Below are 56,154 nucleotides of genomic sequence, written 5' to 3' on the forward strand. Positions count from 1 at the left end.
TAGAGCTGCTGCAGCGCTGTCTGAAGGCGCTTGGCGCCGGAGAGACGAGCGTCGGCGCCCCCACGTTGCTGGTCCTCGGCAGCCTCGAGGCGATCCGCCGCGACGTGCGCTTTATCGACACCAACCTCAATCGGCTGTTTCGTCGCGACCTGGAGGAGACAGGCGCCGAACCCGAGCGCGCCCGCACCCTGATGGGGGCGATTGATGCCTTCTTCGCCCGCTACCCCGGCCGCGCGCGGCTGCACTACGACCTCCATACCGCCATCCGCGACAGCCGCTACCCGCGCTTCGCGGTAGAGCCCTATGCCGACGCCGTCACTCCACCGCAGCACTGGGCCTGGCTGGCCGCCGCCGATATTCAGGCGGTGCTTCACCAGCATCGCCATAGCTGGACCTTTTCCCACTACACCAAGCACTACCACGGTGCGGCGGCCTTCACCCTGGAGCTGGGCCGGGCGCGTCCCTTCGGCCACAATGACCTGGCCCCACTGGCGCCCATGGGTCGGCTGCTGCTGGCCCTGCTGGCGGGACAACCGCCGCGGCGGAGCGACCCCCAACGCATGACCTTCCTGCGCGTCGAGCACGAGCTGATGCGCCGCAGCGAGGCCTTTCGCCTGGCCTTCGCCGATGACATCCCCAACTTCACCGAGTTCGCCCCCGGCAGCCTGCTGGCCGAGGATGGTGAACACGGCGCAACCCATGTTGGCGAAGTGCCGCTGGCGGTGGTATTCCCCAACGCCAACGTCGAGCTGGGTGCCCGAGCGGCGCTGCTGGCCCGGCCAGTCGCGCCCCCCGCCTAAGAGGCTCACCGCTACAATTGGAAGAAACTCTTATAACAATCACAAACAGGAGGTAAAATCGTGCCCTTTTGCCACGCCGTGCTCGACTCGCGTCGCCCCGCACTCCAGCAGGGTCGATCGACACCTGTCCGGCGGGTCACCCCCCATCCCGTGCGACACGCCTTATCCGGAGTCCGATCCCATGGCTGAAAACCCGATTCCGCTGCAAGTCCGCGATATCAAGAAGCGCTTCGGCGACACCGAAGTGCTCAAGGGCCTGTCGCTCACCGCTCACAAGGGCGACGTCATCACCCTGATCGGCGCCTCCGGCTCCGGCAAGAGCACCTTCCTACGCTGCATGAACCTGCTCGAGCAGCCCGACGAGGGTGATCTGATCGTCCACGGCGAAGAGATCCGCTTCAAGCAGACCAGGCACGGCCGCGAGCCAGCCGACTGGAAGCAGGTCGTCAACATGCGTGCCAAGCTCTCGATGGTGTTTCAGAGCTTCAACCTGTGGGCTCATATGACGCTGCTGGAAAACGTCATCGAGGCGCCGGTGCATGTGCTCGGCAAGTCCAAGTCGGACGCCATCGACCATGCTCGCCAGTTGCTCGAGCGGGTGGGCCTGAGCGAGCGCGCCGATGCCTACCCGGCGCAGATGTCCGGCGGTCAGCAGCAGCGCGGTGCCATCGCCCGGGCGCTGGCCATGGACCCGGAGGTGATGCTGTTCGACGAGCCCACTTCGGCCCTCGACCCGGAGCTCGTCGGCGACGTGCTCAAGGTGATGCGCGACCTGGCCGCGGAGGGGCGCACCATGATCCTGGTCACCCATGAGATGGCCTTCGCCCGGGACGTCTCCAGCCAGGTGGTCTACCTCCACCAGGGCGTGATCGAGGAGTCGGGGGCCCCGGAAGAGGTGCTGGGCAATCCCCGCTCCGAGCGCCTCCAGCAGTTCCTGGCACCCAAGCACTGACAGCCGAGCGAGGAGAACGTCATGATCGATCTGCACGGCTACGGGCCGCGGCTCGTCGAAGGCGCCCTGATCACCATCGAGCTGGCGCTGCTGTCGCTGGTGCTGGCCATCCTATTGGGGCTTGCCACCGCCAGCGCCAAGATGTCACGCAACTGGCTGGCCCACCGCATCGGCACGCTCTACACCACCATCGTGCGCGGGGTCCCCGACCTGGTGCTGATGCTGCTGCTGTTCTTCGGCGGCCAGATCGGCATCAATATGGTCACCGATGCGCTCTATGACCACTTCGGTTGGGACATCTTCATCAACATCAACGAATTCGTGGCGGGAGTGCTGACCATCGGGCTGATCTTCGGTGCCTACATGGGCGAGACCTTCCGTGGCGCCTTCCTCGCCGTCGATGCGGGTCAGACCGAGGCCGGCCGCGCCTACGGCATGGGGCCCTGGCTACTGTTTCGACGCATTCGCTTCCCGCAGATGATGCGCCACGCCCTGCCCGGCATCTCCAACAACTGGATGGTGCTGCTCAAGACCACCGCGCTGGTCTCGGTGATCGGCCTCTCGGACATGGTGCGCGTGGCCGCCGAGGCGTCCAAGGCCACCCGCGAACCCTTCACCTTCATGATGATCGTGGCGGTGATCTACCTGCTGATCGCCAGCGTCTCCGAGTGGACCTTCGCGCGCCTGCAGAAGCGCTATAACGTCGGCTACGGGGAGACAGACTGATGGACGCCCTGATGAACTGGCTCGAGGCCACCCTGGCCGACAACAGCATCTTCACCCTGCAGACCCTCGGCTACTACGGCGAGGGGCTTGTCACCACCGTGCAACTGGTGTTTCTGTCGCTGATCGTCGGCCTGGTGCTGGCGGTGCCCCTGGCCATCGGCCGCGGCTCTCGGCATCGCTGGATCAACCTGCCGATCTTCTTCTACTGCTACGTGTTCCGTGGCACGCCACTGCTCGTGCAGCTTTATCTGATCTACTACGGGGTGGTGTTCGTCGAGGGCATCCAGGAGAGCTGGCTGTGGGTGATCCTCGAGAAGCCCTTCGTACCGGCGCTGATCGCCTTCACTCTCAACACCGCGGCCTACACTACGGAGATCTTCCGCGGCGCCATCAAGGCCACGTCCCGCGGTGAGATCGAGGCGGCCCGCGCCTACGGCATGTCCGATCGCCTGATGCTGCGACGGATCGTGCTGCCCAGCGCCTTCCGCCGTGCCCTGCCGGCCTACGGCAACGAAGTGATCTTCATGCTCCACGCCAGCGCCATAGCAAGCGTGGTCACCATCATGGATCTCACCGGGGCGGCACGCTTCGTCTATGCGCGCTTCTATGCCCCCTTCGACGCCTTCCTGTTCGTGGCGGCCATCTACCTTTGCCTGACCTTTGCCATTCTCTACTTCTTCCGCTGGCTGGAGCGCCGACTGCTCGCCCATCTCAAGCCGGCGGGGGGCTGAAATGGTCTCAAACGCCCGTTGGGAACCAGCGTTTACACCTGCGCCGGTTCCCCCCTTTCGACCCATTCGGCGATCCGCTATGGTTGAGCTGTCATCACCCACAAGGTGATTCCCCCAACAACACGGGAAACCAGCCCCATGCAGCTACACAAGATCCTCAGCCTCGGCGCCATCGGTGCCGCCCTTGTGGCCGGCACCGCCAGTGCCGACGTCCGTGACATCCGCATCGGCGTCGACGTGCCTTACGAGCCCATGGAGTACCGCACGCCAGACGGTGAGCTCACCGGCTTCGACATCGACCTGGGCAACGCCCTGTGTGCCGAGATCGGCATCGACTGCGAGTGGGTCGTGCAGGGCTGGGACGGCATCATCCCCGGCCTGATGGCACGCAAGTACGACGCCATCATGTCGTCGATGACCATCAATGAGCAGCGCCGTGAGCAGGTGCTGTTCTCCGACCCCTACATCACCCCGCCGTCGGCCTGGTTCACTCCCGGCGACGTCGAGATCGGTACCCCATCCGAGGAGACCCTAGAGGGTCTGACCGTTGGCGTGCAGCGCGGCACCCTGCAGGACAACTACGTCACCGACATGTATGGCGACGTGGCCGACGTCAACCGCTATGCCACCGCCGACGACATGGTGCTGGACATGGACTCAGGCCGCCTCGACGCGGTGTTCCTCGACTTCCCGATCGGCAAGTCGACCCTGCTCGACAGCGACGCGGGCGACTACAAGGTAGTGGGCCAGAAGATCACCGAGCCCAAGGAGTACTTCGGCGAAGGCTTCGGTATCGCCTTCCGCCAACGTGACGAGGCGCTGGCCGAGGCCTTCAACGAGGCGCTCGCCACACTGAAGGAGAACGGCACCTACGACGAGATCCACGCGACCTATTTCGGCGTGGAGTGAGCCGACACGAGCATCAGCCAGCGAACGGGGCCCCAGGGGCCCCGTTCGTGCGTTAAGGACCGGCTTCACCGCCGCATCGCGATCGTCCGGCGCAGGAAACTGCAGCAGTCCGATCACCCTCGCCAGCCCTCCTGCGCCGTGTGCCCTTGGCGACACTCAGATCCTGTATCTGTCGCCGAATCGCGACCCGGAACTCCCTCGTGCCTCGCGAGTCCATGCGACTCACACCCATTGCGCGAGGTTCCGATGGCTCAACAGGTAAGTGTCGCATCCCGGGCCGTCGCCGCCATGCATCGCCCTTCGTCCACCTGGACCGGCTGGGGCCAGTGGCTGGCGCTGATCACCATGACGGTGGATCACCTGACACGCTACGCCCTCCCCGACGGCTGGGAGCTGGGCTGGGCCGGGTCGTCAATCGGCCGCATCGCCTTTCCCCTGTTCGCGGCCATGGTGGCCTGGCACGGGCTCTTCAACACCCGCAACCCGCTGCGCTATGCCCGGCGCATCCTGGTGATCGGCCTGGTGGCCCAACTGCCCTATATGCTGATGCCACGCGCGGCGGATGGCCTGATCCCGAGGGTGCCGCTTGGCATGCCGCGACGGTTGTGGCTCGGCTGGTATCCCGGGCACTTCGCCGCCCTCGCCCTGTGGCTAGGGTTCGTCGGTGGGCTGGGCTGAGTGGCGCGCCTCGACCAGAAACACCTTGAAGGCCTGCCATAGCGGGCTGCGATAGCGCTGCGGGTGCCAGACCAACGAGAAGGTGCGGCGCAGCCGCAACGGCGTGTCGAGCGCGACCAGCTCGCCGCGCTCGAGCTCGCCGGCCACACTCAGCCGCGACAGGCAGCCGAGCCCCAGGCCGGCCCGCACCGCCTGCTTGATCGCCTCATGCTGGCCGAGCTCCATGCGCACCTTGGGCGGCGCGCCGCGGGCGCGCATGGCCTGCTCGAAGACGCTGCGGGTGCCCGAGCCGGTCTCGCGGAGGATCCAGTCGGCCTCGGCCAGCGCCGCCTCGTCGAGGCGCCCACGCCGGGCCAGCCCATGGCCCGGCGCGGCCACCACCACCATGCGATCCTCGCACCAGGCCTCGCTGGCCAGTGCCGGCTCGCGACACTCCCCTTCGATCAGCCCCAGGTCCGCCTCCAGGCGCAGCACATCGGTGATCACCTCGAAGGTGTTGCGCAGCCTGAGCCGCAGGTCCGCCGCCGGGTACGCTTCACTGAAGCGGCCGGCCAGGGCCGGCAGCAGGTAGGTGCCCACGGTGGCGCTGGCCGATACGCTGAGCACCCCCTGCAGGCGACCCTCGGGCTCGGTGGCCTCGGCCACGAAGCCGGCGACGCCGTCCAGCAGCTCCTCGGCCCGGGGCAGCAGCCGGCGACCCAGGTCGTTGAGGTGCAGGCGACGCCCCAGCCGCTCGAACAGCGCGATACCCAGGTGCCGCTCGAGGTCCGAGAGCGCCTGGCTGGTCGCCGACTGGGAGAGGCTGAGCTCGACGGCGGCCGCGCTCACCGTGCCGAGCCGCGCCACCGCAGCGAAGACCTGCAGCTGTCGAAAACTCACCGTGGGTGTCATATCGGTTTTTCCGAATAGCCAGTTCGTTATTAACTGATAACCATACGATCTGAATCGCGCCTAGGATAGTCCCGAACATCCCCGGAGAGGACATCATCATGTGGCAAGGCCTGGTGGTCTGTATCACCCTGACCGCCGCCGGCTTCGGCCTGGCACAGCTCCCCCCTCTGGCCAACGCCGGCATCAGCCCCCTGGTGGTGGCGCTGCTGCTCGGCATCGTAATCGGCAACACCCCGCTGGCCGGGAGCCTTCGCCACACCACGCCCGGGCTGAAATTCGCCACCCGCTGGCTGCTGCGCGGCGGCATCGTGCTGTTCGGCCTCTCGCTGACCCTGCAGCAGGTCGCCGCCCTGGGCCCCCGGGTGCTGCTGCTCGACGTGCTGGTCATCTCCAGCGTGCTGATCGTCGGCTACCTCATCGGCACCCGGGTGCTGGGCATGGACCGCGAGACCACCCTGCTGACCAGCGCCGGCAGCGCCATCTGCGGCGCCGCTGCGGTGCTGGCCACCGAGTCGACCATCCGCTCGCGCCCGGCAGCCACCTCCATGGCGGTGGCCACGGTGGTGCTGTTCGGCTCGCTGGCGATGCTGGCCTACCCGCTGCTCTATCCGCTGCTGGGCATGGAGGAGGGCCTCTACGGCGTCTATATCGGTGCCACCGTCCACGAGGTCGCCCAGGTGGTGGCCGCCGGCGAGGCGGTGGGCCCCGAGGCCCTGGCCAACGCGGTGATCGTCAAGCTGGTGCGGGTGATGCTGCTGGTGCCCTTCCTGCTGATCGTCGGCCAGTGGTGGATGCGCCGCCGCGAGGGGGATGAGGCTCAGGCAACCGGCGGCGGCCTGGTGATCCCCTGGTTCGCCTTCGGCTTCATGGCCATGGTGGTCTTCAACAGCCTGGTCCAGCTGCCCGCCCCGCTGCACGACGGCCTGGTGCTGGCCGGCCAGCTGGCGCTGACCATGGCCATGGCGGCGCTGGGCTACGAGACCCGGCTGGAGAAGCTCAAGGCGCTGGGCATCAAGCCCTTCATCCTGGCGCTGACGCTCTTCGTGCTGCTGCTCGGCGGCGGCCTGCTGGCCAGCACCCTGTTGATGGGCTGAGCTCGAATCAATCACCGCCCCGACGCCAGGAGCCTCAGGCTGCCCGGCATCGGCCCGGCACCTCGTCCTACTCGAAGCTGAAACGCGGCGCCGGGGCGTCCGGCAACAGGGTCGCGCAGGCACGCACCCGTTCCAGCAACTCGGCGTGGGTAGGCGCCAGCAGGTTGATATGGGCCAGCTTGCGGCCGGCACGCTCGCTCTTGTCGTAACGGTGCAGGTGGGTGTCCGGCAGGGCCAGGATCTCGGCCACCTCGCCCTCGCGACCGATCACATTGACCATGCAGGTGGGCATGCGCGCCGCGGTGTCGCCGAGCGGCAGCCCCTGGATGGCACGCAGGTGGTTCTCGAACTGGCTGGTCACCGCGCCATCGATGGACCAGTGGCCGGAGTTGTGCACCCGGGGCGCCATCTCGTTGGCCAGCAGGCTACCGTCGGCGCACTGGAACAGCTCCAGGGTCAGCACCCCCACGTAGTCGAGCGCGTCGAGCAGTGCACGGATATAGCCGTCGGCGATCTGCTGCACGCGCTCGTCCAGGTCAGGCATAGGCGCGATGGAGTAGCGCAGGATACCGTCGACGTGCTGGTTTTCGGCCATGGGATAGAAGGCCACCTCGCCGTCACGACCGCGCACGGCGATGATCGACACCTCGCGCACGAAGTCGACGAAGGCCTCGACGACAAGCTGCGGGTGGTTGATCGTACGCCACACCTCGGCCGCCTCGGCGGGGTCCTTGAGCACCGCCTGGCCCTTGCCGTCATAGCCCTCGGTGACCGACTTGGCCACCACCGGGCAGCCCAGCTCACGGGCCGCCGCCTCCAGCTCGTCGGCATGCTCCACTAGCCGATAGGCCGGGGTGGGGATGCCCAGGCGGTCGAACAGCGCCTTCTCCTCGGCGCGGTTCTGGCAGACACGGATCGCCTCGCTCGACGGATAGACCGGCCTGACCTCCTCGATCGCCTGGACCAGCGAGACCGGCAGGTGCTCGAACTCGTAGGTCACCAGGTCGACCTTCTCGAGGAAGGCCTCGAGGTGCTTCCTGTCGGTGTCGATCATCACCTCACCGATACCGGCGCTAGGGTGGCCGGTGGTGTCGAGAAAGGTGAAGCGGTTGGCCAGGGGATAACCGGCCAGGGCCAGCATGCGGCCGAGTTGGCCGGCACCCAGGACGCCGATGTTCATGGTCTTTTCCATCACCTTCTCCTCACTCGTCTTTCAATCAGGGCTGGCTATCAGGACTGGCTATCAGGGCCGGGGGTCGGGATTGTCGAGTACCGTCTGCGTCTGCTCGGCGCGGAAAGCCTCCACCGCGCCGCGCACGGTCGCGTCCTGCAGGCCAATGATCTGGGCGGCCAGCAGCCCGGCGTTGGTGGCGCCGGCCTTGCCGATGGCCAGCGTGCCCACCGCGATGCCGCCGGGCATCTGCACGATGGAGAGCAGCGAATCCAGGCCCTTGAGCGCCTTGGACTCCACCGGCACGCCCAGCACCGGCAGCGCGGTCTGGGAGGCCACCATGCCCGGCAGGTGAGCAGCCCCACCGGCGCCGGCGACGATCACCTGAAGCCCTCTCTCGGCCGCCCCCTTGGCGTAGTCGAACAGCAGGTCCGGGGTGCGATGGGCGGAGACCACGCGGGTCTCGTACGGCACGCCCAGGCGCTCGAGCATCGCCACGGCATGCTCCATCACCGGCCAGTCGGACTTGGACCCCATGATCACGCCGACCCTCGGCGCCAGTGTCTCGGACTGTATGGTATCGGACTGCATGGCCTACTCCTCGGCGACTGCCTCTGATGCGGAATGCGGAAAAGAGCGCATAAAGGAAAGCCGGACATTCTAGCGCCGTGCTCCTCGAGCGTCATCTTGACCAGGCGGACAGCCACGCCCGCGGGGCCGGCTGTCGCCGTCAGAAGACAGCCGATTGCATGTTTGATGCGCCATTGACTGCTAAGGTCGTGGTGAATGGGCAACAAGAAGAAGCCCATCTGGACCCCACCAAGGAGACTGACGATGAAGCGTTCCCTGATCTTTACCGCGGTACTCGCCGGTTCACTGCTGCTGGTCGGCTGCGACTCCGACAGCGAAGAGGCCACCCAGCAGGAAGAGACCCTCGAGCAGGACGCCCAGCAGACCGTCGACGAGACTGAGCAGGCCCTGGACGAGGCCGCCGCCGAGACCGAACAGGCCCTGGACGAGGCCACCACCGAGACCGAGCAGGCCCTGGACGAGGCCGCCACCGAGACCGAGCAGGCCACCGAGGAGGCGGGAGAAGCGCTGGACGCCACCGCTGACGAGGCCGCCCAGGAGGCCAGCGAGGCAGCCGAGACCGCCGAAGCCGCAGGTGACGAGGCCGCCGCGGAGACCGCAAGCGCCCTGGATGCCGCCCGCGAGGCCACCGCCGATGCCGTGGACTCCGCCCGCGAGGCCACCGCCGACGCCGTGGACGCCGCCCGCGAGAAGACCAACGAACTGGTCGAAGGCGCCCAGGAGATGGTCTCCGGCACCGAAGAGGCCGCGGATGCCTCCGCCGAGGCCGAAGCCGAAGCCGAAGCCGAAGCCGAAGCCGAGGCCGAGACCTCTAGCCAGTAAGCCGCGTTCCGCGACCACGCCACGAAGGCCCGCCCGATTACCCGGGCGGGCCTTCGTGTATCAGGCCGTGGCCTCTCGCCTGCTCGCCTGCCAGTTGGCGACGATCAGCACCAGCATCACGGCGGCCCCGGCCGCCTCCACCACCAGGCTCGGGTAGAACACCGCCACGATGGCGGGCAGCAACAGCGCCCGCAATGGCCAGCCCATGCGGGTGAACAGATACCCCTCCAGCGCCGCGGCGAAGGCTGCCAGGGCCAGCAAACCGGTCAATGCAGTCCAGATCAGCAGCGGCCAGGGCCCGCCCATGATGATCTCCGGGTTGTAGACCATGAACAGCGGAATCAGGTAGAGCCCCTTGGCGAACTTCCAGGCCTGGAAGCCCGTCTCCATGGGCTTGGCCCCGGCGATCGCCGCCCCGGCGAAGCCGGCCAGCGCGATGGGCGGGGTGACGTTGGAGTCCTGGGAGTACCAGAACACCACCAGATGGGCGATCAGCAACGGGACACCGAACTCGGCGGTGAGCGCCGGCCCCACCAGCACGATCAGCACGATGTAGCTGGCGGTCACCGGCAGGCCCATGCCCAGCACCAGGCTGGCCAGCAGCACCATGACCAGCGCCAGCAGCAGGTTGCCGCCGGAGAAGGCCAGCATCATCGAGGAGAACTTCAGCCCCAGGCCGGTCAGGCCCACCACCCCCACGATCACGCCGGCCACCGCGCAAGCCATGGAGACCGCCACGGCATTGCGCGCGCCCAGCTCCAGGCCGCCGAGCAGTTTCACCAGGCCGCTGCGAGCGGCGCCGAGGAGCCGCTCACCGGTGACCGGTTCGCCCCGCCCCGGCGCCACGAAGAAGAACCACACCAGGAAGCGCAGCACCGCCACGCCCAGCATGGTGAGGATCGCAAAGTAGCCCACTCGCATCGGTGACATGTTCATCACCAGCAGCCACACCAGCACCGCCAGCGGCAGCAGGAAGTGCCAGCCGTAGCGCATCACCTCCCGCACCTGGGGCAGCTCGCTCTTCGCCATCCCCTGCATGCCCTGCTTGAGGGCGATGATATGCACGAACAGGTAGACGGTGCCGAAATACATGATCGCCGGCAGGATGCTGACCTTGACTACCTCCAGGTAGGGCATCCGCGTGTACTCGGCGATCAGGAAGGCCCCGGCCCCCATCAGCGGCGGCATGATCTGGCCGCCGGTGGAGGCCGCCGCCTCGATGCCGCCGGCCTGGTGGGGCTTGTAGCCCAGGCGCTTCATCAGCGGGATGGTGAAGGCCCCTGTGGTCACCACGTTGGCGATGGCGCTACCGGAGATGGAGCCCATGCCCGCCGACGCGATCACCGCCGCCTTGGCCGGCCCGCCCCGCTGGCGGCCGGTGGCGGCGTAGGCCAGCTCGATGAAGAACTTGCCGGCGCCGGTGATCTCCAGGAAGGCCCCGAACAGCACGAAGATGAAGATATAGGTGGCGGCCACCCCCATCGGCAACCCGAAGATGCCCTCCTGCCCCAGGTAGAGCTGCCCGACCAGGCGGTCGAGGCCGTAGCCGCGATGCTCCAGGATGCCGGGCAGCCACTCCCCCAGCCACGGCAGGCCGCCGCGCGGGCCGGCGAAGGCGTAGAGGATCGCGATCACACCGATCACCGTCATGCCCAGGCCCACCGCGCGGCGGGCCGCCTCCAGCACGGTGACGGTGGCGATGCAGCCCACCACGATGTCGGCCTGGCTCCAGAAGCCGGCGCGGTTGATGATCTCGTCGAGATAGAGCACCAGGTAGCCGCCGGTGACCAGCGCCCCGGCCAGGAAGGTGGCGTCCAGCAGCCAGCCCAGCAGCCCCCGCGCCCGGCGCGGGCCGAACACCGGGAACATCAGGAAGGCCAGCATCATGATCAGCATCAGGTGGATGCTGCGCTGGTAGAAGAGCCCCAGCGGCTGGATGCCGGCGGAGTAAAGCTGGAACAGCGACAGGCCCACCGCCACCAGGCTGATCAGCCACAGCACGGGACGGGCATGGTTCGCCTGGCTGCCGGGGACAATGGGGGAGTTGCCCGTTTCACTCATCATGGCTCTCTCAGGGTCGTGGGGTTGGTCATGGGGTGACGAGGCGCAGGGTCACCGCGCGGTCCGCCGCCAACCGGCTCAGGCTGATGCGCTCACCATCTACCACCAGGCGATGGTCGACGGCGAGGCTGCCGACCCGCAGGCGGTAGGCGTTGCCCGGCACCGGCTCGTCGAGATCCTCGATCCAGTAGCCGCCGTGGCCGTCGGAGACCTGGCGGCCGCGTCCGGGGATATGGTCGAGGCCGGCAGCGAAGTCGGGCAGGTGGCTACGCTCGAGCACCATGCGCCCCTCGCGGTGGCGATAGCAGTCGAGGACCGCGAAGCCCTCCACCGAGTGGTTCCACTCCAGGCACCACTCCTCGCCTTCGGGCATCGGCAGCGTCACCAGCGGCTCTCCCGCCTCGCTGCTCACCACCAGGCGGGCCTCGTCCTGGCCGCTCACGGGACCGGCCAGGACGAGGCCCGTACACAGCAGCAAGGCGGGCAACACGCCCCGCCCCGCTGTCAGGCGCATGTCATGCATCGTTCAGGGGCGCTGGTGGTCCTGAACCTCGGCGCCGATCTCTTCGTAGTAGCGCAGCGCACCGGGGTGGAAGGCGACCGGGGTGGAGCCGACGGCGAACTCGACGGTGGTGTCGTTGGCCGCCGGGTGCACCTCGATCAGCTCGTCGGTGCGCTCGAACAGCATCTTGGTGATCTGGTAGGCGAGCTCCTCGTCCATCTCGCTGCTCACCGCCAGCACGTTGGGGATGCCGATGCTCTGGACGCCCTCTTCCATGCCCTCGTAGAGGCCGGCGCGCAGCTCGTAGGGGGCGAATACCGGCACCGCCTCGCGGGCATTGGCGACCTCCTCGTCGGAAAGGCCGATCAGGCGGATGTCGCGGGTGGTCGCCAGGTTCATGATCGAGCTGGTGGGCGGCCCCACGCTCCAGAAGCCGGCATCGATGTCACCGTCGCGAATGGCGTCGGCGGTCTCGTTGAAGTTGAGGCGGCGCGGGTCGATATCGTCATAGGTGATGCCATTGGCCTCGAGCAGCGCCCGGGCATTGAGCTCGGTGCCACTGCCCGGCGCGCCCACCGAGACCACCTTGCCCTCGAGGTCAGAGAGGCTCTCGATACCGGAATCGGCCAGGGTGACGAGCTGCACGGCATTCGGATAGACCGAGGCCAGCGCGCGGATGTTATCGAGCTGGCGGCCCTCGAAGTCGCCGGTGCCGCTGTACGCCTGGTAGACGGTATCGGCCAGGGCCAGAGCGAGATCGGAGTCGCCGCGCCACACCAATCCCATGTTCTCCACCGAGGCACCGGTCACCTCGGCCACCGCCTCATAGCCCTCGATATGCTTGCCGATCATCTCGGCCAGGCCACCACCCAGCGGATAGTAGGTACCGCCGGTACCGCCGGTGGCAATGGAGAGCTGCTGGGCGGCGGCCAGCGGGGCCACCGCGATCAGCGAGGCGGCGACGGCATACTTCATGATACTCATGGCATTCCTCCGGTCCTGGAACCAGTTGGGGTATTGTCGTTGTCGACGCCCGGTTGACGTCCTGACTCAAGCTAGCACGCCAGCTGCGTGAGAGACTAACGGCATGATTTCTACGTTTTTCGAGATTTTCGGTAATGCCAGCAACGTCGCCTGCTCGCGTCAGCCTGGCAAGCCATCGGGTCGCGCCGTCACCAGGTAACGGGCATAGCCGAGGAGGTAGAGCCAGTAGGCGGCAAGCCACAATATCGCCGGCGCCAACATGCCCAGCAGCAGGTAGTGCTGGGGCCAGGCCAGCGGCGCGCCCACCCGCAGCGCACCACCCAGCGCCAGACACCCCAGCGCCGGCCAGATGACCCATGGCAAGACCAAGGGGCGGCCGGTATGACGCAGGCCGGCTATGCAGAAGACGGCAAGGATGGCGGTGCCGATGGCACCCATCGAGAGCGCATGGCGTCCCGCATAGGCGGGCCAGCTCTCCAGCAGCGCGGCCAGCCCCACCAGGACCAGCCCCACCGTCAGCCAGACGTAGGCCAGGGTCAGCAGCAGCAGGTAGAGCCGACCCATGGCGCGGCCCCAGGGCCACTCGGAGAGTCGATCGGCCTGGGCGGCCGCAGCAGCCAGAGCGACCCAACCGGTCACCGGGTGCCCCGCGGCCAGCAGGTCCGCCACCACGTACAGGCAGAGCACCGCCACGGCCAGGTGTTCCCGGGCCGGCGTCAGTCGCGGCGGCCCCGTCCGGCCGCTCTCCCTCAGCGCGGCCATGGCCACGACGCGCACGATGCGCGTAGCGGTTACCGCGATCATCACCAGCAATAGGTTGGCCGCCAGATTAAGCATCTCCAGCATACCCAACCGGCCGGGCATCCAGCCCAACCAGGCCAGATAGAAGGCCAGCTGAGAGAGTCCATAGAGCAGCAGCAGTCCCCCCAGGCTCAGATGCCGCCGCCCCTCCCCGCCCAGCAGGGCCGGCAACGCCCAGGCCAGAAGCGCTGCCACGAAGGCCAGGTTGACCCCCGCCACCACCAGCACCGGCAGACTCCCGGAGAGCCATGCCGTCACACGACCCGCCAGCCACAGCGCCACCAGCCCGGCCAGCCGCCTGCCGGAGATCGGCGCCACGCCCGCCCAGGAGGGCACGGCGGTGAGCAGGAAGCCGGCAAGGGCCGCCAGAACGAAGCCGAACAGCATCTCGTGGCCGTGCCAGGCCAGCAGTGGCATGCCCATGGGCAGGGAGATACGGTGAAGCATCCCACCCACCCAGGGCAGCAGCGCCAGCGGCGCATAGGCGGCTGCCAGCAGGAAGAAGGGGCGAAAGGCGTAGGCGAGGATCGTCCAGGGTCGCCCCCGGGCGGACTCGCTGAGTGCAAGCGACATGGCAGGCGTCCTCAGGAAGTCAGATCGAGATAGAAGCCGGCATCGGGCAGGCCGCCGCCGATGAAGCCCGGAGAGAGTTCGGCCAGGGCACCAAGGAAGCGCTCCAGGTCGGAGCGTGCCGCGGGGGCCTCACGCATCTTAAGCCGCGTACGGCGCACCGCCGCCTCCACCACCTCGGCGGAGAGCGGCGAGTGTACCGCGCCCAACCGTCCCGCCTCTGCGGGGTTGGCCAGGGTCCACGTCACCGCCTCGGCCACCGCCGCCTGGACGGCACGCACGCCCTCCGGATGCGCCTCAAGCAGCTCTCGCCGGCAGATGATACCGGCCTGGGGCAGCGCCGGCGGCTCACCGGTGAGCCTGGCCCACTCCTCCTGGAGGTCGAGTTCCAGGGGCGACAGGCCGAGTCCCACCGCCTGCAGACGAGTGGAGGAGCGCATCGGCTCCGGCAGCACGACCACCTCGAGGCGGCGAGCGAGAAACATCTGCACGGTCTCGAAGGGGCTGGCCTGGTAGGTAATCCGAAGATCCTTCCCTATCTCCATGCCCCGTCGACCCAGCAGGTAGCGCAGCACCAGGTCGGGCATGTCGCCACGCCAGGGCACACCGATGTGGCGGCCGGCGAGATCCTCGATACCCGCCAGGGGGCCCCGCTCGGCCAGCACGCCGAGGGTGCCCCAGACGTTGACATTGAGCAGCCCCACCTCGACGCCGCGGTTGTAGAGGTTGGCCGCCACGTTGGTGGGCGTGGCGGTGAGCTGAACCTCTCCGCCGGCCACCCAGGCCCGCAGCTGGTCGGGGTCACGCCAGGCGCGCAGCTCCGTCTCGCCGAACCACTCGGCCAGTCCCTGATGCTGCAGGGCCCGGGCCAGGATCACCTGGGGCAGGCCGTAGGGCGTGGCGGCTCGCAGGGGCGTCCCGGCGGCCAGACCGCTCACGGGCAGAGCCGCCAGCGTGGTGATGCCTGCGGCCAGCTTCAGCAGCCGCCGACGCTCGGGATCGATCATGGACGCTTTCATGACGCCACCGCCTCCTCTTCTTGACGGAACAGAAAGCTGCGGGCCACCGCGGGGTGGCGCAGCAGGGAACCCGCCGCCTCGTAGAGGAAGGCGGTATCACGCTCGGCGAAGGGCCGCTCGATGCGTTCTTCATGGACGATGCACGCCGGCGACGGTGACAGCACCACCACCCGGTGACCCAGGCGCAAGGCTTCGGTCAGATCGTGGGTCACCAGCAGTGAAGCGATGCCCCGGCGCGACAGCAGATCGATCAACAGCGCCTGGGCCTCGCTGCGTAGCCCCACATCCAGGGCGCTGAAGGGCTCGTCAAGCAGCAGCAGGTCGGCGTCCACCGCCAGGGCCCGAGCCAGGGCCACCCGCTGCTGCATGCCGCCGGAGAGCTCGTGGGGGAAGTGGTCGAGCCGTTCGCCCAGCCCCAGCTCCTCGGCCAGGGCGCGGGCCCGGGTCAGCCGCTCGGCCCGGGGCACACCCATCGCCTTGAGGCCCAGGGCGATGTTGTCGAGCAGCCGCCGCCAGGGGAGCAGACGCCCCTCCTGAAAGACCATGGTGCTGCGGCGAAAGCCATCCAGGACGCGCCCCTCGCCGGGGGGCATCAGTCCCGCCGCCAGGCGCAGCAGGGTGGTCTTGCCGCAGCCGGAGGGACCCACCAGGCAGACCGACTCGCCGGGCGCTACCTCGAGGTCGATGCCACCGATGATCCGCGACATGCCCAGCACATGGCCCACACGCTCGAGTTTCAGCATCTCAGAGACCTCCTAGCCCGGCTTGCCGCCAGGGCTCCATGCGGCGCTGCAGCGGGCGAAGCAGGCCGTGCTCGGCGGCCAGCAGCAGCACCACCACCAGCACGATCCAGGCCATGGCGCCCGCGGTATCCAGGTTGACCCGCGCCATGGCCAGCCCCGCCCCGATGCCATCCTCCGTGGCAAACAGCTCGGCCATTACCGCCACCTTCCAGGCCACCCCCAGGGCGGTCACCAGGGCGGGAAAGACGTAGGAGACGATATGCGGCAGGGTGATATCGATGAGGCGCATCAGCGGCGGCAGTCTGAAGACGTCGGCCATCTCCTGCAGGCGCCGGTCGAGGGTCAGGGCGCCCATCTGGGCACCGGCAAAGGTCACCGGCAGCGTCGTCGCCATCACCGTATAGACCGCCGCCATCGAGCCGCTGCCGAACCAGAGAATGGCCAACACGATCCAGGCGATGGGAGGAATGCCCAACAGCACCGTGGAGACCGGCTCCAGGGCACGTCCCAGAGTACGCGATGTGCCCGCCAGCACGCCCAGGGCGGTACCCGCAAGCCCGGCCAGGGCAAAGCCCAGCATGGCCCGCCAGGTGGTGGCCCAGATAGCCTCCGCGGCCTCCCCCGCCTGCCACAGCCTCGCCAGGGCCGCCAGCGCATCCCGTGGCCCGGGCAGCAGGAAGCTGCCGTAGGCCAGGCTGCCCCACTCCCACAGCGCCACGAACAGCAGCACCCCGGTCAGGCTCCCGCCCCAGCCGAGCAGGGTCGCCACGCCCCTTGATGGCAGCGAACCTTTCATGAGCCCACCCTCGCTTGCAAACAAGAATGATTCGATTTTGATTTATCTGGCGGCAACGAACGTTGACACCCGTCAACCGAATCACCGATGGCGTCCCTCGCTTCACTCGCCCGGCCATAAGCAAGATGTGACCTGAGTCAAAATGCGAATCTTAATAAGATGCATTATGTTCTCATCTTTATCGAGGAGACTCCCGATGTCACTGCACACCCGCCTTCACCATCTCACTCCCCTTGCGCTGGCTGTGGCCACTGCTGCCGGCGTCAGCCTCACCGCCTCGGCCCAGGAGGACCCCGCTACCCTCTCCACCCTGACCGTGACCGCCAAGGGCTACGAGGCCGATACCCTGGATACCCCCAGTGCCACCCTCACCCTGGACGCCAACGAGGCCTCCACCACCGAAAGCGTCGGCAGTCTCTTCCGCGGCCAGCCGGGCACGGCGGTACAGAGCGACGGCGCCTGGGGACAGAACCCGGTGCTGCGGGGGCTCCAGAAGGAGAGCATCGTGCTGCAGGTCGACGGGGTGCGCCTCAACTCGGCCCAGCCCCAGGGCGCCCTGGCCTCCTTCGCCAGTCTGGGGCTTCTGGAGAGCATCGAGGTGGTCAAGGGGCCCGGCTCCGTGCTGCACGGCTCGGGCGCCTTGGGCGGGGCTGTCAACCTGCGCACCCCCGACGCCACCTTCACCGATACCGCCACTCTCCAGGGGCGGGCATCGGCAAGTGCGGGTAGCGTGGACAAGAGCCTCGGCGGCGGCGCCATCCTGCAGGCCGCCAACCCCGACCATGCCCTGGTGCTGGGCGCCACCGGGCGTGATGTGGGGGACTACGACACGCCCGAAGGGCGAGTCGAGAACAGCGGCTTCGAGTCGGGCGCCTTGCTTGCCAAGTACGCCTTCCGACTGGCCGACGGCCACCGTCTGCAGCTCAATCTGCAGTATCAGGAGGATCGCGACGTCTGGTATCCCGGCTCGGCCAAGCGGGCCCCGAGCCCGGCACTCGGCACCCTGACCATTCACTCGCCGCGCCAGGAGCGGGAACTCTATGAGCTGAGCTACGAGGGCGAGATCGGCCCCGGCACCCTGGAGACCAGCCTCTACCGCCAGGAGGTGTTCCGCCAGATTCGCGGCTACTCGAGCGGCCTGGACCGCAATCAGGTGCGCAACGACGTCACCTTTATCACCGACGGCGGGCGCGCCCAGTACCGTCTGCCGCTGGGCGAACGCCACCTGCTGACTCTGGGGGCCGAGGCCTGGGAGATGACCGGCGACCCGCAACGCTTCCGCTTCCAGGGGCCGAGCGATGTCGAGGTCGCCAGCTCACCCTTCCGCAACGGCAGCGTCGAGAGTCGCGGCCTCTTCGTGCAGGACGAGGTAATGTTCGACGACTGGACCCTGATGCTCGGCGCCCGCCACGACAGCGTGACCGGGGATGCCGATATCAAGGGGAGCGGGGCGAACGCCACCACCGAGGGACTCAGGAACTCCAGCGACACCCTCTCCTGGTCCATCGGCGCCATCTACAACGCCGCGCCGCTGCTCAACCCCTATCTGAGCCTGGGCTCAGCCTACCGAGCACCGGACATGCGCGAGCGCTTCGAGGATGCCGAACGCGGCGACGGCTTCTTCCATCTGGGCAACCCCCGGCTCGACCCGGAGCAGTCCACCAGCCTGGAACTGGGCCTGAAGGGGCGCAGCGAGCGCGGCGAGTACCAGCTGGCCCTCTTCCATACTCGCATCGATGACTATATCGCCGGGCGCATCACCGGCATGACCAACCCGCAGGGCACGCCGATCAAGCGTACCGAGAACCTGGAGCGGGTGGAGATTCAGGGGGTAGAGGCTGGCTTTGCCATGCCGCTGCAGGGCAACCTGGCGGGGGGCGACTGGCGGCTGACCGGCAGCCTCACCTGGCTGCGCGGCACCAACAAGCAGGATGACGAGCCGCTCTACCAGATGCCCGCCCCGGAGGCGACCCTGGGCATCGGCCAGCGCCCCGAGCAGGGCTTCCACTGGCACGCCCAGGTGCGTGGCGTGGCCAGGCAGGATCGCACCGCAGACAGGTTCTCGAACGACACCGAGCAGGCAACCCCGGGTTATGCCACCGCCGATCTTGCCTTGGGTTGGAACTTCGGCCCGGCGGGGGGCTTTACCGCCCTGGAGGCGGGGCTCGAGCTCACCAACCTGTTCGATCGAGGCTATCGAGAGCACCTTACCGACCAGCCCGCAGACGACGACCTGCTGGCGCCCGGTCGCGGCGCACTGCTCAGCCTGCGCGGGCGCTTCTGAGGTAACCTCGGTCCAGAGGGGCCCGGCTGCCCTCAGGCGTCTGCCATCGCCTTGACCTGCCCGACGATATGGGCGCCGATGGGAAGTGCGGAGGTCGCCGCCGGTGACGGCGCGTTGCCCACGTTGACGGTACGGCGCGTATTGACGAACAGGAAGTCGTCCACCAGCCGACCGTCGCGGGAGACCGCCTGGGCGCGCACCCCCGCCGGATAGGGCTCGAGGTCTTCCAGGGTCAGGCAGGGACAGTACTTGCGTACCAGCTCCAGATAGCCGCGCCTGTGCAGAGAGTTCTTCATTTCGGTGAGACCCGGACGCAGGTTGCGGCCCAGCACCCTGAGGATGCCGGGGTTGGTGAACATCCGCGCCATGTCCGCGAGCGACACGTCGCGACGACGGTAGCCCTCGCGCTTGAAGGCCAGTACCGCGTTGGGGCCCACGGTGACCGAGCCATCGATCATCCGCGTCAGGTGTACGCCCAGAAACGGCATGGCGGGGTCGGGAATTGGGTAGATTAGATGATTGACGATGGCATTGTGCTTCGCCGGCAGTTGGTAGTACTCGCCGCGGAAGGGGCAGATGGTGAAGCCCGGATCGTGGCCCAGCATGCGCACCACCCGGTCGGCCATCAGTCCCGAGCAGCTCACCAGGTAGCGCCCGGTGAATTCGCCCGCGCCGGTGGTCACCACCACCTCCTGGCGGCGCTCCTCGAGGGCGGTGACTTCGGCGCCGTAGCGGATCTCGCCACCCAAGCGCTCGAACTCGGCGGCCATGGCGCGGGTCACCTCGGCATAGTCGACGATGCCGCTGGAAGGCACGAAGATGCCGCCCAGCCCGGTGATATTGGGCTCGCGCTCGGCCAGCTCTCCCGCGGAGAGCCACTCGCGCGTGAGGCCGTTGGCGGCGGTGCGCTCCCATAGCACCGCCATGCGCTGCATCTCGAGCTCACTGGTCGCCACCAGCAGCTTGCCGCAGGTGTCGTAGGCAACCCCCTGCTCGTCGCAGAACGCCTTGGTGGCCCGATTGCCCTCCAGGCAGAAGCGCGCCTTGAGGCTGCCCGGGGTGTAGTAGACCCCGGCATGGATCACCCCGCTGTTGTGGCCGGTCTGGTGGCGGGCCGGGCCGGCCTCCTTCTCCAGCAGCAGCATCCTGCTGTCGGGGTAGGCCTGCTTGAGCTGCATGGCGGTGGACATGCCCAGGATGCCGCCACCGATGATGATGAAATCGTGCATAGTGTTTTCCACGGAGAAGGTCACGAGCGAGGCAATCACAGTGCCACGAAAGCAGCATGCAATCGACACTGGCAAAAACACCGAAGAGCCCCCATAGTGTGCTTGTCGCAACCGCCAACTGGAGCATCATGAGCACGGCACGACAGTCCCGACCCGCGGAACTCCTGGACCCCCCGCGAAGCAGCCCTGACCTCGACGTCAGGGACTTGGAACAACGTACACGCCTCATGCGCATCGTGACCCGGCTGATCGCCGTGTCAGACCTCGGCAGCCGCGAGATCGCTCGCCGTGCCGGGCTGCCGATGCAGAAGATCAGCGACCTCCTCGCGGGGAAGCTGGAGCACCTCTCCATCGATGAGCTACGCCTCGTGCATCGCACCATCGAGCAGCAGGGGGCCACCCACTAGGCCGCCCGACCGCAGCATCACGCACTGCTCCCCGAACAGCGAACGCCCTGCCCCCACGGCAGGGCGTTTTTTCTGGTTCATCGCATTTTGCCGGGAAACGCGGCACGGATCTTCAGGAAGAAGTACGCCGTGTCGCGGTACCCGTAGGCCATCCGCTTGATGACCTTGATTCGGTTGTTCATACCTTCCAGCACGCTGGTGTTTAGCCGGTGGCGAGCACTGGATACGATGCCATCCAAGTAGGGCTCCAGCTTCTTGGTGAAGCGCACCAAGGCGTCGATACCGCTGCTCAACGCCATACCGGCCCACTCTTGCCAACCGCTGCGTGCCGTCGCCTCGTCCTCGGCAAACCACAGTGTCTTGAGCTGGTCTTTGAGCAGATACACCTTGGTCAGTGAGGCATTGGCGGCCAGCAGTTCCTCCAGCTTCACCGCTTGCTCAGGCTTGAGGTTGTCTTGATTGCGCAGCAGCAGCCAGCGGCTGCCCTTGATCACCTTGCGGGCCGCCTTGTCGTCGCGCAGCTGATTGGCCTGATCGACGCGCACCCGGTCCATCACTTCACGCCCGTACTTGGCCACGACATGGAAGCGGTCGTAGACCACCTCGGCGTTAGGGCACTGGTCCTTCACTTCGAGATCGAAAGACGCGTTCATGTCCATGGCGACGGCCTCGATCTGCTGTCGCGCATCACCCAACCATTCGAAGAACGGGCGGATCGCCTCCCGGGAGCGACCTTCGCCGATCCACACCACCTGCTGGGTGTCGGCACACGCAATCACCGTGGCGTAGCGGTGCCCCTTGTGGAGGGCGAACTCGTCCATCATCAGGCGACGCAGCCGCGTCGGGTCCGGCGCCGGCAGGTCACGCTGTAGGCGCTGCTTATCGATGGCCTTGACGGTATGCCAGTGCAGGCCGACCAAGTCGGCGACATGCCGGATCGGCAGCAACTCGACCAGACGCTCCACCCACTGGCGCAGCGTGGTGGTCACCGGTGAACGACCCGGCAACCAGTCAATGCGCTCGCGTGTCGGGCCGCAGACGGGGCAGCGCAGGCGACGTACCGGCACCTCCAGCTCCACCCGGTAGATCAGCAACGGCGCCTCTCGGACGCGACGGTGATGCACGTCATGGACGAGAAAGCAGGCATGGTCACAGCCGCTGCAGACTGGCGGGATCAGGTCATCAGGCGCCAACTGGAGCCGTAGTGTTTGCTCATCCAGGAATTCGTGATGGGCGACGGTGAAACCTTTCCAGAACAGGCAGAGCGGGGTAGCATCCATGGCAACGGCGGTATCCGTAGGCTGGGGTTTGTGGTGAACATCAGTTTACTCGGATTTACCGCCGTTTCTCTATCCCGCCTCTGCCTAAGGTTGCTTCGCTTTCACGCCAGTCTGCGAAGAACCTTTTTTCTGTCCTGTCGGACGCCGCATAAATCCTGAGTTTTCATTGGCTTGCGCAGCATTACGCCAACATTAAGACCTTGCTAACAAAATCTTGATCCGCATCAAGCCTATATACCTTGGTCGCAGGTAGCCTCCCGGTATCAGATTTACCCCTTGAATGCGCGGAAGACCCCGCCACACCCAGGCCACCGGAGGCGCCATGGACCCCATTCGCCGCACCCTTCTCGGCCAGCTGGCCCGCCTCAGTGCGGGTGCCGCCCTGATACCGCTCTCCAGCGTTGCCAGCGCCGGCATCAACCAGCAGCCACCCCGTCGAGAAGGCGATCCCAGCAAGCGCTACGGCATGCTCATCGACCTGCGCCAGTGCATCGGCTGCCAGGCCTGCACCGTGTCGTGCCATATCGAGAACGCCGCCCCGCTGGGCAGCTTCCGCACCACCGTCTCCCAGTACGAGGTAGAGCACCAGGAGACCGGTGAGGTCGCCACCTTCATGCTGCCGCGCCTGTGCAACCACTGCGAGAACCCGCCCTGCGTGCCGGTCTGCCCGGTGGAGGCCACCTTCCAGCGCCAGGACGGCATCGTGGTGGTCGACAGCGACCGCTGCGTGGGCTGCGCCTACTGCGTCAACGCCTGCCCCTACGATGCCCGCTTCATCAACGAGCGCACCCAGACCGCCGACAAGTGCACCTTCTGCGCCCACCGCCTGGAGGCGGGCCTGCTGCCGGCCTGTGTGGAGAGCTGCGTGGGCGGCGCGCGGATCATCGGCGACATGCGTGATCCGGAGAGCCAGATCAGCCGCATGATCGCCGAGCACCGCGACGAGCTGATGGTGCTGCAGCCGGAGAAGAACACCCTGCCCCAGGTCTTCTACCTCGGCATGGACGAGCGCTTCGTGACTCGCCCGGACGCCGAGCCGGTCGCCCTGGAAGTCCTCGATCCCCACGGCCAGGAGATGGGCTATGAATTCCGCCATTGAGCTGCTCGCCCCGCGCTACGACATCGCCTGGTACCCCTGGGCGGTGCAGTACTTCTTCATGATCGCGCTCTCCTACGCCACCCTGTGGCTGGCCGCCCCGGCGCTGGTGTTCGGCAGGAAAGCCTGGCTGCCCACCGCACGCCTGGCGCTGCTCGCCTGCCTGACCACCACCCTGGTGGCACCGGTGGCTCTGCTCGCCGACCTGCATCAGCCGCTGCGCTTCTGGCACTTCTATGCCTTTGCCAACAGCCACTCCTGGATGTCCGTCGGCAGCCTGATACTGCCCCTCTACGTGGTGGGCGTGATCGTGCTGGCCTGGCTCGCCTGGCGTCCGGCGCTGCAGGCCCATCGCCAGGCCCCCGGGCTCAAGGGCTTCGTCGCCCACTGGCTGTCCTTCGGCTCCGCCACCACCCCGCGCGCCCTGGTGGTGCTGGTGGGTCTGGGGACCCTCGCCCTCTCCACCGGCATCATGCTCTATACCGGCGCCGAGGTGGCCATCGTCAAGGCCCGCCCGCTGTGGCACACGGTGTGGCTGCCGCCGATGTTCGTGGCCACCGGCTTCATCGCCGCTACCGGCCTGATCCTGGTGCTCAACCGCGTGGCCGGTGAGCGCAGCACCACAGTCAGTCGGCAGATGCTCAAGGTGATGCTGGGGGCCTGCCTGGTGGCCGGACTCGTCGCCGGCAGCTGGTTCCTCGACGGCATCAACGCCAACGTCGGCTCCGTGGCCGCGGCAATGGAATCCGTGCGCGACAGCGCCGAGTGGCGCAGCACCGCCCTGTGGGGTGGCCTCACCGGCCTGGTCCTGTTCGGCGCCGTGCTCTACCTGCTCACTCGCCCCGCTTCACGCCGCCCGGCACTCTACGCCTGGGCCTGGGTGCTCGGCCTGGTGGCCTTGCACGTCGGCTGGATGTTCCGCTGGGTGGTGCTGATGGACGTGCAGACCGTGGCCCGCCACAGCGCCGGCTTCCACCACTACGGCATCCCCGCCGGCTCGTCCGGCATCCTCGGCATCGTCGGTACCTTCGGCCTGTGGCTCGCCGCCATCCTGCTGGTCGACCTCTGCATGCCCTGGCGCCAGGCCCGCCAGGGCGGCAGCGCCGCCGATCTTTCACCTGCCCCCCACGCCCCAACACCCCCCGACGCCCAGCGCGCTGCGGAAACCACCGAAGGAGCCCCCAGCCATGGCTAAATCTCCCGTCGACTCCTCACGCCGCCGCTTCATGAAGGGTGCCGTCGCCGCCGGCGGTGCGGCCACCTTCGCCGCCGGCTACTCCGACCCGCTGCTCAAGATGGCCAAGGGTGTCACCGGTAGCGCCGGCGAGAAGCCCGCGCACCGCATCCACGGCAATTCCCTGGCACCGGAGTACAGCATCGACCCCGAGAGCGGCAAGCTCTCCCTCAACCCCGACCAGCGCGTGGCCTTCACCGTCTGCTACGGCTGCACCACCAAGTGCGGCGTGCGGGTGCGCGTCGACAACGCCACCGACCAGGTGCTGCGCGTCTCCGGCAACCCCTACAACCCGCTCTCCTCCGACGAGCACCTGCCCATGCGCACCCCGGTGGTCGAGGCCCTGCGCGGGCTGAGCGCCTATGGCGACCAGGGCCAGCAGAACCGCTCCACCGCCTGCGCCCGCGGCAACGCCATGATGGCGCAGATCGACAGCCCCTTCCGCGTCACCCACTGCCTCAAGCGGGTCGGCGGGCGCGGCAGCCGTGAGTGGGAGAAGGTGTCCTTCGAGCAGTTGATCGAGGAGATCTGCGAGGGTGGCGACCTGTTCGGCGAGGGCGCAGTGGACGGCCTGTGCGCCATCCATGACCACGACACCCTGATCGATCCGGAGAACCCCGAGTACGGCCCGAAGGCCAACCAGTTGATGGTGATGGAGGCCACCGACTACGGCCGCTCCGCGCTGCTCAAGCGCTTCACCATGAACGCCTTCGCCACCCGCAACTACGGCCACCACGGCTCCTATTGCGGTCTCGCCTATCGCATGGGCTCAGGCGCGGTGATGGACGACCTGGCCAAGAATGCCCATACCAAGCCGGATATCCAGAATGCCCGCTTCATCCTCTATGTGGGCACCGCTCCCAGCCAGGCCGGCAACCCCTTCAAGCGCCAGGGGCGCCTGATTGCCCAGGCGCGCGCCGAGGGCAGCCTGGAGTACGTGGTGGTCGACCCCGGCCTCAACGCCTCGGCCTCCCATGCCGCCGACCACAACCGCTGGGTGCCGATCCGCCCGGGCAGCGACAGCGCCCTGGCCATGGCCATGATCCAGTGGCTGCTCGACCACGAGGGCTACGCCAAGGCCTTCCTCGAGCTGCCCGGCCAGCCCGCCGCGGACGCCGCCAATGAAGCGACCCACACCAACGCCACCCACCTGGTGATCACGGACCCGCAGCACCCGCGTCGCGGCCGCTTCCTGCGCGCCAGCGACCTGGGCCTGGCCGAGGCCGGCAGCACTGCCGACGTGCCCATGGTGGTGGCCGACGGCGAGCTTACCAAGAGCACCGACGTCATGGCCGCCGAGCTCTTCGTCGACCGCGAGGTCGAACTCGCCGGCTCATCGGCAGGGCCTGGCCAGAGCGTACGGGTGAAGAGCAGCATGCTGCTGCTGCGCGAGGCCGCCAACGAGTACCCCCTGGCCGAATATGCCGAGCACTGCGGCATCCCCGCGGCCACCATCGTCGACCTGGCAAGCCGCTTCGCCCGCCACGGTCGTCGCGCGGTGGCCAACTCCCATGGCGGCATGATGTCGGGCAACGGCTTCTACGCCGCCTTCGGCATGCAGATGCTCAACGTGCTGGCCGGCAACCACAACCGCAAGGGCGGCAGTGCCGTCGGCGGCGGCCAGTTCAACGGCGTGGGCGAAGGCCCCCGCTATGACCTGGCCAACTTCCCCGGCAAGCGCGGCCCCCAGGGCGTGTTCCTCTCCCGCTCGCGCTTCCCCTACGAGAAGTCCTCCGAGTACCGGCGCAAGGTGGCCGCCGGCGAGCCCCCCTACCCGGCCCGCGCGCCCTGGCGTTCACTGGCACCGCCCACCCTCACCGAACACCTGCCCTCGGCGCTGGACGGCTACCCCTACCCGATCAAGGCGTTGATCGGCTGCATGGCCAACCCCATCTATGGCCAGGCGGGCCTCGAGACGCTGATCGCCGAGAAGATCAAGGATCCCAGGCGCCTGGGGCTGTTCGTGGCCATCGACGGTTTCCTCAACGAGACCAACCGCTACGCCGACTACATCGTGCCGGACTCGGTGATGTATGAGGTGTGGGGCTTCACCGGCGCCTGGAAGGGCAACCTGGGCAAGATGACCACCGCCTGCTGGCCGGTGGTGGAGCCGCGTCAACAGAAGACCGCGGAAGGTGAACCGGTCTCCATGGAGAGCTTCTTCATCGCCACCGCCAAGCGCCTGGGCCTGGCCGGCTTCGGCGAGGGCGCGATCCCCGACGCCGAGGGCAACCTCCACCCGCTCAACCGTGCCGAGGACTTCTTCCTGCGCGCCGCCGCCAACGTGGCCATGCAGGGCGAGGCGCTGCCCGCAGCCGACGAGAACGATATCGCCCACGCCGGCCTGGCACCGCTGCTGCCAAGGCTTGCGCGCACCCTCAAGCCCGAGGAGCGCGGCCCGGTGGCCTACCTCTACGCCCGTGGCGGGCGCTTCGAGGACTTCTCGGATCACTTCAGGGGCGAGAACCTCACCCGCGCCTGGCAGCGCACCCTGTGCGTCTACAACGAGCAGGTAGGCACCAGCATCAACACCCAGAGTGGCCAGCCCAACCGCGGCGTGCCCTGCCATGGCCTGCCGCCGCTGGCCGACGGCCGCGCCATGCGCGAGGTGTTCAGCGAGGAGGAGTGGCCGCTGCTGGCGTTCTCGTTCAAGTCCAACCTGATGAACTCCTACGCCATCGGCCTCGAGCGGCTGCGCATGATCAAGCCCTACAACCCGGTGATGATGCACCGCCAGGACGCCGAGCGCTTCGGTATCGGCCACGGCGACACCATCCGCATCGAGAGCCCCGGCGGCAGCGTGGTCGCCCTGGCGCTGGTCGGCGAGGGGGTGATGCCCGGCGCGCTGGGTATCGAGCACGGCTACGGCCACCGCGACCTGGGGGCCACCCCCCATGTGATCGATGGCGAGGCCCAGCCCGACCTGGAGTGGCTGCGCGCCGGCATCAATATCAACGACCTGGGCTTCAAGGACCCGACCCGCCGCGTGGATGGCACCTGGCTGGAGCCCATCAGCGGTGCCGCCGTGCGCCAGGGCCTGCCGATCCGCGTGACCCGGCTGGAGGCCTGAAGGGCGGTGCGTCGCCCTCCGGGGCGACGCACTTTCCCTGCAGACCGACCCGACGCCCGGACTATCCGATCCGGGCTATCCAATCCGGGCTTCCGATATCGGAAGCCCGGGTGTTTTTGGGTATCATGCGTGCTCCTATCTCCCGCAAGGATCACCCCATGCTTCGATGCCTGTCTCACGCGTTGGCGGCAGCGCTACCGCTGCTGCTCGCCTCCTCGCTCGCCGCTGCCAGTCCCTTCGTGTTTACCGCCATCCCCGACGAGGACGAGACACGCCTGCAGGAGCGCTTCCAGAAGGTCGCCGACTACCTCGCGGAGGAGCTCGAGGTCGAGGTGCGCTTCGTGCCGGTGAAATCCTACGCCGCGGCGGTCACCGCCTTTCGCAACGACCAGGTGCAGCTGGCCTGGTTCGGCGGCCTCTCCGGCGTGCAGGCCCGCGAGCGCGTGCCCGGCTCCCGGGCCCTGGCCCAGGGCGTCGAGGACGCCGAGTTCCGGACCTACTTCATCGCCCACGCAAGCACCGGCCTGGAAGAGGGCGCAGGGCTCGTCGAGGCCATGCGCGACATGACCTTCACCTTCGGCTCCAAGGGTTCCACCTCCGGACGCCTGATGCCCGAGCACTACCTGCGCGAGGCCTTCGGCGAAGCGCCGGAAGAGGTCTTCTCGCGAGTCGGCTTCAGCGGCAACCACAGCCGCACCGCCTCGCTGGTCGCCTCCGGGGCCTACCAGCTCGGAGCCCTCAACTACACCGTATGGGAAAACGAGCTCGCGGCCGGCAACCTCGACGCCGACAGCGTCAAGGTGGTCTGGCAGACCCCGACCTACCCCGACTACCAGTGGACCATCCGCGGCGATGTCGACGAGCGCTTCGGCGAAGGCTTTGCCGACCGCGTCCAGCAGGCGCTGCTCGACATGGATGCCTCCGAGCTGCTCGAGAGCTTCCCGCGCTCCGGATTTATCCCGGTGGACAACGCCGACTACGAGATCATCCGCCAGGTCGGCCAGCAACTCGACATCCTCGACTGATGACCGCCCTCGTCCTCACCGATGTGGTGGCCGATTACGGCGGAGCGCGCGTGATCGGCCCGCTCGACCTGACGCTGGTACCCGGCGAGCGGGTGGCCCTGGTGGGCAGGAGCGGTGCCGGCAAGTCGACGCTGCTGGGTGTCATGCAGCAGCGTTGGCGGCTTCTGGGAGCCGCCCTGATGCCCCAACAGTTGGGCCTGGTACCCTCGCTGAGCGTGTTCCACAACGTCTATATGGGCGGGCTCGCCAGGCATCCCACCTGGTACAACCTGGTCAGCCTGGCGCGTCCCTTCCGCCGCGATATCGACGCCATCACAGCGCTGCTCGAGCCCTTCGGCATCGCCGACAAGTGCTGGACCGCGGTCGGCGAGCTGTCCGGTGGCCAGAGCCAGCGTGTCGCCGCCGCCCGGGCGATTCACCAGCGGGGCGACCTGCTGCTCGCCGACGAGCCGATCTCGGCCCTCGACGGCCCGCTTGCCGAGCGCGTACTGAGCGCCCTGGGCGAGGCCTACCCCACCGCGGTGCTGGCCATGCACGACGTGGACCTGGCCCTGCGCTTCACCGACCGGATCGTGGGCATCACCGAGGGCAGGATCTCCCTGGACGAGCCCAGCCATAGGCTTAACGCCCAGGATCTGCTGGTGCTGTACTGAGCATGCGGCACTCGGCAACCGTGCGCACCAGCCTGGGCTTCGTGGCGCTGGCCGTCGCCTGCCTGCTGGTGGCCGACTTCCAGATCAGCGCCCACGATCCCTGGGCGGAGCTGGGCCGCCTGTTCCTGGGGCTGGCACGTCCCGACTTCTCGGCCGTGGACTATCTCGGCGTGGCGCTCGTGCGCACCCTCGCCTTCGCCTTCGTCGGCGTGGGCCTGGGGGCCGCGGCGGGGCTGCTGCTGGCGCTGGTGTTTCACCATCGCGCGGTGCGTAGCACCTGCGCCTTCATACGCGCCATTCACGAGCTGTTCTGGGCACTGATCTTCCTGCAGTTCTTCGGCCTGCACCCGCTGACCGGAGTGCTCGCCATCGCCATTCCCTATGCCGGCATCTTCGCCAAGGTCTATGCCGAGATCCTCGACGAGAGCGACCCGCAGCCGTCGCAGGTGATTCCCCACGGCACCGGCCTGGTCTCGGCACTCGCCTACACCCGCTTCAGCCAGGCCTGGCCGCACCTGGCCACCTACACCGCCTACCGGCTCGAGTGCGGCCTGCGCTCCAGCGCCGTGCTGGGCTTCGTGGGCATGCCCACCCTGGGCTTCTACCTGGAGTCCTCGTTCGCCCAGGGCCAGTACACCACGGTGGGCGCACTGCTGCTGCTGTTCTACGCACTGATCGCCACTCTCAGGCTATGGGCACGCCCGCGCCTGCTGCCCCTCTACCTGCTGGCCGCCCCCTTCCTGCTCGGCGAGGGCCTGCCGATTCGCTGGCAGAGCGTCTCGCGCTTCTTCACCGAGGACATCGTTCCCGAACCCCTGCGCCAGGGCGAAGGGGTCGCCGGGCTCGCCCCCTGGCTGGGCGACCTGCTCGCCAACGAGGCGCTGCCGGGTCTCTGGAATACCCTGCTGCTGACCCAGATCGCCCTGGTGGCGACCGGCGTGCTGACGCTGACACTCTACCCGCTGGTCTCGCAACACTTCACGGGACGCCATATCACCGGCCGGGTGCGCGGCGCGCTGGGCCACGGTGTGCTGGTGATCCTGCGCTCGACCCCCGAGTACCTGCTGGCCTTCATCCTGCTCCAGCTATGGGGCCCCTCGATGCTGCCGGCCGTAGTGGCATTGGCCATCCACAACGGCGGCATCATCGGCCATCTGGTGGGCCAGCGCAGCAACGAGATCACGCTGCGCGCCGATGCGCCACGCGGCATCGAGCGCTACGCCTTCGAGCTGACTCCGCGGCTCTATGGCCCCTTCCTGGCCCTGCTCTTCTACCGCTGGGAGATCATCATGCGCGAGACCGCCATCCTCGGCATCCTCGGCATCGCCACCCTGGGCTTCTACGTCGACAGCGCCATCCAGGAGATCCGCTTCGACCGGGCAATGATCCTGATCCTGATCACCGCCCTGCTCAATATCGGCGTGGATATCCTGGCTCGTCACCTGCGCAACCGCCTGCGCCTGCGGCATACCGCCAGCTGCGAGCCCTGACGCCCCCCCCCGACGCTACCCCGGAGAGTCGGTCACCGCCCCGGTGCTGGCCGAGCTCACCGTGCGGGCGTACTTGGCCAGCACCCCGCGCGCATAGCGCGGTTCGGGCTGGCGCCAGGCCGCACGGCGACGCATCAGCTCCTCGTCGGAGAGCGCAACATCGATGGTATCGGCCTCGGCATCGATGGTGATCACATCACCGTTCTCGACCAGCGCCAGGGGGCCGCCGTCGAAGGCCTCGGGCGTGACGTGGCCCACTACGAAGCCATGGCTGCCGCCGGAGAAGCGTCCGTCGGTGATCAGCGCCACCTCGCTGCCGAGCCCCCGGCCCATGATCGCCGAGGTAGGCGTGAGCATCTCGCGCATGCCGGGGCCACCCCTGGGCCCCTCGTAGCGGATCACCACCACGTCGCCGGCCACCACGCTGCCATCGTTGATACGCGCCTGGGCCTCCTCCTCGGAGCCGAACACTCGGGCGGTGCCGGAAAAGCGCGTGCCCTCCTTGCCGGTGATCTTGGCCACCGCCCCTTCCGGGGCCAGGTTGCCGTACAGGATGCGCAGGTGGCTCTCGGCCTTGATCGGCGTGTCCAGTGCCGCGATGATCGCCTGGTCGTCGGGATAGTGGGCGACGCTCGCCAGGTTCTCGGCCAGGCTCTTCCCGGTCACCGTCAGGCAGTCGCCATGCAGCAGGCCGGCGTCGAGCAGCGTCTTCATCAGCGGCTGGATGCCGCCGATCGCCACCAGCTCGCTCATCATGTAGTGGCCGCTGGGTCGCAGGTCGGCCACCACCGGCACGCGCTTGCCGATGGCGGTGAAGTCCTCGAGGGAGAGCTCGACGCCGATGGTGCGGGCCATGGCGATCAGGTGCAGCACCGCATTCGTAGAGCCGCCCAGCGCGATCACCACGCTGATGGCGTTCTCGAAGGCCTTTCGGGTCATGATGTCCGAGGGCTTGATGTCATGCTCGAGCAGCGCGAGTACCGCGGCACCCGCCGCCTTACAGTCCTCCCGCTTGTCGTTCGAGACGGCGTTCTGGGCCGAGCTACCCGGCAGGCTCATGCCCAGCGCCTCGATGGCCGAGGCCATGGTATTGGCGGTGTACATGCCACCGCAGGAGCCGGGCCCAGGGATCGCCGTCTCCTCGATCTGCTTGAGCTCGATCAGGTCGATATCGCCGCGGGAGTGGGCGCCCATGGCCTCGAACACCGAGACGATGTCGGTGTGGCCCTTGCCGGGCAGGATGGTCCCGCCATAGACGAAGACGCTCGGCCGGTCGAGGCGCGCCAGCCCCATCAGGCAACCCGGCATGTTCTTGTCGCAGCCGCCGATGGCCACCAGGCCGTCGAAGCCCTCGCAGCCGGCCACCGTCTCGATGGAATCGGCGATCACCTCACGCGATACCAGCGAGTACTTCATGCCCTCGGTGCCGTTGGCGATGCCGTCGGAGATGGTGATGGTGTTGAAGATCACCCCCTTGCCGCCGGCGGCGTCGGCACCGGCGCTGGCATGGCGCGCCAGCTCGTCGATATGGCTGTTGCAGGGGGTGAGGTTGCTCCAGGTCGAGGCGATGCCCACCTGGGGCTTGGCGAAGTCCTCGTCGCCAAAGCCCACCGCGCGCAGCATGGCGCGGCTGGCCGCCTTGCCGGGGCCATCCACCACCGGGGCGGAATAACGACGACGGGGATCCTTCGGGGTATCGCTCATGGCAGGGCTCCTGTGAAGATGACGTGACCTTCAGAGGGTGGACCGCAACTCATGGGGCTGTCCATGGACGACCTGCCAACCTTGCCACATGAAGCGGAGACGACTACTCTTTATCGCAGAATGCGATAGAGCAACCGCCATGCATGTCATCACCCAGAAGCGCATCTGGGAAGCCAAGCAGAAATGGCCCCAGGCCGCCTCTGCCCTGGATGCCTGGTATCGGCTGATGAAGTCGAGCGAGCCTGGCAGCTTTGCCGAGATGAAGGCGCTGTTTCCCGCCACCGACAAGGTCGGCCGACAACATGTCTTCGATATCGGTGGCAACAAGATTCGCCTCATCGCCGTGGTGCACTATCGGTTCAGGAAGGTCTATATCCAGCACGTCCTCGACCACACCGAATACGACAGGGGCACCTGGAAGGAGTGAACATGACCAGCATCGTCCAACAGGCGGCCGCCCACTGGCGCTTCGTGGCCCCCCTGCTCAACGCCCCGGAATCGGAAGATGACTACGACGCCCTTGTCGCAGCGCTCGATGAGCTGCTGGAGCTGGTCGGTGACGACGAGGAACACCCCTTGGCAAGCCTTGCTTCCCACATGGGTGACCTCATCGAGGAGTACGACGATGCCAATCGCCCGATGCCGGAGGTGAGGGGGGCCGACATGCTCCGCCACCTGATGCAGTGGCATGGCCTCGACCAGTCGAGCCTGCCGGAAGTCGGCACCCAGTCGGTGATCTCGGAGATCCTGAACGGCAAGCGCCGCCTGAACGTTCGCCAGATCAAGGCCCTGAGCCAGCGCTTCGGGCTCCCCGCCGATCTCTTCCTCGACTGAGGGGCGCCTCCCCTCTTCCCCGAAAGCAAAGCCCACCGCAAGCAACGCGGGCATGGCGACTGCTTCGCTCAGCGCGGCATCACCGCGTCATGGAAGGCGCGCTCCCTGGCCACGGTCTCCCGGAAGCATTCGGCCATGCGGGTGAAGGCGGCGTCATCGAGCCCTGCCGCCGCCTCGTCCAGGCGACGGCGCAGCCACGCCACGAAGTCCTGGAAGGCGGGGTTGTCGTGCAGGTCGATCCACTCCTCCACCAGCGGGTGCAGCCCCGCGGCGCGGGTAATGCGCAGCGCCCACTCCAGATAGATCCACTCGGTGACCACCAGCGCCGCCAGGACCTCGGCGTAGTCGCCGCCAGCGCCGATCTCGCGCAGCAGTGCCTGGAAGGCCTGGGTCTCGGGCAGGTAGTCCGGCGCCTCCCGCGTTGCGGCGGGCACGCCGAAGGCCTCGAAGGTACGTTGGAAGGTGCTGTTCTCATCACTGGTCAGCATGCCCATGAACTGCCCCAGTACCACCCTGTCCTCCATGCCCGGCGCCCGGCCGATGGCGTGGCCGATCAGGGCGGTGAAGGGATCCACGAAGCCATAGTCCTGCACCATGTAGGCAGCGAAGTCATCACCCGATAGCCGCCCCTCGGCCAGCGCATCGAACAGCGCATGGTTCACGGTGGCCGACCAGTCGGGCTCGCTGAGCTCGCGCAGCCAATCGGTGATAGATGCCGTCTTGCGCTCGGCGGCCCAGGCGCTCCACTCGGTACGTGTCGTCATCAGCCTTGCTCCTTGCTCACGTCATATCGGACGCCCGGGCGCCACCAGGCGATCAGCAGACTGACCAGAGTAGAGGCGACCAGGGCCCCCAGGAAGGGCGGCAGCGTCGGGATGCTGCCCGGGAAGGTGGCGGCCAGCACGCCGGCGCTCAGGCTACCGTGACTGATCCAGCCCGGCAGCACGGCACCGGCCAGGCCGGCCAGGCCGCCGGCCACCGCCGCCAGCGGTGACATGCGCCGCCACAGCCCCAACAGCACCGGCAGCAGGATGGCGGCACACAGCAGGTCGGCGATCAGGAAGAGGCGCAGCACCGAGAAGCCCTGCAGGGCCACCCAGACCACCGGCACCATCAGTGCCACCGTCACCCAGCGCGCCGCGCGCACCGAGAGCCCACGCCGGCCGGAGCTGGCCACCGCCATGGAGGCGATGGCGTTCTGCAGGGTATCCACGCTGGAGGCCACCAGCGTCACCGCCAGCACCAGCGCCGGCAGCCCCAGCCAGTCTGGCGCGGCGGAGAGCAGGGCAAAGAACGGGATCGGCGGCTCGCCCAGCGGCAGCGCGTGCATCGCCGCCAGCATCCCCAGGCCACCGATGGCCATCACCACCACCAGGCTGCTGGCCCCGCCCAGCAGCGCCCCGCGGCCCAGGGCGCGAGCGTCCTCGGCGGCCCAGATACGCTGCCAGTAGCCCTGGTGAAAGAGGTTGGCCGCGGTGACGGCGATCACCAGGGTCAGCGATACCGACAGCGCACTGCCCATCGGAATCGCCGGCATCACAGCCCCGGCGGGCATCGGCGGCAGCCACCACCAGGCGACACCACCGACCAGCACCAGCAGCGCCAACAGCAGCCAGGCCTGCCAGCGATCGGTGGCCAGGCTGGCCCGCAGCCCGCCCAGGGAGGTATAGACCAGGGTCACCAGCGCCACGCCCAGGATCACCAGCGACGGCGGCACATCGGAGAGCAGCGCGGCGATGCCACCGATAGCGGTCAGCTCGGCGGCCAGAAAGCAGGCCATGTAGGCCACCGACACGCAGGACACCCAGCGCCGCACCCCAGCGCCGTAGCAAGCCTCGGCAAACTCGCCGATGCTGCGTCCCTCGGGCAGGTGGCGACGGATCGCCGGGCCGTAGAGCCCCAGCACGATAAAGGGCAGCGAGGAACCGATGGCATAGCCGGCCAGCGCCAGCGGTCCCACGAAGGCGCCGATCTCCGGCGGCGCGAAGAGGATCCAGGCGCCCATGCCGGAAGCCAGGAACGACAGGCCGATGGCCTGGGCGCCCTGGGAGTTGCGGGCGGTCACGTAGTCATCGAGGGGGCCATCGGCCCGACGGGCCCGCAGGCCCAGGAAAGCAAAGCACAGCAGCGCCGCACCGAGCACGGCAGACGTCAGGTAGGGCATGTCGCACTTCCTCCGCCGGTGTGAACCGGATCAGGTTCCAGGGTCAGCACTATCTGCTCTCTCAGCCCCGGCGAATACGGCGAGACTCCCCTGGCGACAAGTGGATGAGGTTTGGTCACGCCTCGCACAAAGGCATGATCGGAGGCATCATAGCGTCGCGCTGACCCGAGGACCACCCCGATCCGGAGCGCCCGATGCCCGATGCCCGATGCCCGATGCCCGATGCCCGATGCCAAAGCTAGGGAAGCTCCCTGGCTCGTTCATGCGACATGGGTAATCGCGGCAAGGTTGGCAGACAGAAAGCTCCGCCGAGGCCTGAGGCAATAGCGAGCGAAAGCCCCCCAACAGGAGAGACACCATGTGGAAGCTATGCCCAGTCAGCATTCTCGCGCTTACCCTTTCCGGATGCAGCGGCGTCCCCTTCGTACCCTTTATCTGACGATTGAGTGAGCCGTCACCGGCTCACTTCTCCCGCGGCACTCGCCCCATCAGGTAGAACTCCTCGTTGGGCGGGGTGCCGGTCAGGGTGACCAGCCGGTTGGAGAGGCCGAAGAAGGCGGCGATGGCGCCGATATCCCAGATATCGTCGCGGGTGAAACCGGCGGCTGTCAGTCGCTCCTCCCACTCGTCGGTGAGCTCCCCCACCTCGAGTCCGCAATACATGGCGAAATCCAGCATGGTGCGATGACGCTCGCTGATCGGCGCGGTGCGGTGGTTGATGGCGACCTGGTCGGCCAGCAGCGGGTCCTTGCCGTAGATACGCACCAGCGCACCGTGGGCCACCACACAGTAGAGGCAGCGGTTGCGGGCGCTGGTGGCCACCACGATCATCTCCTTCTCCGCCTTGGTCAGCGTATCGGACTCTCGCTCTATCAGGGCGTCGTGGTAGGCGAAGAAGGCACGGAACTCCGCCGGGCGGTGGGCCAGCATCAGGAAGACGTTGGGCACGAAACCGGCCTTCTCCTGTACCGCCAGTATGGCGTCGCGGATGTCCTCGGGCAGGTCGTGGATCGATTCGGGAACGGGGAAACGGCTGATGGGCGCGGTCATGGAGGGCCTTGTGTTGGAGTTGGAGTTGGAGTTGGAGTTGGAGTTGGAGTTGGAGTTGGAGTTGGAGTTGGAGTTGGAGTTGGAGTTGGAGTTGGAGTTGGAGTTGCGGTTACGGCACGCCTTTCAGTTAACGTCAACGTCACCACCGAGATCAAGATATGCCGTACTCGCCTTTCGTCGCCCCGCTGAAGTCACGATGCCCCGCTACGCACCTCTCGGCATCGCGCGGGGATCGCGATCACGGCTGCGACACCCGGATACGTACCGGATCGCCGGGCTTGCCGGCAAACGGATCAATGTGCTGTGTGCTGATGAAAAGCAGATCGCCATTGTGCTCGATTCGGGCTCGTAATCCGTAGGTCATGCGCTCATCGATAACCGCGGGGTTGAACACCAGGCGAAAAGGGTACGGGGGCGGAGTCCCATCGACAGTATGGGTGTAGTCGGTGAGGATGGTGGCGGGCGCGTCCGCACGCGACTGGTCCTCAAGAGTCACGGTCAGCTCGGCGCCGGGGGGCAGCGCGATACGCTCGCGATACCACACGTCGCCGCTAATGACCCGCATCAGGGAGTTATCCGGTTTCTGCGCCTGTCGCTGCGCGTCCTCTATCCCCATTGAGTGGCTGCACGCCGCCAACAACAGGGTAGACGCGATCGCCGCCCAGCGGCCGATGGCAGACTTGATCCTTCGCTTCGCGCGCATCGTGTCACCTTTGGTGTTTGCTCTACGGCGTCAACCGGAGCGTTGGGAGAACGCAGGCAGGTGCCTGCTGGATAGCGGCCAAGCCTTCGGCCCTTGAAGCTCTCGTGAAGCTCTCGACGTCGGGCGGCCGACTCGGCGTCGAGCATTCGCATATGGTAAGAGGTGCACGCTAACGAATCAAAGCGCGGCTGCCCCGCCGCGCGCAGGGCGTATACACCAGCGCCGCCGGTGCCCCTCCACGACCAAGCGCCGCTTCTCGGCCACAACGACAGCGCCCCCGCCTCTCTCGAGGCGGGGGCGCGCTTGTTACCGGGCGGAGGTTGTCAGCCCAGCGAGATGGTGCTGTTGATGCCGCTGGAGACGTTCTCGGGCTCGAACCAGCGGGCAGTGACGGTCTTGGTCTGGGTCCAGAAGGCGATGGCCTGCTTGCCGTTGGGACCCAGGTCACCGAGCTTGGAGGCTCGCGAACCGGTGAAGCTGAAGTAGGCCACCGGCACCGGGATCGGCACGTTGATGCCGATCTGGCCGACGTCGATATCGGCCTCGAAGCGACGCGCCACCCAGCCGGAGTTGGTGAAGATCGAGGTGCCGTTGCCGTTGGGGTTGGCGTTGATGAACTCGATCGCCTCGTCGAGGGTCTCGACGCTCACCACACACAACACCGGGCCGAAGATCTCCTCGCGGTAGATGGTCATCTCCGGGGTCACGTCGGCGAACAGGGTCGCGCCGACGAAATTGCCGTTCGGGTAGCCCTCCACCTGGTAGCCACGGCCATCGACCAGCAGGCTGGCGCCCTCCTTCTCGCCGGCGGTAATCAGGCGCTCCACACGCTCCTTGGCCTGGGGAGAGACCAGCGGGCCGAGATCGGCGTCGGTCTGGGTGCCGGGGCCCACCTTCATGTTGCGAGCGCCCTCGACGATATCGTCGAGCCATTCGCGGGCTTCGCCGACCAGCACCACCACGGAGTTGGCCATGCAGCGCTGGCCGGCGGCACCGAAGGCGGAGCCCAGCAGGTTGTTGATGGCCTGGCTGCGGTTGGCATCGGGCATCACGACACAGTGGTTCTTGGCGCCCATCATCGACTGCATGCGCTTGCCGGCGGCGGCGGCGCGGTTGTAGAGCAGCGAGCCCACATGGGTGGAGCCGATGAAGGAAAGGGCCTTGATGTCCTGGTGGTCGGCGATCTGGTTAGCCACATCGGGTCCACCGTGGACCACGTTGAGCACCCCGGCCGGCACGCCCGCCTCGTGGGCCAGCTCGACCAGGCGCATGGAGGAGCTGGGGTCCTGCTCGGAGGGCTTGAGCACGAAGGTGTTACCGGTGGCGATGGCCAGCGGGAACATGAAGCAGGGCAGCATGATGGGGAAGTTGAAGGCGGTGATGCCGGCACCCACGCCCAGCGGCTGGTGCATGGTGTAGACGTCCACCTCGTTGGCGACGTTCTCGGCCAGCTCGCCCAGCTGCAGGGAGGTGATCGAGCAGGCGTGCTCCACCACTTCCAGGCCACGCCCCACCTCTCCGACGGCGTCGGGCAGGGTCTTGCCGTGTTCCTCGGTGATCAACGCGGCCAGCTCGTCGGTGTGCTCGCGGATCAGCGCCTGCAGCTTGAGCATGATGCGCATGCGCTTGCCCAGCGGCACCTTGCGCCAGGTCTTGAAGGCCTCCTTGGCGCTGGCCACGGCCCGCTCGACCTCCTCGGCGGTGCAGAACGGCACCCGGGCGACCACTTCCTGGGTTGCCGGGTTGACCACGTCGCGCCACTCCTGGCTCTGGGACTGGACGGGCTGGCCATCGATATACATGGGGATTTCGCGGACTGACATGAGCATACTCCTCTGGATGCTGTCGCTGTCGGGGGGCTGGCTTATTGTTGTGGAGCGCTGCGGCGTTCGCTGCGGCCACCCGGCATTAGACTTTGTGTGTATAAAAACACGGAAGACTATGAAGAAGAGTCTATCCAGAGGTCGCATGGCGTGACAACGGGCACTCAGGCACATTGCTTGTGCACTGACGCACAACCATAAACTGGCAAGAGCCGGCGGGAGTTCGCCCGATGCTTGACTGGCACGACATCCAGATCTTTCTCGAGGTGGCGCGCAGCCAGCGGCTCACCGACGCCGCCCGTCGCCTGGGGCTGGACCACTCCACCCTGTCGCGACGCACGCGGCGCTTCGAGCAGAAACTCAACACCCAGCTCTTCGAGCGCAGCACCCACGGCTACCATCTCACCGAGGCCGGCCAGCAGCTGCTCGCCCATGCCGAGGAGATGGCCCGCCACGCCTTCGAGGCCGGCGAGAGCCTGACCGACAAGAACCATCAGATCAGCGGCCAGATCCGCCTGGGAGTGACCGAGGGCCTGGGCACCTGGGTGATCGCCCCGCTGCTCTCGGCCTTCTGCGAACGCCATCCCGGCGTCACCCTGGAGCTTCTCGCCCTGCCCCGGGTGGTCAACCTGAGCCGTCACGAGGCGGATCTCGCCATCACGCTGGAGCGCCCGGTCAGTCCGGGGCTGGTGATCTCACGCCTCTGTGACTACCGGTTACGCCTCTACGGCAGCCAGGGCTATCTCGCCCGGCACGGGGTCCCGCAACGGCTCTCCGAACTGGGCCGGCACCGGCTGATCGGCTACGTGGACGACCTGATCTTCAGCGAGGAGCTCAGCTACCTGGCGCCGCTGCTCGACCCGGCGGTGGTAGGCCAGCCACCCCACTTCCCCCTGCGCAGCACCAGCGTGACCACCCAGCACGCTGCCGCCCTCCACAACATCGGGCTTGCCGTGCTGCCCTGCTTCATGGCCAGCACGTCGCCCACCCTGTTCAAGGTGCTGGAAGACGCGATCGCGGTCGATCGACAGTTCTGGATCACCGCCCGCCAGGAGCAGCGCCAGCTGGCCAGGGTGCGCCTGCTGTGGGACTTCCTGCGCGAGGCGCTGGAGGCCAATCGCGCCTTCCTGATGGGCGACAGCCGTGAGCTGCAGCTACCCGATGTCACCCCCGAACACCAGCCGCGGCGGTAGCAGCCGAGTCGAACGTTGGCCGATAAAGAAGGCCACCTGGCCGGGGCGCGCCCGGCCAGGACGCTGACAACAAGATCCATACAGAGACGCCCTGGGGAAACCCGGGCGTCTTTCTTCTGTATTGAGCTACCGGCTTCGGGCAGCCGCGGCTCAGGTGCCGCAGAAGGTGCGCAATACCCGCTCGCCGGCCGGCGCCGGTTCGGCATAGGCCTCGCGGCCGGGCTGGGCGGTGAAGGGCTCGGACAGCACCTCGCGCAGGGCCTCGAAGGGGACGAAGTCATCGTGCTCGGCGGCCGCGGCGATGACGCGCTCCACCTGATGGTTGCGCGGGATATAGAGCGGGTTCACCGCCCGGATCCGCGCGGCGATCTCCGCCGGCGACGCCTCTTCCCGGGCCAGCCGCGCGCGCCAGCGCGGCAGCCAGGCACGCAGAGACGTGTCGCCATCGAACAGGTCGAGCAGCGCCGGGGCGTCCTCTTCCACTGCCTCGGCGAGGCCACGGAAGGCCAGGGTGAAGTCGGCGCGGCCAGCGGCCATCGCCTCGAGGAAGGCCTCGGCGAGGGCGCGATCGCCCTCCTCTTCCCGGGTCAGCCCCAGCTTGTTTCGGAACACCGCCAGCCACTCGTCCTCGTAGCGGGGTGCGTAGGCCTCGATCACCCTGGTGGCCTTGGCGATCGCCGACTCCTGGTCGTCGTCGAACAGCGGCAGCAGGGTCTCGGCCAGGCGCGCCAGGTTCCACTGGGCGATCCACGGCTGGTTGCGATAGGCGTAGCGACCGCCCTCGTCGATGGAACTGAACACCGTGGCCGGATCATAGGCCTCCATGAAGGCGCAGGGCCCGTAGTCGATGGTCTCGCCGGAGATCGCGCAGTTGTCGGTATTCATCACTCCATGGATGAAGCCGAGCCCCATCCACTGCGCCACCAGCGCCGCCTGGCGCTCGGCCACCGCCTCGAGCAGGGCCAGGTAGCGCTCACCCTCCTGATGCCCGGCAGGAGCCGGCCCCTGCAGTTCGGGATAGTGGCGCTCGATGGCCATGTCCGCCAGCGTCGTCACCGCCTCGAGATCGTCGCGGGCGGCGAAGTACTGGAAGGTGCCGACGCGCAAGTGGCTCGCGGCCACCCGGGTCAGCACCGCGCCCGGCTCCGGCACCCGGCGGAAGAGCCGCTCGCCGGTGGTCACCGCGGCCAGCGCTCGGGTGGTGGGCACGCCGAGGCGGTGCATCGCCTCGCTGACCAGGTACTCGCGCAACACCGCGCCCAACGGCGCGCGCCCGTCGGCGCCGCGGGAGAAGGGGGTCATGCCGGCCCCCTTGAGCTGGAGTTCGCGCAGCCGCCCTTCGCGGTCGACGACCTCGCCGAGCAGCACCGCGCGGCCGTCACCGAGGCGCGGATTGAAGTGCCCGAACTGATGGCCGGCATAGGCCTGGGCGAGGGGTTCGGCCCCCTCCGGCACGCAATTGCCGGAGAACCATTGGGCGGCACGCGATTCATCGAAGGCGTCGAGGTCGAAGCCCAGCGTCTCCGCCAGCGGCCGATTGAAGGCCACCAGCCGCGGCTCGGGAACCGGCACCGGGGCGAAGCGCAGATAGAAGCGCTCGGGCAGGCGGGCATAGCGCAGGCTGAACTCGGGAAACATGGCGGCTCCGGTAGCGGCGATCACGGCCAATGGCTGAATGCCCGAGTATAACGCTCGGACATCTCCCTATCGAGCCAACCCCTATCGACCCAGCTCCTCCCGGCTGACCCAGCTCATTCTGGCTGGCGCCAGCTCTTCACGGATCAGCTCGGCCAGGCGCCGGGCCGGCTCAGTGGGGCGTCGGGCGGCACGATGCAGGGCCAGCTCCACCGCCGGCAGTGTCGGCAGGCCGCTGGACTCGTCCAGGGCGCGCAGCTGGGGGCCGAGCATGCTGCGGGTGACCACCACGATGGCCAGCCCTGCCTGCACCACCGGAGAAAGGCCCGCCATGGACTGGCTGGTGTAGGCCACTCGCCAGTCGCGTCCAGCGGCCACCAGCGCGTCCTCCGCCACCTCGCGGAAAAGATCCGCTCCCGGCGAGTAGAGCGCCAGCGGCAAGGGGTCGACGAGCAGCGGCTGACGCTCCAGCCCCACCGCCCAGACCAGGGGCTCACGGCGAATCACCTCGCCGCCCGGCGAACACCGCTGGCGAGTCACCAGCGCCAGATCCAGCTCGTCGGCGCGCACGCGCCCCACCAGCTCGGCACTGACGCCGCAGGTAACCTGCAAGCCGACATCCGGATAGAGCTGATGAAACCAGGAGAACACCGCGGTCAGCAGCGGGGCATAGTCCTCGGGAATCCCCAGCTTGAGCTCGCCGGTAACACGCTGCGCACGCATATCGGCCAGCACCTCGTCGTTGAGAGCCAGCAACCGCCGGGCATGCTCCAGCAACCGCTCGCCCTCGGCGGTGAAACGGATGCGCCGCCCCTGGCGCTCGTGAAGCGAGACCTCCAGCACCGCCTCCAGGCGCGAGAGCTGCATGCTCACCGTGGACTGGGTGTAGGCCAGGTGCCGCGCCGCGGCGGTGACGCTGCCGGTATCGGCCACCGCCACCAGGGTACGCAGCAGGGCGAGGTCGAGGGTCGGGGCACGCCTCAACACATCACACTCCTTGATGAGTGAGTTCAACAAAGATCGTTATCTTGATGAGTATGGCATGGATAGCATGGCGCCAGTACCCACCCGTTACCGAACACTCCATGCAGGAGACGCGGCCATGCAGCTTCAGCGCTCACATTTCACCCACTCTCCCTGGCTCGGCGCCGCCGCCGGGGCGCTGGCGGTGGTACTGTGGGCGCTGGTACCGCTGCTGGCTGCCCAGGCAGGCGAGCTTCCGCCACTGCGCCTCTCGGCGCTGGCACTGCTGGCCGGCGCGCTGGGCACCCTGCCCATGGCACGCCGGCGGCGTCATGAGGTTCCTCCACTGGGTCGCCTGGCCGGCGCACTCGTCTACCTGGGTGTGCCACTGCTGATCACCGGTGCGGTCGGGGCATGCTTCGCGGCCTTCACCCTGGCCCCCGCCGAGGAGACGGCGCTGATCCTCTACACCTGGCCGGTGCTGTTCCTGCTGGCCAGCCGCAGGCTGGCACTGGGCCGGCTGCCGGCCAACACCCTGGTCGGTGCCGGGCTAGCGTTTGGCGGCGCGGCGCTGCTGGTGTTGCCTGGCGCCATGGCGGGTGGGGTCTCCGGCGCGTGGGACGGCTATGCCCTGGCGCTGCTCGGCGCGGTGTGCTGGGCGCTCTACTCCCTGGCGAGCCAAGTCGCGGCCTGGCGACTGGGCGAGCGCATGCCGCACCTGCTACTGATCGCCAGCGCCATGGTGGGCGGGCTTAGCCTGGCGCTGGAGGGCGCGCACGCCCTGCCCTCCCGTGACGCCCTGCTGGCCACCGCCGCCCTGGGCCTGGGCCCCTATGGCCTGGCCATGCTGGCCTGGGACCGGGCCATGCGCGACCCCCTCGCCCACCGGGTCGGCAACCTGGCCCATGCCGTGCCGGTGCTGGCCACGCTATTGCTGGTAGTGGCCGGCGTGACCACCCCGGACTGGCGCCTGCCACTGGCCGCACTGCTGGTGGTGGCGGGCAGCATGACCGCAAGCCGGGAACCGGCCCGGCGCAGGCACCTCCCTGCACTTGGTCGTTTTCCCAGGAACTGAGGACAATTCCCCCCGCGTTCGAGGCAAATTGGACATTCGCCATTCGGGCAGTTAGTGTATACAGCCTCCGGATCATGACAATGTATACAACAACTGATCCCTGAAGGGCCGCGGCCCCTGCGCCCCGGCCACCCTGGTCTTGCCTCATCGCAGACTGGATCGCCGTACCTTCGACTGCCCGTCGACGACGCCATCGAACGAGAAGGAATCCATGTCGCTCCACTACGCCGACAAGGGCCGCTGCATGCCGCGCCGCCCTCCGCCTATCTCCCCCGTGCTGGGGTAATACCGCCTTAGCGGCAGCCACTGCCGCCCGAGCCGAACGACCCGCTTCAGCGCCGACTATCGCCGCGCAGGCAAACCCCTGGGCGCACGTTGTCCCGTGGGCGCCGGGAGCCGCTTCGGCCATCTCACTGCGTCACGCATGCGGCTGCGGCCGCCATGCTCGACGTGTTCTTTTCACCTGCCGAGGGACTGCCCTTGAACAGCGAATCCTTATATCAACTCTCCAGCCTGACCGTGATCCTGCTGCTGCTCGCCTTCTACGGCGGCACCTATCTGCTGACGCTTGGCATTCGCAAGAAACAGGAGTGTGCCGACGAATTCATGGTCTCCAACCACCGCATCGGCTTTGGCATCGGCGCCGCCAGCATGACCGCCACCTGGATCTGGGCCGCCTCCTTCTACGCCGCCGCCACCTCCGGCTACACCTACGGCGTCTCGGGCCCCATCCACTATGGCCTGTGGGGCGCCCTGATGATCCTGTTCATCTACCCGTTCGGCCGACGCTTCAGGAAGCTCGCCCCCAACGCCGCGACCCTGGGCGAGCTGATCCACGCTCGCCACGGCAGCTCCAGCCAGCTGATCCTGGCGTTTTCCAACGTGCTGGGCAGCATCATCAGCCTGATGGTCAACTTCACCGCCGCCGGTGCGCTGGTTTCGGTGCTCTCGCCGCTCTCCTTCCAGGCCGGGGTCATCATCGCCGGCGTCGGCGTGCTGCTCTACACCCTGTGGTCGGGCTTCCGTGCCTCGGTACTCACCGACTTCGCCCAGCTGGTGGCGCTCATGGCCATTGCCATTGTGATCATTCCCGCGGTGTTCTTCGCCATGGGCGGCCCCAGCGAGCTAGTCGCCGGTCTCGACAACCTGACCGCAGAGCAGACCAGCTTCTTCTCCAGCGAGGCGATCCTCAACCAGGGCGCTCCCTTCTTCGTCGCCGTGCTGGCGTATGCCATCGGTAACCAGACCATCTCCCAGCGCCTGTTCGCGGTGAACGAGAATCACATCAAGCCGACCTTCCTGACCGCCACCGTGGGCTACGGCGCCATCGTCATCGGCCTGGGCATGATCGGCCTGATGGCGTTGACGCTGGGCATGGAGCCGCTGAACGGCAACATGAACAACCTGATCCCGCAGATGGTCTCCGGCTACCTGCCACCGATCTTCATCGCGCTGTTCTTTATCCTGGTGATCGGCTCGCTCTCCTCCACCGCCGACTCCGACCTCTCGGCACTGTCGGCGATCATGATGGCCGACGTCTATGGCAAGAATATCGCCCGCGGCAAGGTGGATCCTCAGCGCATGCTGCTGGTCGGTCGCCTGACCATGATCATCGCCACCGCGGTGGGCATCGTCTTCGCCAGCTTCTCGCTGGATATTCTGGTGATGCTGGTATTCGTCGGTGCGCTGTGGGGCGCCATCGTCTTCCCGGTGATCGCCAGCTGCTTCTGGAACCGCATTACCAACCAGGCCTTTACCGTCTCGGTACTGGTCGCCATGGTGCTGTTCTGTGTGGCGCGCTTCGAGCTGGTCGACCTGGCCGGCCCCGGCGGCCTGTTCTTCGAACTGCTGGCCAGCATCGGCGGTGGCGTGATCATCGGCCTGATGGCATTCGGCTTCTTCGGCCGCACCGTCGGCTTTATCGCCGGCATCCTGGCGCTACTCGCCATGCTGGTCTTCGCCACCGGCTTCCTGCGCGACTACACCGTGCTGCTGGCCTCACTGACCGCCTACGGCACCAGCACCCTGGTCTGCGTGGTGATGAGCCTGAACAGCCGCCAGCGCTTCGACTTCGACACCATCGCCGAACGCGTGGGCAACTACAGCGACTCGGCGCAGGATGCCAAGCCGGCCACGAGGCCGAAGGAGGCTCCGGTGACCGCCCGCCTCGCCACCCAGCGCTGATATTCGCCCATCAACCATGTGGGTAGCGCCGGCCACCCCCGGCGCCACCCGGAGGAGATCGACCATATGACCACGCTGTTTGCCTTCTACGTACTGATCTGGCCGGCCCTGACGCTCGGCGTGCTGGCCCTGATCATCCGCGCCGTGATACGCGATCGCCGCCAGGCCCGCGTGGAGAGCCGCGAGCTGGTGTGAGGCGCCAGCACTGAATGCGATCGGCCCCGCGGGCAGTGCCCGCGGGGCCGATTTCATCCAGCCCATCGCCACGAGTCGCGTTAAACTCCTGTCATGGGTTCCGCGATATCGAACGCACCGGCAGGAGCATGACATGAACCACGATACCCTCGACTACTATCATCCCCCGGCCGCGGACGCCCTGGGGCTGATCCTGATCCGTGCCACCCCCGAGGGGCTCACCGAGATCGACTTCGTCGACGAGCAGCACGAGCCGCCGTGCCCGGGGCCCCTGACCGCGCAGGCATGCGCGCAGCTGACCGAATACTTCGCCGGCACCCGCCGCGACTTCGACCTGCCGCTGGCCCCCCAAGGCACCGACTTCCAGCGCCGGGTATGGGCCGCGCTCGAAGCGATTCCCTTTGGGGAGACCCGCAACTACGCCGAGATCGCCGAGCAGCTCAGCAGCAAGGGCGGCCAGCGCGCGGTAGGCGCCGCCAATGGCAGAAACCCCATCTCCATCGTGGTGCCCTGCCACCGGGTGATCGGCAGCGACGGTCGCATGACCGGCTACGCCGGCGGCATCGGCCGCAAGCGCTGGCTGCTCGCCTTCGAAGCGGGCGAAGTGCCGATGTTGCTGGGCTGACGGGTATCGGCGTCGAGCCCGAGGGCGCCTTGCCATGCCGCGGGTCAGCGCGCCGTCCCCTCGCCGGACGCCGAGCCAAGGCCCAACTGGCGCACGCTGGCCACGAAGTCGCCGAAGCGTTCGCCCTGAATCGGTAGTGCTGACCATCAACCTGGAGATCGGCCTGATCACCCCGCCGGTGGGGCTCAACCTGTTCATCATCAAGGGGATCGCGCCGGACATCTCGCTGCGCGATATCCTGATAGGCAGCCTCCCCTATGCCCTGTGCATGGTGCTGGCGATCATCCTGCTGTGCTTCTTCCCGGGTATCGCCCTGTGGCTGCCCGACCTGCTGATGGGCTGAGGGAACCAACGCCATGAACATGACCTTCCTGCAGGAGCTGTTCAACAACATCACCCGGCGCGACGCCCTGCGGCGGCGCCGGCGCAGGAGTGGCGAGTCGCTTGACCACGAGGACCTGGCAGCCGCCTGCCATGCCCTGCTGGCGAGCGACGGTGAGGCCTCGAGCATCGCCCTGGCCAGCCGCGCCCTGGACATGTACGAGTGCCTCGCCGAAGAGCAGCGCCCGGCCTTCTTCGCCCGCCTGGGCGCGGAGTTCGCCGCCGAGCCGGCGACCATCGACGCCGCCTACGCGGCCTATCGCGAGAGCCGCGACAACGCCACCCTGGAGGCGCTGTTCGAGGCCTGCGAGCCGCGCCGCCAGGAGCTGTTCCGGCGCCTCAACCTGGCCAGCGACGGCACCTACTCGCTGGTGCGCATGCGCGAGCACCTGCTCGGCCTGCTGCGCGAGCATCCCGAGCTGGCCGCCATCGACAGCGACTTCGCCCATCTGTTCGGCTCCTGGTTCAACCGCGGCTTCCTGATGCTCAAGCGCATCGACTGGAACACCCCGGCCTCGATCCTCGAGAAGATCATCCGCTACGAGGCGGTGCACGAGATCCGCGACTGGGACGACCTGCGCCGCCGCCTGGATGCCCGTGACCGGCGCTGTTTCGCCTTCTTCCACCCGGCGATCGGCGACGAGCCGCTGATCTTCGTGGAGGTGGCCCTGTGCAAGGGGCTGCCGGCCCGCATCCAGCCCATCCTGGCCGGCGAGGAGAGCGGTGAGGAGAGTCGCGTGGAGGAGCCCGAGGAGGCCGATACCGCCGCCTTCTTCGGCATCAGCAACTGCCAGGTGGGGCTGCGCGGCATCTCCTTCGGCAACTTCCTGATCAAGCAGGTAGTGCAGGAGCTCAAGCAGGAGCTGCCCCAGTTGAAGCATTTCGTGACCCTCTCGCCGGTACCGGGCCTCGCCCAGTGGCTGGCCGAACGGCGCAACGACGCGAGCCTGCCGGCGGCCACCCGCGAGGCACTGGCTTCGCTGGAGGAGCCCGGCTGGCACCGGGACAGCGAGCTCAGCGAGGCGCTCAAGGCTCGCCTCCGGCCGCTGGCGGCGCGCTATCTCGCCGAGGAGAAGAACGCCCGCGGACTCCCGCTCAACCCGGTGGCCCGCTTCCATCTGGGCAACGGCGCCGAGCTGCACCGCATCAACTGGCTCGGCGACGTCTCGGCCAAGGGGCTCGAGCAGGGCGCCGGCCTGATGGTCAACTACCTCTACGTGCTCAGCGATATCGAGCGTAATCACGAGAACTACACGGCCCATGGAGCCGTGGCCTGCTCAAGCGAGGTGAAGGACCTCGTGCGCAAGGCCAGGAAGCAGGCCAAAGGAGAGACAAGCAAATGAGCCACAACCTGTTCGAGACCTTCGCCCGCCGCATGCAAGAACGCGGCGACGCCGACTTCATCACCACCCCCGAGGGGCGCCGCTACTCCCATGCCGACGCCCTGGTCGCGAGCGCAAGCCTGGCCGGCGCCCTGGTCACGCTGGGCGTGGCACCGGGCGACCGGGTGGCGGTGCAGGTCGACAAGAGTCCCGAGGCGATCCTGCTCTACCTGGCCACCCTGCGTGTCGGCGCCGTCTACCTGCCGCTCAACACCGGCTATACCGGAGACGAGATCCGCTACTTCCTGGGGGATGCCGAGCCGGCGCTATTCGTCTGCCGCCCCGCGGCCCTCGAGGAGGCGCTCGCCATTGCCGGGGAAACCGGCTGCCCCGAGGTCCGTACCCTGGGCACCGCCGCCGATGGCAGCCTGATGGAAGCGGCCGCCGCGGCCACCCCCCGCGAGGCGGTGGAGCCCCGCGAGGAGAACGACCTGGCCGCCATCCTCTACACCTCGGGCACCACCGGGCGCTCCAAGGGCGCCATGCTCACCCACCGCAACCTGGGCTCCAACGCCGCCACCCTGCTGGAGGCGTGGCGCTTCAGCGAGAACGACCGGCTGATCCATGCCCTGCCGATCTTCCACACCCACGGCCTCTTCGTGGCCTGCAACGTCACCCTGATGGCCGGCGCCAGCATGCACTTCCTGGCGAAGTTCGACGCCGACGTGATCTTCGCTGAGATGCCCCGCGGCACGGTGCTGATGGGCGTGCCCACCTTCTATACCCGGCTGGTGGCCGACGCGCGCCTCACCCCCGAGGCCACCGCCAGGATGCGCCTGTTCGTCTCCGGCTCGGCGCCGCTCACCGCCGAGACCCACCAGGCCTTCGAGGAGAAGACCGGCCACGCCATCCTCGAGCGCTACGGCATGACCGAGACCAACATGAACATCTCCAATCCCTATGCCGGCGCGCGCCGCGCCGGCACCGTGGGCCAGCCGCTGCCCGGGGTGGAGATCCGCATCACCGACCGCGAGAGCGGCGACGAGGTGCCGGCCGGCGAGATCGGCATGCTCCAGGTGCGCGGACCCAACGTCTTCATCGGCTACTGGCGCATGCCCGAGAAGACCCGCGAGGAGCTGCTCGAGGACGGCTTCTTCATCACCGGCGACCTGGCCCTGGTGGACGAGCACGGCTATGTGCAGATCGTCGGCCGCGACAAGGACCTGGTGATCTCCGGCGGCTTCAACGTCTACCCCAAGGAGGTGGAGCAGGTGATCGACGAGCTCGAGGGCGTGGTGGAGTCGGCGGTGATCGGCCTGCCTCACCCCGACTTGGGTGAAGGAGTCACCGCAGTGGTGGTGCCCGAGGCCGGCGCTGCGCTCACCGAGGGCGAGGTGCTCGAGCACCTGCACGACCGCCTGGCCAGGTACAAGCAGCCCAAGCGGGTCTTCTTCGTCGACAGCCTGCCCCGCAACACCATGGGCAAGGTGCAGAAGAACGAACTGCGCAAGCGCCTCGACGCCACCTACCGCTGAGTCCCGGGCTCATCGCGAGTTGACGCTGTCCGCGCCGGCGGGACATTGCCGGTGGGACATTGCCGGCGCGGACAGCGTCAGCGTCCTCGCTCGCCCCGGCTGAAGGAGCTGCCCGAGGCGGGGCGCTCCACCTCGAAGAGGTCGCTGCAGCGGGCGTAGTCGTTGCCGGCCATGCGTCCGATGGGACTGAGGCTCTCGCGATCGACGTGGCGCCCGTCCCAGAGCGCCTCGTCGATGTGGATCGACACCACCTCGGCGAGCACCAGGTTGCCGGCCAGCGGCTGGTCGCCGAAGCGGATGATCTCGCGCAGCCGACAACCGAAGGCCACCGGGGCGCCGGCCACCCGCGGCACCGAGATCCCCGGCATGGCGACCTTCTCGAGCCCCGCATGGACGAATTCGTCGGCGCCGTGCTCGAGCCCCGCACTGGTCGCGTTCATCTCCTGCACCAGCCCTTCGCCGCTGATCTGCACCACGCACTCCGCCACCTCGGCGAGGTTGCGGATGGTGTCCTTGGGATTGGCGTCGCCGTCGAGCAGCGGCGAGAAGCCCAGCACCGGCGGGTTGACGCTGACCACATTGAAGAACGAGAAGGGTGCCAGGTTGGCGTTGCCCGCCGCGTCCAGGGTCGAGACCCAGGCGATGGGCCGCGGGCAGATGCTCCCCGACAGCAGACGGTAGATCTTGCCCGGGCTCAGCCCGTGCTCCTCCAGCAGGTAGTCGCTCACGTTGCGCCGCTCACTTCAGATGGGGAAGGGGGAAGTATCGCCCCCGCGGGGCCAGATACCCAAGGGGGCGACGAGCGTTCTAGTCGAAGCTGGTGCAGACGGGGGCCTGCCTCGACGGCTCATGGGCCACCTCGAGGGTAACCGGCGCCTCGACGTGGATCAGCGCGACACGCCATTGATGGTCGACGTTGACCGGGTCGCACTGGCCTTCGCTGCCGCCACCGAAGTTGGAGTCGATCCAGTAGTGGACGTCATAGAGCCGGCCCTCCTCCAGCGCGCCGGGAAAGGAAAAGGAAAAGGCCGGCGACTCGCCTTCCGAGACGCTGCCGGCATCGCTGGCCACGACCTCACCCTTGGCCACGTCATACAGTGCTACGTGGACGCTCTGGCCACCATGGGCCCCGATAAAGGAACCATCGCCGGTGAAGGTGAGATCATGGCCCTCACTGGCCAAGACGGAAGTTGACGCCAGCAGCAACAGCACAGCCAGCGGCTGCGAAACGCTCTTGGCGCCAGGAATCACGCGTGTCATGCCCTACCTCCTTCGCAATCGTTCGATGTCGATCGGGTGTTGGCTTACCCCTACAGCCTAGCTCACCCACCACCCACCTATCGAACGTCGCCGGTAACGCTCCGGCGGAGCCTCCTTACACTGGGCGAACCTTCCCTGGCTGTCAGAGCTGGGGGCTGACAGGACTGGGCAAATGCCTCAATCAGGTAATCGATCATCGCCCGGACCTTGGCCGGTGGCCGCCGATCGGGGGGAAACAGCACATGCAGGCCGCCCAGGTCATGCGTGGGCTGGTCGAGTTCCAGGGCCACCAGGGTACCGCGCACCAGGGCCTCCCCCACGATGAAGTTCGGCTGATAGATCACGCCCTGCCCGCCAAGCGCCGCCGCCACTAACGCATCACCATTGTTGGCCTTGAGATCCCCTCGCACAGGCACCTGAATGTCGCCCTCGCGACCGAAGCTCCAGATCCCCTCTCGCTGGGAGGGCGACAGGGTATAGCTCAGACAGTTATGGCCGGATAGTTCGGCAATGCCCCGCGGCGTGCCGTGTCACTCCAGATAGTCCGGCGCGGCACAGACCCGCATCGGGCAGTCGCCCAGCCGTCGCGCCTTGAGCGAGCTGTCGGCAAGATGACCGATGCGAATCGCCAGGTCACAGCCTTCCTGGATCAGATCATGCTGAGCGTCGCTCAGGCCCAGTTCGACCTCCACTTGCGGATAGCGCCGCTGGAACGCGGGTAGCAGTGGCGCGATGAAGCGCACGCCGAAGGAGAGCGGCACGTTCATGCGCAGTCGCCCGACCGCCTCGAGTCGCTGGGCAGCCACTTCCGACTCCGCCTCGTCGAGCTCCTGCAGGATGCGTCGACAAGCCTCGAGGTAGTCAGTTCCCGCGTCCGTCAGCGTGAGGCGCCGGGTAGTGCGATGCATCAGCTTGACCCCCAGCCGGGCCTCCAGGGCATTCATGTGCTTAGTGGCCATGGCCGGTGACATGTCCAGGGCACGTCCCGCCGCCGATAGGCTGCCGTGGGTGGCCGCTTGGATAAAGACCCGCATCCCCGTAAAACGATCCAGCATCTATTTCGCACTCATGGTTAAAGGTGTTGCCATATAACGGCAAGTTCTCTTACTCAAAGGGAAAGGATACAGTATTCCCTATCAGTCGTAACCGGGCCATACGACCCAAGGAATTGCACGATGACCAACGCTAACGAATCGTCTGCAGCTTCCACCGTCCAGCCGGTGCTGTTCATTCCCCACGGCGCCGGCCCGTGTTTCTTCATGGACTGGAACCCACCCGGCACCTGGGCCGGCATGGCAGGCTTCCTCAAGAGCGTGGCCGCCTCGCTGCCGGCTCGCCCACGCGCGATCCTGATGGTCTCCGCCCATTGGCGCACCCAGGAATTCTGCGTGACCGCCGGTGAACACCCCGAGCTGATCTACGATTACTACGGCTTTCCCGACCACACCTATGCGCTCACCTACCCGGCCCCCGGCGCGCCGGCCCTGGCCGAGCGGGTCGACAGATTGCTCTCTCAAGCCGGTCTGGCCAGCCAACGGGACGCCAAGCGGGGGTTCGATCACGGCATGTTCGTGCCGCTGAAGCTGATGTTCCCCGAGGCGGATATTCCCGTAGTGCAGTTGTCACTGCGCGATGATCTCGACCCCGCGGCCCATCTCTCCGCCGGCGAGGCCTTGGCATCGCTGCGTGATGAGGGTGTGCTGATCATCGGCAGCGGCATGAGCTTCCACAATATGCGCGGCTACGGGGATACGCGCTTCACCGTCCCCTCCGAAGCCTTCGATGACTGGCTGACCCAGACCGTGGAGGCTGAGCCGGGTCGGCGCCACGCCGCGCTTAACGACTGGGCTCGGGCACCCCATGCGCTTCAGTGCCACCCGCCGGGCGACGAAGAGCACCTGATCCCGCTGATGGTCGCCGCCGGCGCCGCGGGGAAAGACAAGGGCCGCAAGATCTATTCGGAACAAGTGCTCAAGACGCAGCTGTCCGCCTTCCGTTTCGGCTGAGGCAGCCACGCCACTTTGCACAGCCACCTCACCTGGCAACTCACGCAATACCGCAGGAGAACGATGATGCACATTGAACTATCCGGCAAACAGGCCCTGGTCACCGGCTCCACCCTGCGAGTGGAAGGTGGCATCGTCGAGAGCATTGCCTGACGACCCATCCACCACAGGAGAAATGAGCCATGCCGACCTCCAGCGCCCATATTCATACACAAACCCCGCAACGTCTGATGAACCGGCTGTGCAAGCACTGGGGGCACAAGTTTCCGGTCACGCTTGACGAGCAACAAGGCGTAATCGAACTGCCGCTGGGCGTCTGTCGGCTGCACTGCGCCGACACGCTGACGGTAGAACTGGAAAGCGATAGTGTGCAAATGTCGAGATTGCAGCAGGTGGTGACCGACCATCTGCAGCGTATGGCAGGCAAGGAAACACTTGCCATCGAATGGAAGTAATGGGCTGTCATCACGGCCGAAAAAAGGAGCAGAACATGAAAAATGACTCGAAAGAACGCTATGGAAGCGTCAGCAAAACCTTCCACTGGCTGATGGCCGTGCTGATCGGTTGGCAGCTGTTCAAGTTCGGGGACCGTATCGCCGAGGGCGAGCACTGGGTGGGGCAGACCCTGGTGCCCTGGCATGTGTCCATCGGCACTCTGCTGCTGGTACTGATCGTGCTGCGTCTGGCGTGGGTGATGACACAGCGTCACCAGCGCCCGGCCCAGGACCCGGCCACCGCCATGCTGGTTAAAGCCGGGCATGGCCTGCTCTTCGCCGGCATGCTGCTGATGCCGATCACCGGGGTGATGGTGATGCTGGGCGGCGGCTATGGACTGACCGCCTTCGGGGTGGAGATTCTCGCGAAGGGTGAAGAGATCGCCTGGGCCGCGAGCCTCGGCAGCCTGCACTCACCGCTGGCCTGGGCCTTGGCCGCGCTCATCACCGGGCATATCGGCATCGCCCTGTTTCACCACTTCATCCAACGCGACGATACGCTCAAGCGGATGCTGTAGCGCGACCGTGACAGGTTGCCTTCAACAGGCTTTCGACATGGGTGAATCGTACCGGCTTTCTCGGAGACCCTTTGGCTTGAGTCAGGCCACCTTCTTGGCCTGACCCTATTGCTCACGATACAGCGCCTCTCGCTCGGCCGGTGGCATGTTGCCAACCGGCTCCACTCCCCTCTGAGCCCGTTGCCACCGCCGTTGTTCCCCCGTGCGGGGCGAGCCCGCTTCATGCCCCCGCCGATTTGCGGCACCATGGCTGCCTGCCCGCCCTCCGCGAAGGAACCGCATCATGTCCGCCCTCGACGCCCCTCCCCCCCTGACGCCCGGCTTCATGGTGATCCACGGCAATCGCCTGGAAGCGCTGCGCGACCTGGCGGTGGAGTGGCTGCGCCAGCATCCGCTGGGGCCACTGGAAGACGAGGTGATCCTGGTGCAGAGCAACGGCATCAGCCAGTGGCTGAAGCTGGCGCTGGCCGCCGACCCGCCCAAGGGCGCCGGCATCGCCGCGGCCATGGACGTCACCCTGCCGGCACGCTACCTCTGGCAGGCCTACCGCGCGGTGCTCACCCAGCAGGACGGCCCCGACGCCGTGCCGCCGGCATCCCCCTTGGACAAGCCGCGCCTGGTCTGGCGGCTGATGCGCCTGCTGCCGGAGCTCACGGACGACGCCACCTTCGCGCCCCTGGCACGCTTCCTCGCCGACGACGATGACCTGCGCAAGCGCCACCAGCTCGCCGAGCGCCTGGCCGACCTGTTCGACCAGTACCAGGTCTACCGGGCCGACTGGCTGGCCGCCTGGGCCGAGGGCCGCGACGAGCTGATCGATGCCCGCGGCCAGGCCAGGGCACTCGCCGAGGATCAGCGCTGGCAGCCGGCGCTGTGGCGGCGCCTGCGCGACGACATCGGAGACGAAGGACTCGCCACCAGCCGCGCCTGGGTGCACACCCGCTTTCTCGAGGCATGCCGGGAACTGACGCCCGAGACGCGTCCCGCCGGCCTGCCGCGCCGGGTGGTGGTGTTCGGCATCTCCTCGCTGCCCCGCCAGACCCTGGAGGCGCTGGCCGCGGTGTCCCGGGTCACCCAGGTGCTGCTCTGCGTGCACAACCCCTGCCGCCACTACTGGGCGGACATCATCGAGCACAAGGATCTCTTGAGAGCCGCCCGCCGGCGCCAGCGCCAACGCCCCGGCATGCCGCTCGCGCTCGACGACACCGAGCTGCACCTCCACGCCCAGCCGCTGCTCGCCGCCTGGGGCAAGCAGGGCCGCGACTACCTGCGCCTGCTCGACGAGTTCGACGACCAGGACGCCTACCGGGCGCTGTTCGACGCCGAGGCGCTGCGCATCGACCTGTTCGATTCGCCCCTCGAGCAGGCCGAAGTTCCCGGGCTACTCCAGCAGTTGCAGGACGACATCCTCGAGCTGCGCCCGCCCCAGGAGACCCGCGACACCTGGCCGGCCGTCGACCCGGCCGTTGATCGCAGCCTACGCTTCCACGTCGCCCACAGCGCCCTGCGCGAGGTGGAGATCCTCCACGACCAGCTGCTCGCCGCGTTTGATGCCGACCCCACGCTGCGCCCGCGGGACGTGCTGGTGATGGTGCCGGACATCGACACCTACGCCGCCGCCGTGCAGGCGGTATTCGGCCGCCTGGCGCCGGACGACCCGCGCCATATCCCCTTCACGCTCTCCGATCAGACCAGCCGCCATCGCCAGCCGCTGCTGGTGGCATTGGAGGCGCTCCTGCACCTGCCGGAGGCGCGGCTCACGGTGAGCGACCTCCTGGACCTGATGGAAGTGCCCGCCCTGCGCGCTCGCTTCGGCTTGGACGCCGAGGCGCTGCCGGTGCTGCGCCGCTGGATCGAGGGCGCCGGCATCCGCTGGGGGCT

General features: G+C 67.5%; 50 protein-coding genes, 3 pseudogenes and 1 riboswitch (2 of these 54 running past the window's edge). Of the genes and pseudogenes, 30 read left to right on the plus strand and 23 right to left on the minus strand.

What is annotated here, in order from left to right; genetic code table 11:
* From NFH66_RS12995 to NFH66_RS13020, 6 genes and pseudogenes are all read left to right on the plus strand, one after another.
* Positions 1–800, plus strand: partial view of a succinylglutamate desuccinylase gene (locus NFH66_RS12995; RefSeq protein ID WP_349610645.1) — the 3' portion only. 217 nt of this gene lie to the left of the window's left edge; only the last 800 of its 1,017 coding nucleotides appear in the window; its start codon lies off the left edge, out of view; it ends in the stop codon at positions 798–800.
* A gap of 181 nt (positions 801–981) precedes the next feature.
* Positions 982–1,752: an ABC transporter ATP-binding protein gene (locus NFH66_RS13000; RefSeq protein WP_349610646.1), complete on the plus strand. Its 771-nt coding sequence runs from the start codon at positions 982–984 to the stop codon at positions 1,750–1,752.
* 21 nt (positions 1,753–1,773) lie between these two features.
* A complete protein-coding gene (locus NFH66_RS13005) occupies positions 1,774–2,478 on the plus strand; it encodes an ABC transporter permease (RefSeq protein ID WP_349610647.1) in 705 nt (234 codons plus the stop codon).
* Positions 2,478–3,209: an ABC transporter permease gene (locus tag NFH66_RS13010; RefSeq protein WP_349610648.1), complete on the plus strand. Its 732-nt coding sequence runs from the start codon at positions 2,478–2,480 to the stop codon at positions 3,207–3,209. Before NFH66_RS13005 ends, NFH66_RS13010 begins: the two co-directional genes overlap by 1 nt.
* Positions 3,210–3,347: 138 nt before the next feature.
* Positions 3,348–4,118, plus strand: coding sequence for a transporter substrate-binding domain-containing protein (locus NFH66_RS13015; RefSeq protein ID WP_349610649.1), 771 nt, complete (start codon positions 3,348–3,350; stop codon positions 4,116–4,118).
* A gap of 246 nt (positions 4,119–4,364) precedes the next feature.
* Positions 4,365–4,733: pseudogene (locus tag NFH66_RS13020) on the plus strand (TraX family protein); the annotation flags it as partial.
* Positions 4,734–4,769: 36 nt separating this feature from the next.
* On the opposite strand, the gene NFH66_RS13025 reads toward NFH66_RS13020, so the two are convergent.
* Positions 4,770–5,675: a LysR substrate-binding domain-containing protein gene (locus NFH66_RS13025; protein WP_349610651.1), complete on the minus strand. Its 906-nt coding sequence runs from the start codon at positions 5,673–5,675 to the stop codon at positions 4,770–4,772.
* Between the two features lie 110 nt (positions 5,676–5,785).
* Here NFH66_RS13025 and NFH66_RS13030 point away from each other — a divergent pair, with 110 nt between their 5' ends.
* The gene (locus NFH66_RS13030) at positions 5,786–6,781 is read left to right on the plus strand and encodes a YeiH family protein (RefSeq protein WP_349610652.1); all 996 of its coding nucleotides are present in this window, start codon (positions 5,786–5,788) and stop codon (positions 6,779–6,781) included.
* A gap of 67 nt (positions 6,782–6,848) precedes the next feature.
* On the opposite strand, the gene NFH66_RS13035 is transcribed toward NFH66_RS13030, so the two are convergent.
* Positions 6,849–7,961 carry a 5-(carboxyamino)imidazole ribonucleotide synthase gene (locus NFH66_RS13035; protein ID WP_349611737.1) on the minus strand — a complete coding sequence of 371 codons (1,113 nt, stop codon included), beginning with the start codon at positions 7,959–7,961 and terminating at the stop codon, positions 6,849–6,851.
* Positions 7,962–8,024: 63 nt separating this feature from the next.
* Entirely contained in the window at positions 8,025–8,543 is a 519-nt protein-coding gene (gene purE / locus NFH66_RS13040) for a 5-(carboxyamino)imidazole ribonucleotide mutase (RefSeq protein ID WP_349610653.1), read from the minus strand.
* A gap of 243 nt (positions 8,544–8,786) precedes the next feature.
* Here purE and NFH66_RS13045 point away from each other — a divergent pair, with 243 nt between their 5' ends.
* A complete protein-coding gene (locus NFH66_RS13045; RefSeq protein WP_349610654.1) occupies positions 8,787–9,365 on the plus strand; it encodes a hypothetical protein in 579 nt (192 codons plus the stop codon).
* Positions 9,366–9,425: 60 nt separating this feature from the next.
* Here NFH66_RS13045 and NFH66_RS13050 read toward each other — a convergent pair whose 3' ends face one another.
* From NFH66_RS13050 to NFH66_RS13080, 7 genes are all read right to left on the minus strand, one after another.
* Positions 9,426–11,426 carry a TRAP transporter permease gene (locus NFH66_RS13050; protein WP_349611738.1) on the minus strand — a complete coding sequence of 667 codons (2,001 nt, stop codon included), beginning with the start codon at positions 11,424–11,426 and terminating at the stop codon, positions 9,426–9,428.
* Between the two features lie 28 nt (positions 11,427–11,454).
* The gene (locus tag NFH66_RS13055) at positions 11,455–11,940 is read right to left on the minus strand and encodes a DUF1850 domain-containing protein (RefSeq protein WP_349610655.1); all 486 of its coding nucleotides are present in this window, start codon (positions 11,938–11,940) and stop codon (positions 11,455–11,457) included.
* A 12-nt stretch (positions 11,941–11,952) separates the two neighbouring features.
* Positions 11,953–12,912, minus strand: a complete 960-nt coding sequence (locus NFH66_RS13060; RefSeq protein ID WP_349610656.1) for a TAXI family TRAP transporter solute-binding subunit — start codon at positions 12,910–12,912, stop codon at positions 11,953–11,955.
* Between the two features lie 159 nt (positions 12,913–13,071).
* On the minus strand, positions 13,072–14,286 hold the full coding sequence (locus tag NFH66_RS13065) for an NnrS family protein (protein ID WP_349610657.1): 1,215 nt from the start codon (positions 14,284–14,286) through the stop codon (positions 13,072–13,074).
* An 11-nt stretch (positions 14,287–14,297) separates the two neighbouring features.
* On the minus strand, positions 14,298–15,302 hold the full coding sequence (locus tag NFH66_RS13070; RefSeq protein WP_349610658.1) for an ABC transporter substrate-binding protein: 1,005 nt from the start codon (positions 15,300–15,302) through the stop codon (positions 14,298–14,300).
* Positions 15,299–16,045, minus strand: a complete 747-nt coding sequence (locus NFH66_RS13075; RefSeq protein ID WP_349610659.1) for an ABC transporter ATP-binding protein — start codon at positions 16,043–16,045, stop codon at positions 15,299–15,301. Before NFH66_RS13075 ends, NFH66_RS13070 begins: the two co-directional genes overlap by 4 nt.
* Before the next feature lies 1 nt (position 16,046).
* Positions 16,047–16,841 (minus strand): ABC transporter permease, encoded by a 795-nt coding sequence (locus NFH66_RS13080; RefSeq protein WP_349610660.1) that lies wholly within the window; start codon positions 16,839–16,841, stop codon positions 16,047–16,049.
* A gap of 196 nt (positions 16,842–17,037) precedes the next feature.
* Between NFH66_RS13080 and NFH66_RS13085 the strand changes: the two genes are divergently transcribed.
* Entirely contained in the window at positions 17,038–19,125 is a 2,088-nt protein-coding gene (locus tag NFH66_RS13085) for a TonB-dependent receptor (RefSeq protein WP_349610661.1), read from the plus strand.
* A gap of 32 nt (positions 19,126–19,157) precedes the next feature.
* Here the strand turns inward: NFH66_RS13085 and lhgD are convergent, their stop codons facing one another.
* The gene (gene lhgD / locus NFH66_RS13090) at positions 19,158–20,354 is read right to left on the minus strand and encodes an L-2-hydroxyglutarate dehydrogenase (RefSeq protein ID WP_349610662.1); all 1,197 of its coding nucleotides are present in this window, start codon (positions 20,352–20,354) and stop codon (positions 19,158–19,160) included.
* A 128-nt stretch (positions 20,355–20,482) separates the two neighbouring features.
* On the opposite strand from lhgD, the gene NFH66_RS13095 reads away from it, so the two are divergent.
* Positions 20,483–20,761, plus strand: a complete 279-nt coding sequence (locus NFH66_RS13095) for an XRE family transcriptional regulator (protein WP_349610663.1) — start codon at positions 20,483–20,485, stop codon at positions 20,759–20,761.
* A gap of 77 nt (positions 20,762–20,838) precedes the next feature.
* On the opposite strand, the gene NFH66_RS13100 is transcribed toward NFH66_RS13095, so the two are convergent.
* The gene (locus tag NFH66_RS13100) at positions 20,839–22,041 is read right to left on the minus strand and encodes an ISL3 family transposase (RefSeq protein ID WP_349607353.1); all 1,203 of its coding nucleotides are present in this window, start codon (positions 22,039–22,041) and stop codon (positions 20,839–20,841) included.
* A gap of 322 nt (positions 22,042–22,363) precedes the next feature.
* Here NFH66_RS13100 and dsrO point away from each other — a divergent pair, with 322 nt between their 5' ends.
* The 6 genes from dsrO to NFH66_RS13130 all read left to right on the plus strand — a co-directional run bounded on the left by dsrO (position 22,364) and on the right by NFH66_RS13130 (position 30,609).
* Positions 22,364–23,140, plus strand: coding sequence for a sulfate reduction electron transfer complex DsrMKJOP subunit DsrO (gene dsrO, locus NFH66_RS13105; protein ID WP_232911358.1), 777 nt, complete (start codon positions 22,364–22,366; stop codon positions 23,138–23,140).
* Positions 23,124–24,332: an NrfD/PsrC family molybdoenzyme membrane anchor subunit gene (gene nrfD / locus NFH66_RS13110; RefSeq protein WP_349610664.1), complete on the plus strand. Its 1,209-nt coding sequence runs from the start codon at positions 23,124–23,126 to the stop codon at positions 24,330–24,332. Before dsrO ends, nrfD begins: the two co-directional genes overlap by 17 nt.
* Entirely contained in the window at positions 24,325–27,441 is a 3,117-nt protein-coding gene (locus tag NFH66_RS13115) for a molybdopterin-dependent oxidoreductase (protein ID WP_349610665.1), read from the plus strand. The genes nrfD and NFH66_RS13115 overlap by 8 nt, the downstream gene beginning before the upstream one ends.
* Before the next feature lie 158 nt (positions 27,442–27,599).
* Complete coding sequence (locus tag NFH66_RS13120) at positions 27,600–28,466, plus strand: putative selenate ABC transporter substrate-binding protein (protein WP_349610666.1); 867 nt, start codon at positions 27,600–27,602, stop codon at positions 28,464–28,466.
* Positions 28,466–29,119 carry an ATP-binding cassette domain-containing protein gene (locus tag NFH66_RS13125; RefSeq protein WP_349610667.1) on the plus strand — a complete coding sequence of 218 codons (654 nt, stop codon included), beginning with the start codon at positions 28,466–28,468 and terminating at the stop codon, positions 29,117–29,119. The genes NFH66_RS13120 and NFH66_RS13125 overlap by 1 nt, the downstream gene beginning before the upstream one ends.
* 2 nt (positions 29,120–29,121) lie before the next feature.
* A complete protein-coding gene (locus NFH66_RS13130) occupies positions 29,122–30,609 on the plus strand; it encodes a PhnE/PtxC family ABC transporter permease (protein ID WP_349610668.1) in 1,488 nt (495 codons plus the stop codon).
* Between the two features lie 15 nt (positions 30,610–30,624).
* Here NFH66_RS13130 and ilvD read toward each other — a convergent pair whose 3' ends face one another.
* A complete protein-coding gene (ilvD, locus tag NFH66_RS13135; protein WP_349610669.1) occupies positions 30,625–32,313 on the minus strand; it encodes a dihydroxy-acid dehydratase in 1,689 nt (562 codons plus the stop codon).
* 139 nt (positions 32,314–32,452) lie between these two features.
* Here ilvD and NFH66_RS13140 point away from each other — a divergent pair, with 139 nt between their 5' ends.
* Together NFH66_RS13140 and NFH66_RS13145 are read left to right on the plus strand one after the other, a co-directional pair.
* A complete protein-coding gene (locus tag NFH66_RS13140) occupies positions 32,453–32,740 on the plus strand; it encodes a type II toxin-antitoxin system HigB family toxin (protein ID WP_349610670.1) in 288 nt (95 codons plus the stop codon).
* Positions 32,741–32,742: 2 nt separating this feature from the next.
* A complete protein-coding gene (locus NFH66_RS13145; RefSeq protein ID WP_349610671.1) occupies positions 32,743–33,147 on the plus strand; it encodes a helix-turn-helix domain-containing protein in 405 nt (134 codons plus the stop codon).
* Positions 33,148–33,215: 68 nt separating this feature from the next.
* Here NFH66_RS13145 and NFH66_RS13150 read toward each other — a convergent pair whose 3' ends face one another.
* From NFH66_RS13150 to NFH66_RS13170, 5 genes are all read right to left on the minus strand, one after another.
* Positions 33,216–33,911: a TenA family protein gene (locus tag NFH66_RS13150; protein ID WP_349610672.1), complete on the minus strand. Its 696-nt coding sequence runs from the start codon at positions 33,909–33,911 to the stop codon at positions 33,216–33,218.
* Complete coding sequence (locus NFH66_RS13155) at positions 33,911–35,311, minus strand: sodium:solute symporter family transporter (RefSeq protein ID WP_299233628.1); 1,401 nt, start codon at positions 35,309–35,311, stop codon at positions 33,911–33,913. Before NFH66_RS13155 ends, NFH66_RS13150 begins: the two co-directional genes overlap by 1 nt.
* Positions 35,301–35,413, minus strand: a riboswitch (TPP riboswitch). Its footprint overlaps the gene before it by 11 nt.
* Before the next feature lie 360 nt (positions 35,414–35,773).
* Positions 35,774–36,361, minus strand: a complete 588-nt coding sequence (locus NFH66_RS13160; RefSeq protein WP_349610673.1) for a peroxidase-related enzyme — start codon at positions 36,359–36,361, stop codon at positions 35,774–35,776.
* A 238-nt stretch (positions 36,362–36,599) separates the two neighbouring features.
* The gene (locus NFH66_RS13165; RefSeq protein WP_299233619.1) at positions 36,600–37,064 is read right to left on the minus strand and encodes a YbaY family lipoprotein; all 465 of its coding nucleotides are present in this window, start codon (positions 37,062–37,064) and stop codon (positions 36,600–36,602) included.
* A 323-nt stretch (positions 37,065–37,387) separates the two neighbouring features.
* Complete coding sequence (locus NFH66_RS13170) at positions 37,388–38,887, minus strand: CoA-acylating methylmalonate-semialdehyde dehydrogenase (RefSeq protein ID WP_349610674.1); 1,500 nt, start codon at positions 38,885–38,887, stop codon at positions 37,388–37,390.
* A 230-nt stretch (positions 38,888–39,117) separates the two neighbouring features.
* On the opposite strand from NFH66_RS13170, the gene NFH66_RS13175 reads away from it, so the two are divergent.
* Entirely contained in the window at positions 39,118–40,080 is a 963-nt protein-coding gene (locus NFH66_RS13175) for a LysR family transcriptional regulator (RefSeq protein WP_349610675.1), read from the plus strand.
* Positions 40,081–40,230: 150 nt separating this feature from the next.
* Here the strand turns inward: NFH66_RS13175 and NFH66_RS13180 are convergent, their stop codons facing one another.
* Entirely contained in the window at positions 40,231–41,718 is a 1,488-nt protein-coding gene (locus tag NFH66_RS13180; RefSeq protein WP_349610676.1) for a protein adenylyltransferase SelO, read from the minus strand.
* 81 nt (positions 41,719–41,799) lie between these two features.
* Positions 41,800–42,699: a LysR substrate-binding domain-containing protein gene (locus tag NFH66_RS13185; protein WP_349610677.1), complete on the minus strand. Its 900-nt coding sequence runs from the start codon at positions 42,697–42,699 to the stop codon at positions 41,800–41,802.
* A gap of 118 nt (positions 42,700–42,817) precedes the next feature.
* Between NFH66_RS13185 and NFH66_RS13190 the strand changes: the two genes are divergently transcribed.
* From NFH66_RS13190 to NFH66_RS13220, 7 genes and pseudogenes are all read left to right on the plus strand, one after another.
* Positions 42,818–43,753, plus strand: a complete 936-nt coding sequence (locus NFH66_RS13190; RefSeq protein WP_349610678.1) for an EamA family transporter — start codon at positions 42,818–42,820, stop codon at positions 43,751–43,753.
* Positions 43,754–44,233: 480 nt separating this feature from the next.
* Entirely contained in the window at positions 44,234–45,937 is a 1,704-nt protein-coding gene (locus NFH66_RS13195; RefSeq protein ID WP_349610679.1) for a sodium:solute symporter family protein, read from the plus strand.
* Positions 45,938–46,003: 66 nt separating this feature from the next.
* Positions 46,004–46,132 carry a putative transporter small subunit gene (locus tag NFH66_RS13200; protein ID WP_349610680.1) on the plus strand — a complete coding sequence of 43 codons (129 nt, stop codon included), beginning with the start codon at positions 46,004–46,006 and terminating at the stop codon, positions 46,130–46,132.
* A 133-nt stretch (positions 46,133–46,265) separates the two neighbouring features.
* Positions 46,266–46,757: a methylated-DNA--[protein]-cysteine S-methyltransferase gene (locus tag NFH66_RS13205; protein ID WP_349610681.1), complete on the plus strand. Its 492-nt coding sequence runs from the start codon at positions 46,266–46,268 to the stop codon at positions 46,755–46,757.
* Positions 46,758–46,887: 130 nt separating this feature from the next.
* Positions 46,888–47,100: pseudogene (locus NFH66_RS13210) on the plus strand (TRAP transporter large permease subunit); the annotation flags it as partial.
* 13 nt (positions 47,101–47,113) lie between these two features.
* On the plus strand, positions 47,114–48,481 hold the full coding sequence (locus tag NFH66_RS13215) for a malonyl-CoA decarboxylase (RefSeq protein ID WP_349610682.1): 1,368 nt from the start codon (positions 47,114–47,116) through the stop codon (positions 48,479–48,481).
* Positions 48,478–49,995, plus strand: coding sequence for a malonate--CoA ligase (locus NFH66_RS13220; RefSeq protein ID WP_349610683.1), 1,518 nt, complete (start codon positions 48,478–48,480; stop codon positions 49,993–49,995). Before NFH66_RS13215 ends, NFH66_RS13220 begins: the two co-directional genes overlap by 4 nt.
* Before the next feature lie 77 nt (positions 49,996–50,072).
* Here NFH66_RS13220 and NFH66_RS13225 read toward each other — a convergent pair whose 3' ends face one another.
* The 3 genes and pseudogenes from NFH66_RS13225 to NFH66_RS13235 all read right to left on the minus strand — a co-directional run bounded on the left by NFH66_RS13225 (position 50,073) and on the right by NFH66_RS13235 (position 52,310).
* Positions 50,073–50,723: a flavin reductase family protein gene (locus NFH66_RS13225; protein ID WP_349610684.1), complete on the minus strand. Its 651-nt coding sequence runs from the start codon at positions 50,721–50,723 to the stop codon at positions 50,073–50,075.
* Positions 50,724–50,802: 79 nt separating this feature from the next.
* Positions 50,803–51,255 (minus strand): hypothetical protein, encoded by a 453-nt coding sequence (locus NFH66_RS13230; RefSeq protein ID WP_349610685.1) that lies wholly within the window; start codon positions 51,253–51,255, stop codon positions 50,803–50,805.
* 77 nt (positions 51,256–51,332) lie between these two features.
* A pseudogene (locus NFH66_RS13235) lies at positions 51,333–52,310 on the minus strand (LysR family transcriptional regulator).
* Between the two features lie 120 nt (positions 52,311–52,430).
* Between NFH66_RS13235 and NFH66_RS13240 the strand changes: the two are divergent.
* The 4 genes from NFH66_RS13240 to recC form a co-directional block, all read left to right on the plus strand.
* A complete protein-coding gene (locus NFH66_RS13240; protein ID WP_349610686.1) occupies positions 52,431–53,261 on the plus strand; it encodes a DODA-type extradiol aromatic ring-opening family dioxygenase in 831 nt (276 codons plus the stop codon).
* 182 nt (positions 53,262–53,443) lie between these two features.
* A complete protein-coding gene (locus NFH66_RS13245) occupies positions 53,444–53,716 on the plus strand; it encodes a DUF2218 domain-containing protein (RefSeq protein ID WP_349610687.1) in 273 nt (90 codons plus the stop codon).
* Between the two features lie 35 nt (positions 53,717–53,751).
* On the plus strand, positions 53,752–54,273 hold the full coding sequence (locus tag NFH66_RS13250; RefSeq protein WP_349610688.1) for a cytochrome b: 522 nt from the start codon (positions 53,752–53,754) through the stop codon (positions 54,271–54,273).
* A 283-nt stretch (positions 54,274–54,556) separates the two neighbouring features.
* Positions 54,557–56,154, plus strand: the 5' end (the start) of a protein-coding gene (gene recC, locus NFH66_RS13255; RefSeq protein ID WP_349610689.1) for an exodeoxyribonuclease V subunit gamma. The gene runs 2,170 nt beyond the window's last position; only the first 1,598 of its 3,768 coding nucleotides appear in the window; it begins with the start codon at positions 54,557–54,559; its stop codon lies beyond the right edge, outside the window.

It is taken from the genome of Halomonas sp. H10-9-1, from assembly GCF_040147005.1.
Taxonomy (GTDB): domain Bacteria; phylum Pseudomonadota; class Gammaproteobacteria; order Pseudomonadales; family Halomonadaceae; genus Halomonas.

Excerpts from the sequence above, each read along its gene's own strand:
- NFH66_RS13035 (WP_349611737.1), bottom strand. The coding sequence starts at position 7,961 with ATGAACATCGGCGTCCTGGGTGCCGGCCAACTCGGCCGCATGCTGGCC.
- NFH66_RS13175 (WP_349610675.1), top strand. The coding sequence starts at position 39,118 with ATGCTTGACTGGCACGACATCCAGATCTTTCTCGAGGTGGCGCGCAGC.
- NFH66_RS13200 (WP_349610680.1), top strand. The coding sequence starts at position 46,004 with ATGACCACGCTGTTTGCCTTCTACGTACTGATCTGGCCGGCCCTGACG.
- NFH66_RS13245 (WP_349610687.1), top strand. The coding sequence starts at position 53,444 with ATGCCGACCTCCAGCGCCCATATTCATACACAAACCCCGCAACGTCTG.
- NFH66_RS13060 (WP_349610656.1), bottom strand. The coding sequence starts at position 12,912 with ATGAGTATCATGAAGTATGCCGTCGCCGCCTCGCTGATCGCGGTGGCC.
- NFH66_RS13140 (WP_349610670.1), top strand. The coding sequence starts at position 32,453 with ATGCATGTCATCACCCAGAAGCGCATCTGGGAAGCCAAGCAGAAATGG.
- NFH66_RS13030 (WP_349610652.1), top strand. The coding sequence starts at position 5,786 with ATGTGGCAAGGCCTGGTGGTCTGTATCACCCTGACCGCCGCCGGCTTC.
- NFH66_RS13085 (WP_349610661.1), top strand. The coding sequence starts at position 17,038 with ATGTCACTGCACACCCGCCTTCACCATCTCACTCCCCTTGCGCTGGCT.
- purE (WP_349610653.1), bottom strand. The coding sequence starts at position 8,543 with ATGCAGTCCGATACCATACAGTCCGAGACACTGGCGCCGAGGGTCGGC.
- NFH66_RS13165 (WP_299233619.1), bottom strand. The coding sequence starts at position 37,064 with ATGCGCGCGAAGCGAAGGATCAAGTCTGCCATCGGCCGCTGGGCGGCG.
- NFH66_RS13000 (WP_349610646.1), top strand. The coding sequence starts at position 982 with ATGGCTGAAAACCCGATTCCGCTGCAAGTCCGCGATATCAAGAAGCGC.
- NFH66_RS13145 (WP_349610671.1), top strand. The coding sequence starts at position 32,743 with ATGACCAGCATCGTCCAACAGGCGGCCGCCCACTGGCGCTTCGTGGCC.
- NFH66_RS13120 (WP_349610666.1), top strand. The coding sequence starts at position 27,600 with ATGCTTCGATGCCTGTCTCACGCGTTGGCGGCAGCGCTACCGCTGCTG.
- NFH66_RS13180 (WP_349610676.1), bottom strand. The coding sequence starts at position 41,718 with ATGTTTCCCGAGTTCAGCCTGCGCTATGCCCGCCTGCCCGAGCGCTTC.
- NFH66_RS13170 (WP_349610674.1), bottom strand. The coding sequence starts at position 38,887 with ATGTCAGTCCGCGAAATCCCCATGTATATCGATGGCCAGCCCGTCCAG.
- NFH66_RS13010 (WP_349610648.1), top strand. The coding sequence starts at position 2,478 with ATGGACGCCCTGATGAACTGGCTCGAGGCCACCCTGGCCGACAACAGC.
- NFH66_RS13095 (WP_349610663.1), top strand. The coding sequence starts at position 20,483 with ATGAGCACGGCACGACAGTCCCGACCCGCGGAACTCCTGGACCCCCCG.
- NFH66_RS13190 (WP_349610678.1), top strand. The coding sequence starts at position 42,818 with ATGCAGCTTCAGCGCTCACATTTCACCCACTCTCCCTGGCTCGGCGCC.
- NFH66_RS13075 (WP_349610659.1), bottom strand. The coding sequence starts at position 16,045 with ATGCTGAAACTCGAGCGTGTGGGCCATGTGCTGGGCATGTCGCGGATC.
- NFH66_RS13215 (WP_349610682.1), top strand. The coding sequence starts at position 47,114 with ATGAACATGACCTTCCTGCAGGAGCTGTTCAACAACATCACCCGGCGC.
- NFH66_RS13205 (WP_349610681.1), top strand. The coding sequence starts at position 46,266 with ATGAACCACGATACCCTCGACTACTATCATCCCCCGGCCGCGGACGCC.
- NFH66_RS13045 (WP_349610654.1), top strand. The coding sequence starts at position 8,787 with ATGAAGCGTTCCCTGATCTTTACCGCGGTACTCGCCGGTTCACTGCTG.
- lhgD (WP_349610662.1), bottom strand. The coding sequence starts at position 20,354 with ATGCACGATTTCATCATCATCGGTGGCGGCATCCTGGGCATGTCCACC.
- ilvD (WP_349610669.1), bottom strand. The coding sequence starts at position 32,313 with ATGAGCGATACCCCGAAGGATCCCCGTCGTCGTTATTCCGCCCCGGTG.
- NFH66_RS13015 (WP_349610649.1), top strand. The coding sequence starts at position 3,348 with ATGCAGCTACACAAGATCCTCAGCCTCGGCGCCATCGGTGCCGCCCTT.
- nrfD (WP_349610664.1), top strand. The coding sequence starts at position 23,124 with ATGAATTCCGCCATTGAGCTGCTCGCCCCGCGCTACGACATCGCCTGG.
- NFH66_RS13080 (WP_349610660.1), bottom strand. The coding sequence starts at position 16,841 with ATGAAAGGTTCGCTGCCATCAAGGGGCGTGGCGACCCTGCTCGGCTGG.
- NFH66_RS13155 (WP_299233628.1), bottom strand. The coding sequence starts at position 35,311 with ATGCCCTACCTGACGTCTGCCGTGCTCGGTGCGGCGCTGCTGTGCTTT.
- NFH66_RS13130 (WP_349610668.1), top strand. The coding sequence starts at position 29,122 with ATGCGGCACTCGGCAACCGTGCGCACCAGCCTGGGCTTCGTGGCGCTG.
- NFH66_RS13150 (WP_349610672.1), bottom strand. The coding sequence starts at position 33,911 with ATGACGACACGTACCGAGTGGAGCGCCTGGGCCGCCGAGCGCAAGACG.
- NFH66_RS13115 (WP_349610665.1), top strand. The coding sequence starts at position 24,325 with ATGGCTAAATCTCCCGTCGACTCCTCACGCCGCCGCTTCATGAAGGGT.
- NFH66_RS13070 (WP_349610658.1), bottom strand. The coding sequence starts at position 15,302 with ATGAAAGCGTCCATGATCGATCCCGAGCGTCGGCGGCTGCTGAAGCTG.
- NFH66_RS13230 (WP_349610685.1), bottom strand. The coding sequence starts at position 51,255 with ATGACACGCGTGATTCCTGGCGCCAAGAGCGTTTCGCAGCCGCTGGCT.
- NFH66_RS13240 (WP_349610686.1), top strand. The coding sequence starts at position 52,431 with ATGACCAACGCTAACGAATCGTCTGCAGCTTCCACCGTCCAGCCGGTG.
- NFH66_RS13005 (WP_349610647.1), top strand. The coding sequence starts at position 1,774 with ATGATCGATCTGCACGGCTACGGGCCGCGGCTCGTCGAAGGCGCCCTG.
- NFH66_RS13250 (WP_349610688.1), top strand. The coding sequence starts at position 53,752 with ATGAAAAATGACTCGAAAGAACGCTATGGAAGCGTCAGCAAAACCTTC.
- NFH66_RS13100 (WP_349607353.1), bottom strand. The coding sequence starts at position 22,041 with ATGGATGCTACCCCGCTCTGCCTGTTCTGGAAAGGTTTCACCGTCGCC.
- NFH66_RS13160 (WP_349610673.1), bottom strand. The coding sequence starts at position 36,361 with ATGACCGCGCCCATCAGCCGTTTCCCCGTTCCCGAATCGATCCACGAC.
- NFH66_RS13050 (WP_349611738.1), bottom strand. The coding sequence starts at position 11,426 with ATGAGTGAAACGGGCAACTCCCCCATTGTCCCCGGCAGCCAGGCGAAC.
- NFH66_RS13220 (WP_349610683.1), top strand. The coding sequence starts at position 48,478 with ATGAGCCACAACCTGTTCGAGACCTTCGCCCGCCGCATGCAAGAACGC.
- NFH66_RS13065 (WP_349610657.1), bottom strand. The coding sequence starts at position 14,286 with ATGTCGCTTGCACTCAGCGAGTCCGCCCGGGGGCGACCCTGGACGATC.
- NFH66_RS13055 (WP_349610655.1), bottom strand. The coding sequence starts at position 11,940 with ATGCGCCTGACAGCGGGGCGGGGCGTGTTGCCCGCCTTGCTGCTGTGT.
- dsrO (WP_232911358.1), top strand. The coding sequence starts at position 22,364 with ATGGACCCCATTCGCCGCACCCTTCTCGGCCAGCTGGCCCGCCTCAGT.
- NFH66_RS13125 (WP_349610667.1), top strand. The coding sequence starts at position 28,466 with ATGACCGCCCTCGTCCTCACCGATGTGGTGGCCGATTACGGCGGAGCG.